Raw genomic sequence first — 56,250 nt, forward strand, 5'->3', positions numbered from 1 at the left:
GTGGTTATGGTGATGGTGGCGCCTGCTTTACCGATGACGATGAACTGGCCAAGCGCATGCAACAGATTCGCGTGCACGGCCAGGATCGGCGCTACAATCACCCGCTGATCGGCGTCAATGGGCGTCTCGATACCTTGCAGGCGGCCATCCTTCTCGCCAAGCTCGATATCTTCCCCGATGAGGTTGAGCGCCGCGCCGCCGTTGCAGAGCGCTATCGGAAACTGCTCGGCGATATGGTCGTTGTCCCGTTCGTCGAAGATTACAACACCAGCGTCTATGCCCAGTACACCATCCGTGTCGAGCAACGCGACGAAATGTTGGCCGCTCTTGCCGCGCAAGGCGTCCCGACAGCGGTGCATTACCCTGTCCCCCTGCACCGGCAACCCGCCTTTGCCTCCCTCGGTTATCCGCATGCGAGCTTCCCTCATGCAGAAGAAGCTGCGCGGCAGGTCATGAGCCTGCCCATGCATCCCTACCTCAAGGAAGCCGATCAGGTGCAGATCGCCGAGGCGGTTAAGGTTGCCGTCAACGGATGAAATCTCGGGATTAGAACAAGGAACAACTTACCCATGAAGGTTGTGCAGTTTTTGCCGGAACTCAATGAAGGCGGCGTCGAGCGCGGCACCGTAGAACTCAATCGCGAGTTCATCAGGCGCGGCCTGGAGAGCGTCGTCATCAGTAGTGGCGGAAAGCTGGTCGCGCAGATTGAGCGCGACGGCGGCACCCACATCGCCTTTGATGTATGCAGCAAGAATCCACTGACCGCCCCGTGGCGCATCCTCAAGTTGCGCGCCCTGTTGCGGAGCCTTCAACCCGACATCCTGCATGCCCGCAGTCGGGTGCCGGCCTGGCTGGTGTGGCTGGCCAATCGCAGGCTGGGTTACCCCTTCGTCACCACGGTCCACGGCCTCAACCGCCCCAACAAATACAGTGAGATCATGACTCGCGGAGACCGCGTGATTACCGTGGGCGATCCGGTGCGTGACCATATCCTCAAACACTACCGGGTCGATCCGGAAAAGATACGGGTCATTCAGCGCGGCGTCGACATGGACCAGTTCGACCCGGCCAAGGTGGATCGCGCCTTTATCGACGAATTCCGCAAGAAGTATCAACTTGAAGGCAAATACGTTGTCGCCAGCGTCGGACGCATCACCTGGTTGAAGGACTATGAAACCTTTATTGCGGCCATTTCCGAGGTACGCGTGGAAATTCCTGAAGTCGTCGGACTCATTGTCGGCGGCGCTCACGAGAGCAAGCAGAATTATCTCGGTGATCTACAGAAACTGGCGAAACAACTCGGCGTCGCCGACCAGATTGTTTTTAGCGGTAGCCAGGCCAAAATTGCCGAAATTTACGCTCTCAGCGATGTCTTGGTTAATGCCTCCCTGAAGATGGGCAATATCGGGCGTACCATTGTCGAAGCCTTTGCCCTGGATACGCCTGTAATCGCCACGACTTACGAGGGTTTGGACAATCTGGTCGATAATGGCGTCAACGGCTACCTCATCAAAACCCGCGATCCGCAGGATTTGGCCGAGAAGATTCGCCTGGTGCATCAGGGGGCGTTCAAGGATATCAGGAAGCACCTCAATCCGGAATATACCTTGGCCACGATGGTGGAGAGGACTCTGGGGGTTTATAGGGAGTTGTGTAAAACATGAGAGTTTTTATTGACGGCCCGCGATGGGCGGGTATGTGGACGGAAATATCCGCGGATGAGTTTAAGAATTTAGGCTGGGAAACGCAGATTTTCTATAATAACAAGAAGAAAGCGAAGGCGCGATTTTTCTCCAAGCTGAACAAGTTTCTTCCGGCGACAAAAGCATTTCTGGATTGGGAAAAATTCCAGCAGGAGGATTTGCTTGCTGAATTTGGAAAGAGTCAGTTCGACCTGTATTTCAGTATTCAGGGAAAGATTGACTCAGCTTTTCTAAAAAAGATCAAGGGGCAAAACCCGCAGATTAAGACCGCCTACTGGCTGGGTGACGTGCTCGTCGATGCAGCTAAAAGACGTTTTGACAGCCTGAAAGAGGCAAGTTCCTCCGGTGCCTTGGACGCCCTTCTTGTCTCCTATAAGGGAACCTATCAAGAGCTTATCAATCAAGGGTTTAAGAATGTTCACTACTTTCCCTTCGGTTATTCGAAGACCTTTCATCAGGTCGGGGAAATTACCACCGAGGAGAGAAGGAGATACACCTGCCAGGTGTCTTTTGTCGGCACCCATTATCCGGAGCGTGCCGAAATTATCCATTACCTCAATCAACATCTTAGTGAACCCGTGCAGGTCTGGGGCCGTGGTTGGCAGGGTTCGGGCATTAAATCAAAGGGTCGACTGAGTCTGCAGGAAAGCCTAAAAGTTTATGCCTGCTCCAAGATTTCCCTGAATATCCACCATCACCTGACCGACAATGGCTTCAATATGAAGTTTTATGAAATCCCTGCTGCGGGAGGCTTTCAGATCTGCGACTGGCAGGAAGAACTGGCAAGAACGCCCCTTGCGATGACACCCAATTACGAATCCACAGAGAATCTTTTTGAAATTGTTCAAATGTACCTTGGCTCAGATAAAAAGAGGAGTGATTTGAAAAATCTGTTGCGAAAAAATGTAATTGAAAAGTGCCCTTACGCCAAACAGTATCAACATATGATTAAAGCAATTGTGTGAGCGGTAAAATATATGAAAACTCTTTTTCTGGCAAAAATTGACTACTCAGGCTTGACGGAGGGAATGTCTCGAGCTTTTAAGCAGAAAAACTTTTCAACGCAAATATTTGATACGAAAAAATATAGAAAAATCGACAAATATTTTAAAAGAGATTTTTCTATTCAAAAATTTGGAAAAAAATTAAAAGAATTTTCCCCTGACATTGTCTTTTTAATAGCGCCGATGTTTTTGAAAAGAGAATACTTTGAAATTATCGACAATTTTAAAGAGAGAAACAAACTTAAAGTTGTTGGATGGGTTGGGGACTCATTTAAAAAAGAAAAAGAAAATATAGATAAAATAAGTTTGATTGACTTGTTATATTATACAGATACTGGTTATTTTGACATTTACAGTGCAGATAATGTTGAATATCTGCCACTTGCAACAGATCCAAAAATTTTTATTGATAAAGGTTTTTTATATAAAAATAAATATAATTGTTCTTTCGTAGCATCAAGGACCCCAGGGAGAGCCGGTTTTTTGAAAGACTTAAAATGCTGCGTTGATGTTTTTGGACCAGGATGGAACAACAATGATATTCAAGGAATAACGCACAATGTTAAAAAATGTAAACTCGATATTTGTCAAGTTTCAAATGTATACGCACGATCAAGAATGGTTTTGAATTTAAAAAATGAAAATAATGTTATTAATGGATTGAACCAAAGGAGTTTTGATCCGTGTGCAGCCGGATCACTTCTTCTGCATGACTATGTAGCAGATATTGACTTAAACTACGAGGTCGGGAACGAAATTTTAGTTTTTCGTTCCAAGGAGGAGTTCTCTGAGCTTTATCAAAAATGTATGATTGATGCTGAGTTTAGAAAAAAAATATCTGAAAATGGGAGAAAACGAGTTACTTCTTGCCATACATTTACTAATAGAGTGGAAAAAATTTTAATGAAATTGAGATAAGCATAGGAGTTCTTTATTTTGATAAATAAAAATGAAAAATATTATTCTTTTGAAAGAAAAGATCTTGTCGCCATTGTTCCTTTAATCGAAGGTGCTGTCCTTGATGTAGGTTGCGGTGATGGTGCAACCATGGCGTACCTTTTAGGAAGTGGAATTAATGATGTTACTGGAATAGAGTGTGATTATAACGCTTATATAAGAGCCAAGAATAAAGGTTTTAATGTCATAAACGCGGATATTGAAAAAGATTCTATTGATCTTGAGGAAAAAAAATACGATTTTATATTATTTGGGGATGTTTTGGAACATTTATATGACCCATGGAATACGCTAGATAAGTTTAAAAAATTTTTAAAAAAAGATGGAACGTTTTTGATTAGCATCCCAAATATTAAACACTATAGAATTTTGCGAAAGTTTTTGTTTTCTGATGAATGGCGATACACAGAAGCAGGGATTTTAGATATTACACATATTCGTTTTTTTACACGAAAAGAGGCTTTGCGAATGATTGAAGAGAGCGGGTTGCAGGTCTCTGTATTAAAATATAAAACAAATAAAAATATTTTGTTTAGAGTTGTTAGTCTTTTCGCTAAGAATTGGGTAATGACTATATGGCCAGAGCAGTTTCTAATAGCTGCAAAGGTGAAATAATTTTTTTGGTATTTTAGAAAATGCAAATTAAATTTATCGGCACCTACGGAGACCAACGTTGGCTGCGCCAATTCCCTGGAAATAAACCTGTTTGGGGCAATTGCGAGTTCGTCCTTGATCCCGCTGTGCAAAACTATGACTGGCTGGTTGTTTATAATGACTTACCCGCCGGCATCAGTGATGTCATGCTTCCCTGTCCCCAGGAAAATACCCTCCTGATCACTACCGAACCCTCAACCATCAAAGCCTACGGCAACGCTTTCACCCATCAATTCGGCCATGTGCTGACCAGTCAACCGGAATGGGCCTTGCCGCATCGCAGCCGTATTTATGCCCAACCGGCCCTGCAATGGTTTTACGGCATGGGTTCCGAGCGCCTGATTACTTATGACGAAATGGTCGCTCATCCGCCCTCGGAAAAAACGCGGCTCATCGCCACGGTCTGCTCCACCAAACAGCAGACCCACACCCTGCATCAAAAACGCTACCAATTCACCCAGGAGCTTAAAAAACGCATCCCCGAGCTCGACATCTTCGGTCACGGCGTACGTCCCATGGCGGATAAGGCCGAAAGCCTCGATCCCTACCGCTACCATGTCGCCATTGAAAACTTTATCGGCTTGCATCACTGGACGGAAAAGCTCTCTGACCCGTTTCTTGGCGTGACGCTGCCATTTTATTGCGGCTGCCCCAATGCGAGCGATTACTTTCCCGAAGAGAGCTTCATCCCCATCGACATCAACGATGTGGACGGGGCGAGTGAGATCATTCGCAAGGCCATGCGCGATGGGGAATACGAAAAAAGGCTTCCGCATATTCTGGAAGCCCGGCGCCGGGTGCTTGAGGAATATAATATTTTTGCGGTTCTTTCCCGGTTGATTGAAGAGCGCGAGACGGATATGACATCCACATCTTCGGGCGGGGTCATTCTTTCGCGGCGCGAGCTGCGCAAGCGTCATCCGCTGGTTTCGGTCCAGCATTTTTACGAGAAATGCCGATTGCGGATTCTGCATGCCTTGAAAGATACCCAAGGCGGTTGAACAGGGATGGACAGAATGGGCAGGATAAGACAACCTCATTTTGAGTTTTTTATCCTGTCCATTCTGTCTATCCCTGTCATCTTTACTGATGCTTTCGGCTGTCCCCTCGATTGTTTTCCAGCTCGGATTTAACCATCTCAAACACCATCTCTGGCGAAATGGCCTTCATGCATGAGTGGTGATCGCATTCCTTCTGATAGCAGTTGATGCAGGGTAGGTCCGCCTGAATGGCGCGCACGTTGTCGCCCGCCGGTTTGACCCGGCGTGGGTCGGTGGGGCCGCAGATAACGACGATGGGGCGCTCGGTGCAGGAGGCAAGGTGGGTGGGGCCGGTGTCGTTACCAACGATGAATCGGGCCTGCTCAAATATCGGCACCAAGTCGAAGATTTCTGTTTTTGCGCACAGATTCACCACCCACTCACCGCAGGCGGCGGCGATATCCTCGCAGTCCTTTATTTCGTCTTTGCCCCCCACCAGCAAAATCTTCTCCAAGCCCGCTTCATGCAACTGGCGGGCGAGGGCCACATAGTTGTCCGTGCCCCAGCGCTTGAGATGCCCCGCGGCCTGGCAACCGGGGATAAAGGCGGCGAAGCGGTTGTGAATCAGCCCCCGATCTTTGAGCAGTTGCGCGGCACGCTTGCGGTTGTCTTCAGGGATTTGTAGGACCGGGCGGGGGGTGCTGGTTTGAATGCCTCCCGCGGCAAGGGTCTGGCGGAACTGATCGAGAGCGGCGACCTCGATGGGCTTGCTGGTCCAAGGTGGGCTCAGATGGTAGGGAAAGCAGCGCCGGTTGCCCATGAGAATGGGGCGCACGGGGCTCAGCAGACGCAAAGCGCTGATCAGAAAGCGACTGCGATCGTTGGTCTGCAGGTCGATAACCAGATCATATTTGGCCTTGCGCACGGTCTGCAGCCACTTCCAGATGCCCTTCCAGCCCTTGTCCTTGCCGCGCAGATCGATATCGAGAAGATTGTTTACCCGCGTGTCCTGGCGAAAAAGGCGATCCCAGGGCGGCAGGATGTTTAAGTCGATAATGGCGTCGGGAAAGGCCTGGTGCAGATCTTCGAGAATTGCCGTGGAGATAATGACATCACCCAGCGCGCTCCACTTGATGAGCAGAATGCGCCGGATGTCTGCGCGGCCGTGAAGGTGGACATTATGCATGGGTTGCTTTTCCTGCGGTAATCGGCTAGAAATAGCCGTTTGGTTACAACGTGCTGATTCATTTGAAAAATTGAACGGTATCATAGAATAATAGGAATCCTCGGTCAAATTTTCCAGGCAAAGAAATTTATCAGGAGCAATCATGTCACAAAAAACTGCACTTATTACCGGTATTACCGGCCAGGACGGCGCCTATCTCGCCGAGTTTCTGCTTAAAAAAGGCTACATTGTGCATGGCCTCAAGCGTCGCGCCTCGCTGTTCAACACCGATCGCATCGATCATATCTACCAGGACCCCCATGTGGAGAACCGCAACTTCATCCTCCACTACGGTGACTTGACCGACTCGACCAATCTCATCCGCATCATCCAGCAGGTGCAACCGGACGAAATCTACAATCTGGCGGCTCAGTCCCATGTGGCGGTGTCCTTTGAGACCCCGGAATATACCGCCAATGCCGATGGTGTCGGCACCTTGCGCGTTCTCGAGGCGATCCGCATCCTTGGCCTTGAGAAGAAAACCCGCTTCTATCAAGCTTCGACCAGCGAACTCTATGGGCTGGTTCAGGAAGTGCCGCAGAAAGAAACCACGCCTTTTTATCCGCGCTCGCCCTATGCTGTGGCCAAACTCTATGCTTACTGGATTACGGTCAATTACCGGGAAGCCTACGGCATGTTCGCCTGCAACGGGATTCTGTTCAACCACGAGTCTCCCGTTCGCGGTGAAACCTTTGTCACACGCAAGATCACCCGCGCCATGGCGCGCATCGCTCTGGGATTACAGGATTGCCTCTACCTCGGAAACATGAACGCTCTGCGCGACTGGGGTCATGCCCGCGACTACGTCGAGGCACAATGGCTGATGCTGCAACAGGAGCAGCCGGAGGATTTTGTGATCGCGACAGGCGTCCAGGTATCGGTGCGAGATTTCGTTGATGCGGCTGCTGCCGAACTCGGTATCAAGCTGCGCTGGGAAGGAGAGGGCGTCAACGAAATTGGTATCGTCGAATCCGTACAGAATGCGACAAAAGTCCAGACCTCGCCGGGAGCTGTGATTGTTCGTGTCGATCCGCGCTATTTCCGGCCGACGGAAGTCGAAACCCTGCTGGGCGATCCGAGCAAGGCCAGGGAAAAACTGGGCTGGACGGCCACAACCAGTTTGCAGGAACTGGTGAGCGAGATGGTGCGCAGCGATCTGGAAGATGCGCAGCGTGACGAGCTGTGCCGCAGGGAGGGGTTTCAGACCTTCAACTTTCATGAATAAGCATGCAAAAATTTTTGTCGCCGGACACAAAGGGTTGGTCGGCTCTGCGATCGTCCGTCGCTTGCAGTCCACGGGTTACGACAATCTTCTGTTGCGCTCGCGTACGGAACTGGATCTTTGCGAGCAGGCGGCGGTACGCGACTTTTTCGCACAGGAAAAGCCCGCGTATGTGTTTCTCGCAGCGGCCAAAGTGGGCGGGATCGTCGCCAACAATACCTGGCCGGCGGAATTCATTTATGAAAACCTGGCGATCCAGACCAACGTCATACATGCCGCTTGGCAGTCTGGTGTCAAGCGCCTGCTGTTCCTCGGTTCTTCCTGCATTTATCCCAAGTTCGCGCCCCAGCCCATGCGCGAAGAGCATCTGCTCACCGGTGAGTTGGAGCCAACCAATGAGCCCTATGCCGTCGCCAAAATCGCTGGAATTAAGATGTGCCAGTCCTATAATCGACAATACGGCACCCACTTTCTTTCGGTTATGCCGACCAATCTTTATGGTCCCAATGATAATTTCGATCTGACCAGTTCCCATGTCATCCCTGCATTGCTGCGCAAGATTCACGAGGCAAAAATCAACGCTGCACCGTCCGTGGAGATATGGGGAACGGGTCAGCCCCGGCGTGAGTTTCTGCATGTCGATGATATGGCCGATGCTTGTCTTTTCGTCATGCAGGCATCGCAGGAGCGGCTGGATGCTGAAGCCGCCCCGTTCTTTAACGTCGGCACGGGCAGCGATGTGACCATCGCCGAGTTGGCCCGAACCATCTGCGAAGTTGTTGATTTCAACGGCGCGTTGATTTTCAATACGGACAAGCCTGACGGTGCGCCACGCAAACTGCTGGATGTCGAACGCTTGCGTACGCTGGGTTGGAGGGCCAAAGTCGATTTGCGTCAAGGTCTTGACGATACCTATAGGTGGTTTTTGCAGCATCGGCAGTGAGGAGGCAGAGAAAATGGAAGAGCTCATCAAGGCGCATTTTACGAGGCACGCTGATGCCTTGGAGAAGACCCGGGTCGCGCTGACGCCGGCAATCGTCCAGTGCGTTGAGCTTATTGCATCTGCATTGCGCGCCGGCAACAAGGTGCTGATTATGGGCAATGGCGGCTCCGCGGCCGATGCTCAGCATTTTGCCGCCGAACTGGTGGGGCGTTTTCTGCGTGAAAGGCGTGCGCTGCCGGCCATTGCCTTGACTACGGATACTTCGCTGCTGACTGCGGTCGCCAATGATTTCGGTTTTGATCAGGTCTTCAAGCGCCAGGTTGAAGCTTTGGCGCGGCCGGGCGATGTGGTGATCGGTCTTTCCACCAGTGGCAATTCAGAGAATGTGGCATCGGCTCTGCGCGAGGCGCGGGTCAAAGGCTGCGCAACTTTGGGATTACTCGGCCGCGATGGCGGCTGTATTGCGCCCCTGGTCGACCTGAATCTTACCGTGCCGGTGCAAGCTACTCCGCATATCCAGGAAGCTCATATCACCATCATTCATCTGCTGTGCGACCTGGTGGAGCGGCAGATATGCCAAGAGGGCGAAGGATGAGCAAAAAATACCGTCCCATTGACCTCTCAGGGGTCAAAACCTATTCCATCAAAACGCGCAACAATAAGGTGAATGTGCGCGAGCATTTTTCCGCGGCGCCGCGTGCCGGCATGTCTTTCGGCGAATTCTTCGACAGCATGCCCCGTCTGTTGGGTGCCGACAGTCTGCGTGGTGTTGTCGATGCAGTCGTGCAGGCGCGCGCCAAGGATCGCCCCGTTGTGCTTGCCATAGGCGGTCATGTTATCAAGTGTGGCCTTCAGCCGGTTCTGAAGAGCCTGATCGATGCGGATATGGTGACGGCTGTAGTCATGAATGGCTCCGCAGCCATTCATGACTTTGAAGTTTCGTTGGTCGGCGCCACCTCCGAAGATGTGGGCGCGGTCCTGCATTCGGGCGATTTCGGTTTCTCCGAAGAGACCGGCGGCGGTATGAACCGTGCGCTGAAGCAAGGGTTTGAATGCGATATGGGCTATGGCGAAGCCATCGGTCGTTGCATAATAGACAATCAGCATCCTTTCCGCGATTCCAGTCTGCTTGCCGTCTGTGCCGAAAAGGATATTCCCGTGACGGTCCACGTTGCGCTCGGAACCGACATCATCCATCAGCATCCGCAGGCCGATGGCGCCATCACCGGCGAAATGACTTTCCGCGACTTTCGGCTGCTGACCTCTATCGTTACGGATCTCAGTGGTGGTGTTTGGCTCAATGTCGGATCCGCTGTGCTGCTCCCCGAAGTGTTTCTCAAGGCATTGTCCATCGCCCAGAACCTCGGGCATCATGTCGACGGGTTCACAACCGCAAATTTTGACATGATTCAGCATTACCGGCCACTGACCAATGTTGTGAAGCGCCCGACCTCGGGTCAGGGCCGCGGTTATACCATCACCGGGCACCACGAAATCAACATTCCGCTTTTAGCGGCGGCGATTCTCGATAAAATCAGAGGTTGATGGGTTTATGGATCGGATGGAAATAGAAAGCTTTCTTGCGCGCCTTAAAGGTCTCAAAGCCCTGGTCATCGGCGATCTGATGCTTGATGAGTACGTATGGGGCCGCACCGATCGGATTTCCCCCGAGGCCCCCGTGCAGGTGGTCGAGGTGGTGCGCCAGGATCTGCGGCTGGGCGGAGCGGGCAATGTGGTGAACAACCTGGTCGCCCTTGGCTGTCAAATTGAGGTGGCCGGCGCCCTTGGCGAGGATGAAGATGGGCGCGGCCTGCGCAGCATGCTGGAGGCGCGGGGCATCGGCACTGGCGGCATCGTGCTGGACGTGGGGCGCACGACCAGCCGCAAGACCCGCATCCTTGCCAGTAATCAGCAGATGTTGAGAATCGATCGGGAAAGCACAAGTCCCATCAGTGCCGAGGTGGAAAAACAGTTGGCCGCCCAGGTTCGTGACGCGGTGTCCGGGTGTCAGGTGATCCTGGTGTCCGACTATCTCAAGGGAGTTTTGACTCAAGGGCTTTTGCAGGAGATCTTTGCCATTGGACGCGCCGCGGGCATCCCGGTGGTCGTCGATCCCAAAGGCAACGATTACCACAAATACCGTGGCGCGACTCTCATCACGCCCAACCGCAAGGAGGCGCAAACGGCTTCCGGAATTCTGATCAGCGATGACGCCGGTCTTTGCCGCGCCGGCAGAAAATTGCGCGAGTCTCTCGGCCTTGAAGCCCTGGTTTTGACCCGCAGCGAAGAGGGCATGAGTCTGTTTCTTGCCGATGGCCAGGAAGTGCACCTGCCCACCGAGGCACGGGAAGTGTTCGATGTCTCCGGTGCCGGTGATACCGTGCTCGCCTTGTTGGGGATCGGCCTGGGCGCTGGACTCTCGGTGGAAAATGCCGCGCATGTGGCCAATCTGGCGGCGGGCATCGTCGTCGGCAAGGTCGGGACTTCCACCGTCGCCCCCGAGGAAATTCTCGAAGTCGCAGGAAGGCAGCACTCCGACAGCGATTTGAAAATTAAAGGCCGCGAGATTCTCAGTGTTCTGCTTGAACGCGAGCGCGAACGCGGCAAACGCATAGTCTTCACCAACGGCTGCTTCGATCTGCTGCACGTTGGACATGTCAAGTATCTGCAGAAGGCCCGCAATCTTGGCGATTTGCTGGTGCTGGGACTCAATTCGGACGCCTCCATCCGGCGCCTCAAGGGCCCCAAACGGCCTCTCATCGGCGAGGAGGAGCGTGCGCATCTGATGGCGGCGCTCAAGTGCATCGACTATGTGGTGACTTTTGATGAGGATACGCCGCTGGAACTTATTGACGCTCTGCGTCCGCAGATTCTCGTCAAGGGCGGCGATTATGCCCCCGAGGGTGTGGTCGGCAAAGAGTTGGTGGAAAGCTACGGCGGCCGGGTTGAGATCATTTCCTTTGTCGATGGAAAATCGACCACCAATGTCATCGAGACGATTCTCGAACGTTATCGGGATGAATGATCAGACGCTCCGCCGAGCGGTGTTCCTCGATCGCGACGGGACGATCAATGTCGAGAAGGATTATCTTTTTCGCCCTGAGGATTTCGAATTCATTCCCGGCGCGCCCGAGGCCATCGCACGGCTTAAGCAGGCGGGATTTCTGGTCATCGTGGTGACCAATCAGTCGGGGGTGGCGCGGGGTTATTTCAGCGTCGACGAGGTTCGCGCGCTCCACGATTTTCTGCAAAAGGAACTTGCGCCCTTCGGTGCGGCCGTTGACGCTTTCTATCTGTGCCCTCATCATCCCGAACAGGGTGTTGGTTCTTACAAGAGCGACTGCGATTGCCGCAAGGGGCGCCCCGGCATGCTCTTGCGGGCGGCGGCGGAGCACGCTATTGATTTGCGTCGCTCATTTATGGTCGGCGACAAGGTGGCGGATGTGGAAGCTGGTCGGCGTGCCGGCTGTCGTTCCCTTTTGGTGCTGACCGGCTATGGGGAAACAGAGGCAACAAAGATTGGACCGGAAGATGCCGTCGTCGTTGCTGATCTGGCTCAGGCGGTGGATTATATTCTGCATTTAGAGGGAATGAACTTATGAACGCATCCGCGGAAAAAATTCTGGTTACCGGCGCCGCCGGTTTCATCGGCTACCATTTGTGCGAAAGATTGCTGCAGGAGGGGCACGAGGTCGTCGGTCTGGACAACCTTAACGACTATTATGATGTGTCCCTCAAGCAGGCGCGCCTGGAGCGCCTTGAAGGGCGTCGCGGCTTTCGCTTCGTGCGCCTCGATCTGGCGGATCGCGAGGGCATGGCGGAGTTGTTCGCTCGCGAGCGTTTCAAGCGCGTGGTCAATCTTGCGGCCCAGGCCGGGGTGCGCTATTCCCTGACCAACCCGCATGCCTACATCGACAGCAACCTGGTCGGTTTCATCAATATCCTCGAAGGCTGCCGGCATCAGCAGGTGGAGCATCTGGCGTATGCATCGTCCAGCTCCGTCTATGGGGCCAATACGCGCATGCCTTTTTCGATCCACGACAACGTCGATCATCCGGTGTCGCTCTATGCCGCGAGCAAGAAGGCCAACGAACTGATGGCGCACACCTACAGCCACCTCTACGGTTTGCCGACTACGGGACTGCGTTTTTTCACGGTCTATGGGCCCTGGGGGCGGCCGGATATGGCCCTGTTTCTGTTTACCAAGGCGATTCTTGAAGGGCGCTCCATCGACGTGTTCAACCACGGCCGCATGCAGCGCGATTTTACCTTTATCGATGACATCGTTGAGGGCGTGACCCGCGTGACTTTCCGCACTGCTGCCCCAAATCCCGCCTGGCACGGCGATGCACCAGACCCCGGCACCAGCGCAGCTCCCTACAGGCTGTACAACATCGGCAACAACAACCCCGTCGCATTGCTGGATATGATTGCCACCCTCGAGAAGGAGCTCGGCAGGGAAGCAGAGAAGAATTTGCTGCCGATTCAGCCGGGAGATGTTCCCGCTACCTATGCCGACGTCGACGATCTGATGCGCGACACTGGTTTTAAACCTGCCACACCGCTGGCAGAGGGTATCCGAAGGTTCGTTGGTTGGTATCGTGATTATTACAGGATTGCTTAGGGAAAAACGCCAAGGGGGGATGATCCTGTTTTTACCAGGATGTCGTTGAGAAGGGCCGGTGCACATTCTGCGCACCGGCCCTTGTTGTATTCAGCGTAACTTGTCAGTATGCACGTCAAGCCTTGGCGGCAGCGCCTGCGGCTCAAACATTCACCGCGGCACTCAGCCGCCACGGCTTGCGGCGCGATTGGGTATTAGGCTGAACGGTTTTCCCTTCAGCAGGCGTTTTGGATCAGATAGTCACGCACCGCCTGGGTATCGGCGGGGATATTTTCACAACGTTTGGGCTTGTCTTCAATGCCTTCCAACGAGGGCGGCCGCTGTGGATCACGGCCGATGGCCCGGCGCACCGCGTCGCCGAATTTCGCTGGATGAGCGGTGGCCAGGCACACCACCGGGCACTCGCCTCCGGCAAGATCCCGTCCGGCGCGTACGCCCACGGCGGTGTGCGGGTCAAGCACGTAGCTGGTCAGTTCGTGGAAGGCGCGAATGGTTGCCAGGGTTTGCTCGCCGTCGACGGAAAGAGCCAGGAAGTCTTCCCTTACCTTGGCCTGCTGCGTGTCGCTGAAATGCAGGCGGCCGTGGGTGCGAAAATCCGCCATGGCCTGGGTGACGGCGGCGCCGTCCTCGTCGAGCAGATAGAACAGATAGCGCTCAAAGTTGCTGGCGATCTGAATGTCCATGGACGGCGAGGGCGTCGAAACCACCGTGCCCAGAGAATAGTCGCCGTGGCGGACGAAGCGCGCGAGAATATTGTTTTCGTTGGTGGCGAGAATCAGCCGACGGATGGGCAGCCCCATGCGGCGGGCGATGTAGCCTGCGAAAATGTCGCCGAAATTGCCGGTGGGCACGGAAAAATCTACCTCGCGGCAGCCGGTGAGGCGTTGCACGCGGCCAAAGGCATAGAAGTAATAGACCACCTGCGCCAGCACCCGCGCCCAGTTGATGGAGTTGACGGCACCCAGGGCGTACTGGTTTTTAAAGGCTACGTCGCCGAAGATTTCCTTGACGATGGCCTGGGCATCGTCGAAGGTGCCTTCGACGGCCAGATTGAACACGTTGGGATCGGTAACGGTGGTCATTTGCAGTTCCTGGATCGGCGAGGTCTTGCCCTGCGGATGCAGAATGAAGATGTTGATATTCTTTTTGCCGCGTATCCCGGCAATGGCGGCGCTGCCCGTATCGCCCGAGGTGGCACCGAGAATGTTCATTTTCTGATTGCGTTCGATGAGCAGGTATTCGAACAGGTTGCCGAGAAACTGGAGCGCGACATCCTTGAAGGCGAGGGTCGGCCCGTGGAACAGTTCCAGGATATAGACCCCATCCTCATGCACCACTGGCGTGATGTCAGGATGGGTGAAGGTTCCATAGGAGCGTTCAATGAGTGTTTTGAGCGCGGCGGAGGGCAGATCGCCGGCATACAGAGAGATGATCTGAAAGGCCAGTTCGGGATAAGCGAGCCGGCTCAGGGCGTCGATGTCGCCTTCGCTGAGGCTGGGAATGGTCTCAGGCAGCAGCAGGCCGCCGTCGTCGGCTAAACCCATGAGAACGGCGTCTTTGAAAGAAATGCCGCTGACTCCGCCGCGGGTGCTTTGGTAGCGCATGCAAAATTCTCCTTAAGTAAAATTTCGCGGTCACTATAGCAGAAGACACTGGAATCTGAAAAGAATTCAAGAACACGAAAAAAAGGGGAGAGCGAATGCTCTCCCCTTTTTGGTCGTATTTAAAGCCTCTTGGGATTTCAGGCTTTTTGCGCTTGGGACTCCTGAACATCCACGACAGCCACGGCGGCCATGTTGACGATGTCGGCGACGCTGTCGCCGCGCTGCAGAACATGCACCGGTTTTTTCATGCCCATGAGGATGGGACCGATGGTCTCGGCACCGCCGAGTTTGTGCAGCATCTTGTAGCAGATGTTGCCTGATTGCAGGTCGGGGAAAATAAAGACATTGGCATCACCCTTGAGTTTGGAAAAGGGGTATTGCTTTTCCATCAACTCCGGATCAAGGGCGACGTTGGCCTGCATTTCGCCATCGACGACGAGATCCGGCGCCCATTCCTTAACCAGCTTCGTGGCTTTACTGACTTTGTTGCTCAGAGGATGCGGAGAGCTGCCGAAGTTGGAGAAAGAGAGCATGGCGATGCGCGGCTCAACATCGAAATAGCGTGCTTTGGCCGCGGTGAGGATGGCCGTTTCGGCCAACTCTTCTGCCGTCGGCTCGATGGTCACCGTGGCGTCGGCCAGGAAGGCGACATCTTTCTTGAAGACCATCATGTAGAGACCATGCACCTTGGAAAGTTCATCTTTTTTACCGATGATTTCCAGCGCCGGGCGAATGGTGTCGGGATAGTGGTGCGTAATGCCCGAAAGCAAAGTGTCGGCATCGCCCAGGTGCACCATCATCGATCCGTAATAGTTGCGGTTCTTGCGGATCAGGCGTTTGGCTTCAGCCAGGGTGATGCCTTTGCGCTGGCGCAGTTTGAAATATTCCTCGGTGTATTTTTCAGATTCGGGCGCCGTGGTCGGATCAATGATTTCGATGTCGCCCAAATCCAATCCCAGGGCCTGGATGCGCGCATTGATTTCCTCGCGGTTTCCGAGCAGCACGGGAGTGGCGATATTTTCGTCGAGGAGAATCTGTGCCGCACGCAGGATCTTGTCTTCCTCTCCTTCAGGAAAGACGATTCGTTTCGGGCTGGCTTTGGCCTTGTTGATCATCGTCCGCATGATTTGCTTGGAACGGCCTTGCAGCGCCTCAAGGGAGTCGCGGTACGCATTCATATCCTTGATGGGGCGGCGGGCAACCCCTGTGTCCATAGCCGCCTGGGCGACGGCCGGCGCGACATGCAGCAGAACACGCGGATCAAAAGGCTTGGGAATAATGTAGTTGCGGCCGAACTGGATGTCTTCGCCGGCGTAGGCCCTGCGGACGGAATCCGGCACATCAAGCTTGGTTAGATCCGCCAGCGCCTTGACCGCAGCAAGCTTCATTTCCGCGTTGATGGCGCTGGCGTGGGTATCAAGGGCGCCGCGGAACAAAAACGGAAAGCACAACACGTTGTTGACCTGATTGGGATAGTCGGAACGCCCTGTGCCGATAATGACATCGTCGCGCACGGCATGGGCATCCGGAGGGGTAATTTCCGGATCGGGATTGGCCATGGCGAACACGATGGGATCCTTGGCCATGGATTTGAGCATATCGGCCGTCAGGGCTCCCTTGGATGAGAGGCCGAAGAAGATGTCGGCACCAGCGACCGCGTCGGCGAGGGTGCGCGCATCGGTTTCCGCAGCCAGGCGCTCCTTGTATTCGTTCATCCCTTCCTTGCGGCCCTTGTAGATGACACCTTTGGTGTCGCATAGGATGACATTATTTTTATCGATGCCCATGGTGATGGCCAGATTGGCCGAGGCAATGCCGGACGCTCCCGCGCCGTTAACGACCATCTTCACATCCTTGATATCCTTGCCGACGATCTCCAGAGCATTGAGCATGCCGGCGGATGCGATGATGGCGGTCCCGTGCTGATCGTCGTGAAACACGGGGATATTCATGATTTCGGCGAGCTTTTCCTCGATGTAAAAACACTCCGGCCCTTTGATGTCTTCCAGATTGATGCCGCCGAAAGTCGGTTCAAGCAATTTGACGGTGCGGATCAGTTCGTCGGAATCCTTGGTGTCGATTTCGATGTCGAACACATCGATATCGGCAAAGCTTTTGAATAGAACTCCCTTGCCTTCCATAACCGGCTTGCCGGCCAGGGCGCCGATATCGCCCAAGCCCAGGACGGCGGTGCCGTTGGACACCACCGCAACCAGGTTCCCCTTGGCGGTGTATTCGTAGGCATCTGCCGGATTTTTTTGGATTTCCAGGCAGGGTTCGGCGACGCCGGGACTGTAGGCCAGAGAAAGGTCACGGCTGGTGGCGCAGGGTTTGGTTGTAATGACCTCAATTTTTCCTTTGCGGCCAGTGCTGTGATAATCCAGAGCATCTTGACGTTTGGACATGGTGCACCAATCCTTTCACATGTTGAGGTTGAAGAACAAATGACATGGCATGTTGAACAGGGAGTTTATTTTATTCAACAGAACCGAAAGTTCATTTTCGCTAAAAAAATATTTGATATCCCCTTGTTTTGCGGGAAGAAATTTATTTTGATTAAAAACCATAGCCATCGCTTGGTGTACTTGTCAAGAAGAATCGCCGTGCCTGCTTGAGGCGAGACAAACGATGTTTATCATCCATCGACCCCGCACTGGTCTAGCAACGGCGGTGCCAAGAGGTCGGCTGCGTATACAAAGTCTAAAAATATCGTTAGTTTTCTCAAGGTCAAGGCGGCTTTTCCATTAATTTAAGGGGAACTGTCCTGCTGTTTCGGGGGGCGGCATGCGGCCGATTTTGGCCGCCATCGGCGGAACCTGCTGCAAAAACCGCCTGACCAGCTTGCCGCCGAGCCAGAATGGGATAAATTTGTGGACATCCGGAAGGAGGGTTTAAGTTCATGGACGCAATGGTTGGGGTGGTTTCCGATACGCACCTGCGCGGCGGGCCTGAGTGCTATACTTACCTTGAACAGCTCGGACGGAATTTTTTCGCTGGTGCGCAGGCCGTGATCCATGCGGGTGATATGATCAACGCGGACCTGCTTGATGCCTTTCGTCCCTTGCCGGTCTATGGGGTGCGCGGCAACATGGATGCGGCTCACCCGGATCTGCCCTACAAGCGCATTATCGAATTGGCGGGTTTTCGCATTGGCCTGATTCATGGTTGGGGCTCACCCCAGGGGCTCGAAGAGCGGCTGCTCAGTGAATTCGCCGATACGCAACTTGACTGTCTGGTTTATGGCCACAGTCACTATCCCCTCAATGAGTGGCGCGGCAACCTGCTGCTGTTTAATCCGGGCAGCCCCACCGATTCACGTGAGGCGCCGTTTCCCACGGTGGGGCGACTGTATCTGGGAGAGACTATACGCGGTGAAATCCTGCGCTGCGGTTGAGGGTGTTGATCAGAAAGTGAGAGTGTTTACCTATGGATTGTCTCTGGGCGCCATGGCGCATGACCTATATCAATGCTGAGCCGGTAGAAGATTGCATTTTCTGCCTGCGCGACTTGCAGGAGCAGGATTCTAAGCGTTTGGTGCTTTATCGCGGTGAGCACACTTTGATCATCATGAATCGCTTCCCCTATACCAACGGGCATCTGATGGTGGCGCCTTTCCGCCACAGCGCCGAACTTGATGATTTCAACGAGGCGGAAATCCTTGAGATGTACCGTCTGGTCGCTCTGGCGCGTAGGGTGTTGGGGGAAACCTCGCATCCCGACGGTTTCAACATCGGCCTCAATCTCGGTCGGGCCGCCGGCGCCGGGGTAACGGAACACCTGCATTACCATGTGGTGCCTCGCTGGAGCGGTGATACCAACTTTATGCCGGTATTCGCCGATGTTCGCGTGGTGCCCCAGCATCTTGAAGAAACCTATGCTCTTCTGCGCAAGGCTTTTCGGCAATACGAAAATCGCCCGGGTTAAATCCCAGCCGGTCGCGCCTTTGAATTCCCCTTCATCCTGTGATATTCTGAGCGTGGTTTAGCTTATCGTTATTAAGGAATCGTAATTTCTTGGGTGAGATAACCAATCACCCCGCAGGCCGTGGCGGGTGAGTGCCGCGGCATAAGATGCAAAAAATACTTCGGTTCCGGTGAAAGGAAACATGATAAATGCTTGAATTGTTCAATCAGGGTGGCCCCTTCATGTGGCCTATTGGTGTGTGTTCGGTCATCGCCCTGGCTATTTTTCTCGAACGGGTTTATGTGTACCTGCGTATCAGTCGCGGATCTGATTTGTTGTTACGCGAAATCGAACAGCTTGTCTCTCTGAAAAAAACCGAAGAGGCGGTCATCGTTTGTCAGCGGGCGGGAACGCCCCTTGCGCGAATTTTCATTGCCGCGTTGCGTGTCGCCGGGCGCGACCGCGGCCAGATCAAAACCCTGGTGGAGGAGGCCGGCAATCGTGAGTCCGCGCCTCTGGCCCGTTATCTCGGGCTGATGGCAACCATTGCCAATATCTCGCCGCTGCTCGGTCTGCTCGGTACCGTGTGGGGCATGATCCAGGCCTTCAACGTTATCGCCGCGCAGGGTGTGGGTACGCCGGCAACCCTGGGAGGGGGAATTTCGCAGGCCTTGATTACCACGGCCGCCGGTTTGACCGTGGCCATCCCGACCATCCTCGGCCACCGCTATCTCAGCGGGCGCGCCGAACGCATCACCCTGGAGATGGAGGAGTATTCCCTGCATCTCGTTGATCTGCTGGGGAACAAGTAAATGGCCTTTCGTCGCAGATCCTCCAGCGATGTGCGCGTCGACATCACGCCAATGGTCGACGTGGTTTTTTTGCTGCTGATTTTTTTCATGATCTCCACCACGTTCGTCGAAGCGCCGGGTATCGACATCCACCTGCCTGAAGCCGGTTCCGAGGTTGTGGAGCGTGAAGCAGAAGAGATCAAGGTTTATCTGTCGCGCGAAGGAGACATTTTCCTCGGCGACCAAAAAACCACTTTCGCCGATCTCAAAACACGGCTTGATGACTATGGCCCTCAGGCCGGACAAATGACCTTTATGCTGCTGGCGGATCGTGAAGCGCGCCACGGGCGCGTCGTCGAATTGATGGACGCCGCGCGGAGCGCCGGTTTTACGCGCCTGGCCATCGCCACTGAAGATCCGCAGGGACGCCCATGAAACGCGAATTTATTATCGGTATTGATCTCGGCGGGACAAATTGCCGCTTGGCCCTGGTTGACGAAGGCGGGCAGGTTCTTGACGGACGCCGTTTTTCCAGTCGCGGATATGAACGAGGCCGGGATCTGATCGAGCGCCTTGTCTCTGAATGCCGCAACCTGATTGAGGGGGCCGACAATCAAGGAGCAAGGGTGTCCGCGGTTGGCGCCGGAGTGCCGGGCCTGGTCGACGCACAAGGCCAGGTGGTCACGGCACCCAACCTGGGTTTTCTTAACGGCATACCCTTCGCGCAAGACCTGGCCGAACGCCTAAAGCTTCCCGTTGCCGCCATGAATGACGCCAACGCCATTGCCTGGGGTGAAAAAATCTGGGGCGCCGGAAAGGATCTGCACTCCTCCCTAACGGTGACGTTAGGTACCGGGGTCGGTGGCGGACTGATTCTCGCCGACCGTCTGTGGATCGGCGTCGATGGGAGCGCGGGCGAATTCGGCCACATCAACGTCGAGCCTGAAGGTCCTCCCTGTGGGTGCGGCAGTCGCGGCTGCCTCGAACAATACTCATCCGCTACGGGGATTTTGCGTTCGGTGCGGGCTGCACTTGGGGCCGGTCAGGCGTCCTGCCTCGCAAAGCTTGAGCCCGAGGCCTTGACTTCCGCCGAGGTTGGCCGGGCCGCGCGAAATGAAGATGCCTTGGCCGTCGAGGTTTTGCAGGACGCGGGGCGACGCCTGGGGCAAGCCTTGGCGGGGGTTGCCAACCTGCTGAATCTGGACGGGGTGGTCATTTGCGGCGGCGTTGCGGAAAGTCTGGACCTGCTGCTGCCTTCCTTGCAGGAGGAGCTTTTCCGGCGCGCTTTTGAGCGGCCTGCGCGGCGCTTGCAAATCGTTGCGGGCACCCTCGGCGATAATGCCGGAATTCTTGGCGCCGCTCTATTCGGGAGCAAGCCGGATGTCGTGTGGGCCGCATGACCCACAGGGTCTGATCACGGAATCGGACAAACCATGATAGAGGGTTAATTTTTTCTTGACCTTCATCGGTTGGTGGGTTAGTTTGTGGCTAATGAGGAATGGCTTAACTCTTGGCGTTGCCGGTCGTCGTGGCCGTGACTGCGCTTGCACTGCTGGGTTGAAACAGGAATCCTAGGGAGCACTATTGTGAGCGTTGCCGGCAAAAATATCGATCGCAAAATACTCTATACCCTGGGGGGGCTCGGGCTTGGTATTCTGGCGCCCATCGGCTGGATTCTGTTACGCCCGCTGTTGTTCTGGGCTCCCGGCGTCGGCTACTGGGAACAAGTCGGCAGGGCCCTTCTCGCCGGCGGGGAAAGTCTCGCGCTGTTTCTGTACATGGGGGGCGGCACGGCCGTAGTGCTTGGCTGCTTTGGGTTTTTTATCGGAAAGTCGAGCCAGCAGATTCACGAGCGCGCCCAGCGACTCAATGAACTCAACCAAGAGGTCGCGGTGCAAAAAAAAGAATTTGAGCGGCGCTTCCATGACCTGAATGCCAGTATAAAAAGCTTCCACGGCATCAACGCCAATATTCAGAAAACCATCGTTGCCGATGAGGTTCTGGATCTTGCCGCGGAAGGTCTGCACAGCATTCTCGGGTATGACCGTGTTAATGTCTTCATGGTCGACAGTTCCCGCGAAAGCCTCGACTGGGTCGCCTGTCGCGGGGGCGCCGCCGCGCCAGCCCAGCGGCCCGTTATTCCACTGGACCGGCGCGCCGGAGCCCTGTTTCTGGCGTATAACGACGGGCGCATTATTTTGGTTGACAACGTACGCAGCATGCCGCCTGAATATCGCCTGGAACCACCTCTGCGGGATATTCCCCAGTTGCGTTCGCGCAGTTTCATACTCTGTCCCATCGTTGTTAACGAAGAGGTGCTCGGTTTGTTCGCGGTGGACAACAAGAGCAAGCAGAAGACCCTGGATGAAACCGATGTGGATACCGTCAAGCTTTTTGCCGATCAGGTTTCGGCGGCTTTGACCAAAATCAACCTGATCGGGGCGGTTGAAGCGCTGATTCGTGAATTGACCCACACCTTCGACGATTTTTCCAGGTATCGTGAGGATTACTCGCGCCAGGTTTCCAGCTTGAAGCGGGCGACGGCCTCCACCGCTGCGTCCATTGCCGAAATTGCAGGCGGCGCAGATGTCGTGCGCGATGCGGTCAGTAGCACCCAGTCCGCTTCGACGGAAATTTCCGTGTCCATCGAAGAGGTTTCACAGAACATGAAACTTCTTACGGATTTTATGGAGAACTCCATCTCTGCCATGACCGAGATCAGCACCACCATCCGCAGCGTCGAGGAAAACGGCGCCATATCCCAGCAGATGTCCGAGACCGTGCAGAAGCAGGCGGAAGAGGGGGTCGGCTCGGTTACCAACACTATGGAGGGTCTCAAAGGCATTGCCTTGGCCGTGCAGGATGCCGCAACGGTTATCGAAACCCTGTCGCAGAAGAGTCAGCAGATCGACAGTATCACCACGGTCATCAATGAAATCACCCAAAAGACCAACCTGCTGGCTCTCAACGCCGCGATTATCGCAGCTCAGGCCGGAGAGCAGGGGCGCTCCTTTGGCGTGGTGGCTGAAGAAATCCGTGGTCTTTCACAGGAAACCTCCAGCTCGACGGGAGCCATCACCCAGATTATCCAGGAGATTCAGGATTCTACCCACAAGGCGGTAGGGCACATCGGCAAAACCCGCGATTGGGTGCAAAAAGGCCTGGACATGGGGCGTGGGACCGAGACCTCTCTGCGTCAGATTCTGGATAGCTCCGTCAAGGCCATGGGCATGGCGCGCGAAATCCGCAGCGCAACCCAGGAAGTGGCTCACAGCGCCGAGTACGTCACAAAATCCATCGAAGAGCTTGGTGAAATGGCCGGCCAGGTGTCCATGGCTTTTCGCGAGCAGGCCCAGGGCAGCCACAGCATCGTCAAATCCATCGAAGAGATCACCAATATGGCTGATGATATGGTGGTGGCGACCGCCAAGCAGGAAAAAGATACTCGCGAGATCGAATCGGGAGTGGATTCGGTGCAGCAAATGGCGACCCGAATTTTTTCAGAGATGGAAGACCGGCGTAAGCAGAGTGCGGAAGTTGTCGAGCGCCTTGAACGTCTCAAGCAGGCTTGATGCAAAGTTTCCTACACCGCTGAGATTGATCGCTATTATTGGCCGGGCGCCCCAGGGGGCGCCCTTGTTTTTTCAGGATTTTTGCAGAAGGATGGTGCTGAATTCTTGCAACATACGATTTTGCACCACCCGGCACCCGAGCTTTTCGTAGCAGGCGCGCACGTCAAAGTTAAACTCCCATAAAATTCCCGAAAGCAGCAAGAACCCGCCGGTACGCACCCGCGCGACGAGTTCCGGCGCAAAATCAAGCAGCAGGTCTCCGTAAATATTGGCCAGAGCCAGGTCGAAATCCTTTTCTTCGATGCTGTCGAGGCTGCCGGCAAGGTTTCGCACGCGCTGGTCCAGGGCGTTGAGTCGGCAATTTTTTTCACAGGTCCGCACCGCATCCGGATTGATGTCGACACAGACGGCGTCCTCAGCGCCGAGTTTGAGAGCTGCCAGGGCGAGAATGCCCGTGCCGCTGCCGAGGTCGAGAATGCGCGCCTTTTTGACCTCCTGCAACTCTTCGAGGATTTCGATGCAGCTTGCGCTGGTTTCGTGCTCCCCCGAGCCGAAAGCGCCCTTGGCGATGATCAGGTTGATGCGGTCGTCCCGAGGTGCAGCGCAGTCGGGGGGAATAATGCGGAAACGTTTGCCGATGGTGAAGGCAGGATAGGTGTCCTTTGTCATTTGTCCTTTGTCCTTTGTCCTTTGTCCTTTGTCCTTTGTTAGCTGTCGGTCCGAGTCTTCTGGCTCCATCAAGTCACGACCATGAAATCCACGCCCTCCTTCAGACCTTTCTGTCGGGCCCAGGTGCGGACCTGGGGGCGCGCCTGACGCGAGCCGATGGTGACCAGCAGGGGTGGGCCGCCAGGGTGCAGGTGCTCGATGGAAACGACCGGGGCGTTGTGGATACGCTGGCCGATTTTGCGCGGATTGATTTCAATCCACCGTGTTACGCCGATTCCGGCTTCGCCAAGAGATTTTCGCCAGGCTTTGCCTTCGAGGCCGGCGCCCCACAGGGTCACTTCCTGGGCGCGGTGCAGAAAACTCTGCTTGAGGTAATGAATCTTGCCCGCGCGAAACGCCGCGGCACTGCAATTTTGCGCGGTGCGGGTCAGGCGTTGGGGCCGGTCACGCCAATCCAGAAGAACCTCGGGCAGGCGCGCGAAGCGCACTCCGGACTGCGCCAGGCGCAACCATAAATCATAGTCTTCCGCCCAGGGGCGATCTTGATAGCCGCCGGCCTGCTGTAAAACTCTTTTGCGCAACATGACGCTCGGATGGGCAAAAGGTGATTCCACAAACAGGTCGCGTAGGATTTCATCCTGCTCGATCAGGCTGTTTTGCCAGTGCTCATAGGCACGCATGCCGTCGGTGATGCGCAGCCTTGGAAAGTGGCGCACCGCGGAAGCGACCAGCCCGACCTCCGGATGCAAACGCAGGAAGCGGGTCTGCAATTCCAGGCGGCGGGGTCGGCAGAGATCATCACCGTCCATGCGCGCCACCAGGGATGCGCGACAGCGGGCCAGACCGAAATTAAGCGCGGCAACCAGGCCCAGGGAGGGGCGGCGGAAGTAGCGGATGCGCCGATCCTGAGCAACCATGCGCTGCAGAATCTCGGCAGTGCGATCATGTGAACCGTCGTCAACGGCAATCAATTCCCAATTGCGCAGGGTTTGTGCCTGCAGAGAGGCCAGGGCCGCCGGAAGAAACCGCTGCTCGTTGCGTACTGCGAGCAAGATGGATACTTGGGGGCTGTTCACAATCCAAAACTTCGCAAGATGTAAAGCGCCAGAGTGTAGGTGAGGGCGGAGAGCAGCGTCGAGAGCATGACAATGGCCCCGGCCAATTCCGCGTCGCCTTTCATCTGATGCGCCATGATGTAGGTTGCCGTGGCCGCCGGAGTGCCGGCGAACAACACGCCGATGGCCAACTCCTGGCCGCGCACACCGAAAAGCAGCAAAATACCGGTGGCCAGCAAGGGCAGCCAGACGATTTTAATGCTGGTGGCGAGAAACGCCCTGATGAGATCTCCGCGCAGCCTATCCAGGGAAAACGACCCGCCGATAGCCAGCAGCGCCAAGGGCAGGCTCATGCCGGTGGTGATGCGCAGCGTACTCTCAAGAATGTTTGGCATGGGCAGGTGCAGAAAGCTCCAGGCAATGCCGGCAAAGGAGGCGATGATCAGCGGATTGAGAAGTAATTGACGCGCCCAGAAACGCGCCCCCTGATCCCCGCCGTCCTTGCTGTGGGGCAGCAACAGAGCCAGGATGGCAAAAAAATTGAGTACCGGTACCAAAAAGCCCATGAGGATGCCGGCGCGCGTCAGGCCCGCGCTGCCATAGGCGTTGAATATGATAGCCAGGCCCACATAAGCCAGATTACCGCGAAACGCGCCCTGGCTGAAAGCGCCGCGCGCGGCGGCGGGATAGCGGCGCAGAGCGGCGTACCCGTAGGACAGGGCAAAGCCCAGAGCGATGGTCAGGGAGGATCCGAGGATCAGCGCGCCGTTGAAATTGGCAAAGAAGTCAGCCCGGCCGATCTCGTAAAAGAGCAGCAAGGGCAGGGCGATGTAATAGACGAGGCGGTTGGTCTGAAAAAGAAAATGATTGTCGATAAGCCCCACGCGGCGCAGACCGTAGCCCAGGCCGATAACCAGGAACACGGGCGCGACGATGCCGAGAATGTTGAAAAACAGGGCCATATCCGTCTCCAAACCGCGCAAGGATACTGCACTCGGTTTGCAAGTGTCCAACATTTAAACCATAATGGCAAAATAACGATTGCAGGCCTGTTTTTGCTAGAGTAAAAGAATCTATGCAGCAGACACCGCACCCTGCGGCACTGTCGGGCGTTGCAACTGAATTGCAACGAGTAAAGTGAATCTATGCCCAGAAACGACAATCATCTTCGCCTGGTATTCCTGGTAGGATTGATCGTGGTAATTACCGCGCTCCATTATTTCACCGGGACCGAAAAGGTTCATGTTCATGATATTTACCGCCGGCTTTACTACCTCCCCATCATTCTCGGGGGGTTGTGGTTCATGCTCAAGGGAGGCATGGCGACAGCGATTGTCATCTCCATCATCTATGCGCCCCATGTGCTTTTTCAATGGGGACATCATCCCGGCAGCCAACCGGAGCAGTATCTTGAAATCCTGATTTACAACGTCATAGGCTTCATCACCGGCTTTCTGACCCAGCGTGAACGCTTACAGAAAACCCGCTACCAGCAGACCGCCGAGCGGCTGGAGGAAAGCTACATCAAATTGCGCGAACAGGCCGACCAGATACTGGAGATCGAGGATCAATTGCGGCGCGCCGACCGCCTCAGTGCCTTGGGCGAACTCTCCGCTGAATTGGCCCATGAAATTCGTAACCCGCTGGGATCCATCAGCGGCACTGCCGAGATTCTGCAGGATGGGATGGACCCCACCGACCGGCGCTACGAATTTGCCGCTATTTTGCTCAAAGAGGTCGCGCGCCTTAATGCCGTCGTGGAAAATTTTTTGCAGTTCGCGCGCCCGGAGCGTTCGGACAGAGGAGCATTTATGCCCTCGGAGGTTTTGCAGGAGGTATTTACTCTGATTGAGGGCCAGGCCCGGAAAAGCGGCGTGCGCTTGTCTCTGGAGGAGGGTGCCGCAGAGATTCTCGGCGATCGCGATCAGATCAAACAGGCCTGCTTGAACCTGGTGCTCAATGCCGTGCAGGCGATGCCTGGGGGGGGAACTCTCAGCGTTGCGCAACAGCGTGATGGCAAGTTTTTATGCCTGAAGTTTCGCGATAACGGTCCGGGGATCGCGGCCGCTGATCTGGAGCGAATTTTTGCGCCTTTTTTTACCACGCGCGCTGATGGTGTGGGGCTGGGGCTTGCAATTACCCAACGAATTGTGCGACGCAACGGCGGTGAAATCAGAGTCGAGAGCCGTCCCGGTGAAGGTACGACCTTCAGCCTGTGCCTTCCCCTTGCCGATTCGTCTTCAAACCCATAGGAGTTTTCTTTTGTCCAAGCGCTCTTTGCTGATTATCGAAGATGACGATTCCTTGCGCCGAGTGCTGGAATTTTCCCTGGAAGAAGCAGGCTATCAGGTCCTGACCGCCGCTGACGGCGATGTCGGTCTCGAGCTTTTCCGCAACGCCCAGCCCCCGTTGGTGATAACGGATATCGCCATGCCGGGAATGTCCGGATACGAAGTTCTCAAGGCCATCAAGCAGGAGCGGCCTGAGACCCTGGTGGTCGTGATCACCGCCTTTGGCTCCGTGGAAAAAGCGGTCGAAGCCATGAAGCTCGGAGCCTACGATTACCTCACCAAGCCCTTCGGTCGCGATGAATTGCGCCTGGTGGTGGCCAAAGCTCTCGCCTACCGCGGATTGCAGGAAGAGAATGCGCGGCTTAAGGAAGAACTCAATGAGCGCGTTGACTTTTCTTCCATCGTCGGGATTTCGGAAAAGATGCAACAGGTGTTCGATGTGGTGCGCCGGGTGGCCGATACCGAGGCCACCGTGTTGTTGCTTGGTGAAAGCGGCACCGGCAAGGAGTTGGTGGCAAGCGCGATTCACCACGGCAGCGAACGGGCGAAAGAGCCTTTTGTCCCCGTCAACTGCGCCGCTATTCCGCACGAACTCTTGGAAAGCGAACTCTTCGGCCATGTTCGCGGTGCTTTTACCGGTGCGGTGCGTGATCGCCCCGGAAAATTTGCTCAAGCCGACGGCGGCACCCTGTTTCTCGATGAGGTGGGTGATCTTCCTCACGATCTGCAGCCCAAATTGCTCCGAGCCCTGCAGGAGCGCGAGATTGAACCGGTTGGGGGAAGCGCACGCAAGGTGGATGTCCGTGTCGTGGCGGCCACCAATTGCAATCTGGAAGAGGCCGTGGCTGCCGGTCGATTTCGCGAAGATCTCTATTACCGCTTGGCGGTGATTCCGGTATACCTGCCCGCCTTGCGTGAGCGGCTTGACGATATTCCCGTGCTGGTGCACCACTTTCTCAAAAAACATGGCGGCGAGGGTGTGCGGATCAGTGACGCACTGTCGCGGCAACTGGCGTCCCATACCTGGCCCGGCAACGTTCGTGAGTTGGAGAATTGTGTGGAACGCATGCTGATCTTGCGCCGCAGCGATATCCTTGATGTCGAGGATTTTCGACCGGTTGCCGGCACGACGGCGAAATCAAGTCAGCTCCGGGTACTTAATCTGCCCGATGGGGGCTATGCCCTTGAAGATATTGAGAAGGAGGCGGTTCTGGAAGCCCTGCGGCGCAACGACGGCAATCAAACGCGGGCCGCGGCTTTTTTGCGAATTCCTCGGCACACCCTGATCTATCGCATGGAAAAATACGGAATACGCAAATAAGGAGTGGTTGTATGTCGCGATTACTGGTAAATGGCGACCTGCCCATGGAAACCGTGGATAATCTGCCCTTTGAACTGGATGGCTGGATTGATACGGCCCCTTTTGAGGATCTTGTCGGCTTGCGCATCGAGAGCGCCTCAGAGGGTCGCGCTTTGCTGAGTCTTGTCTTCAGGGTCAAGTTGTCCCAGGGAGCAGGGCTTATGCACGGCGGCGCGTTGACGACCCTGGCCGATACCGCGGTGGCCATGGCAATCAAGAGCTTGTTGCCGCAAGGTTCGCAGTTTGCCACAACCGAGTTGCGCATGACTTTTCTGGCTCCGGTGCGATCCGGCCTGGTCAGGGCGCGGGCCGAGGTGCGCGGACCTGAGGGCCGCAGTTTTTTCGGCGAGGCCGTGCTCAGCGATGAGCAGGAACGCGAGGTTGCTCGTTTCCACTCGGTGTTTCGCGTGGCGCGTGGTCAGGGCTTTGAAGAATGACACGTACGGAGTTTGAAGAGCAGGTTGAGCGGGCCATTGCTTCTATTCCCGCAGAGTTTCTTGCGCGGGCCGAAAATCTCTCGTTTCAGGTGCATGACTGGGCCGATGACGAAATCCTTTCCGGCGTCGGCCTGGAAGATCCGCGTGATCTGCTTGGCTACTATATGGGCTGGCCTCTCACGGAGCGCAGTATCGACTTTGTCAGTACGCCGCCCGACCTGATCATCATTTTCCAGAAAGCCGTTGAAAATTTCACTGAGGAAACCGGCCAGCCCCTCGCCCGTGTGCTGCGCGAAACCGTTATGCACGAACTCGCTCACTATTTCGGGTTCAGCGAAGATGAAATGGACCTTATCGAGCAACTCTGGGAAGAGGAAAAAGACGACCGCTTTTCTTGACTTTATCCCGACAAACGATTAAATATATAAATTCTGGAATATTTAAACGAAAGGTTTTTTTCTATGCGTCGCTATGTCCCTGTGTTTGTTGTTTTGCTGCTCCTCGCCGCTACTTTGTTCATCATGGGCGGCGCTCCAAGGCCCGATGCGCCTCCGGCACCCAGTGTGCGCGTGGGCACCGTTGCTCCCGATTTCACTTTGCGCACCTATGATGGGGACACGGTCACACTCTCGCATCTGCGGGGCAAGGTTGTTCTGATCAACTTCTGGGCAACCTGGTGCCCGCCATGCCGCGCGGAAAAGCCCGCCTTGGAAAAACTTTATCAGAGATTCAGCAATCGCGATGATTTCGAGATTCTGGCCGTTAACGTCGAAGAGGATGCCCAGCGGGCCCTTGATGTCTATCTGGAGAGAAATCCCCACAGCTTTCCGATTCCCATCGACGCTCAAGCGCGCGTGCAGGAACTCTATCGCGTCTATCGTTTTCCCGAGACCTTCATTCTTGACCGCAACGGAATCGTGGTGGATCATGTCATCGGCGGTCGTGATTGGACCGATGCCCAAGTGATCGCTTACATCTCCCGGTTGCTCGGAGAATAGGGGCTTTTTATGCAGGCCGGCGCCGACATTACGTTCTGGATCGCCTTTTCAGCGGGGGTGCTTTCCTTCTTTTCACCTTGCGTTCTCCCCCTGATTCCCTCTTATCTCACCTACATCACCGGAATTTCATTCGGCCAGCTCAAAGATTCCCATCCGGATGCCAAGGTACGCTGGACGGTGGTGTTTCACTCCCTGGCCTTCATCCTCGGTTTTTCCATCGTTTTCATTACCTTGGGAGGGCTTGCAGGGTGGGCTTCGCATTCCTTCCAAAGTTATTTACGGGATTGGCTGGGTGTCATCCAGAAGATCGGCGGGGTTCTCATCTTTCTATTCGGCATTCATATGACCGGACTGTTGCATTTCGGCATGTTGCTTGGCGAAAAGCGTGTGCATCTGCAGCGCAAGCCCAGCGGACTCTTTGGCACCCTGTTGGTTGGACTCGCCTTTGCCGCGGGCTGGACGCCCTGCATCGGCCCCATTCTCGGTGCGATCCTCGCGCTGGCCGCCAGCACCACGGGCGGAGTAGGCGAAGGCGTCTATCTGCTGTCCGCATACTCTGCGGGGTTGGGGATCCCGTTCTTTGTCTCCGGCTTGCTCTTTCATAGCTTTCTTTCGGTTTTCAATCGCTTCAAGCGCCATATCCGTCTCATGGAGATCTTCACCGGCGTGTTGTTGATGGTGGTGGGAATTATGCTCTTTTTCAATATGTTTGCGTACCTGACGGGTTATCTCTATCAGTGGATGCCGGTCCTTGGTTGATTCATTTATTGACTTGTGCACCAAAACTCGCTATGCATATCATTTTCAACTGGAGCCGTCATGGGAAAAATTCGCGAAAAGTTTCGCCGCTACCTGACCGATAAGGGGCTTAAGTCCACACAACAGCGCGATATCATTCTGGAAGAATTTCTTCAGGCGGGCTCTCATCTTTCCATTGAAGAACTCTACCTGCGTATCCGTGAGAAACACCCGAATATCGGCTATGCCACGGTTTATCGTACCCTAAAGCTGTTTACCGAGTGCGGTATCGCCGAAGAACATCAATTCGGCGACGGTCAGACCCGCTACGAGTTCGTGGTTGGCGAAGAACATCACGATCACCTCATCTGCACCCAATGCAAGCGCATTATCGAATTCGAAGATTCGCGCATTGAAACCCTACAAGACGAGGTCGCCCGGCGACACAATTTTAAAATTCTCGATCACCGTCTTGAACTTTACGGGCTGTGCGCCGACTGCCGCAAACCCTGAAAGGTTTTTTTTCTTTTTTTGCAAATGTTCGGCGCGTGTCGCCGGGCGTGGCAGCATCGCTTGCGGCAAAAACTCGCCTGCGGCTCAAACATTTGCCGCGTCACTCAACTGCCACGCCCGGCGACACAATTGGCAGTGCAGTTGAGTATATATGGCTTTTTAGTGAAAATGAAAATCACTGAAATGTTGCAGGTGCTTGCTCGGTGTCTTCATTGGGAGGCGAGCAGCGTTTGAAGCGGAGCGACCAGACTTCTTCCACGTTTGTGATCAAAGTCGGACATTTGAAAATTTACGTCAATCAGGATTTGGCGTGCGAAATTTTCGTGCGGAAAGCCGATTATTGCTCACTGAAGATTTGGGCGTTGAAAATGTAGATGTCGGTATCGTCGCCTTGCCAGGCGTTGGTGGGCAAGCCTGCCTTGATACAGGTTTGCTTGAGAAAGGTGTTGCGGTCCCAGCCATGCTCGGAAGCGACCTGGGGCAATAGAACTCCGCGGTAGAAGCCTTTTTCGAGGTAGACGCCATGTCTGCCGATTTCAATTTCTTCAATTTCCTCGATTTTTTTCAATGGCGAGAGAACGGAAATTTCCAAGGTAAAATCAGCGAGGTCCTCCTTTTTCATGGGATAGAAGCGCGGATCTTTACTGGCCGAGGCCACGGCCATTTCCGCGATTTCCTTAAATAGAGGCCGTTCCGATTGGAAGTTGCCGATGCAACCGCGCAATTGTCCCTTTTGCTTGATAGTGACAAAACAGCCATTGCGCCGGTTAAGGGATTTTTCTTCGCGCGGTTCAGGCTCGAAGCTACCCGTTGTAACAAAGTCGGTGATCGCCTTGCGAGCGGCTTTGAGAAGGATTTTTTTATCCTTTTCGGTCAGTTCTTTGTCCAAGCGGGCCTCCTTGGGGGGCGAAACGGAATGATTAAGTCAGAGCCGCCCCACTATAATCAGATCAATTCCTTTTTTCAAGCGGTTCCCGCACAGAAAAAAGCGAGAAAGGTTTGCCCCTTCTCGCTTTGGCGTCAGTGATAAATTTTATATTTACTGGATGGCCGGCCGGCAGATAGTAGCTCCGTGGAGCATGATGTTCTGCTCGCCCCTGGTGGTCCACAGGGCGCCGCAATCGCCGCATTCCTGAAGGTTCTCGGCGAATCCGTCGGAATGTGTGTCGATCTCTACATGGGTCTTGCCTTTGCATATGGGGCATTCGATCATGTCGTCACCTCGGCCTGGTTAGGTATGTGGTAAAAAATCCCAATGTTGCGAAGAATTTTACCTCAAAAACTACGGTCAGGCAAGCGGGAAAGCCAGAAAAAAACACAAAAAAACAGTGAGTTGTCTCTTTTGTGTTTTGCCCTTTACACCGCCTTTATATTTTTTTTTATCGCGGTGGTTTGTGGTTTGATGAATTAACAGTTAACCTTTTGAACGGAATGAAAATTATCCCTGTTCAACTCCCATTTTAGATTGCCCAATGTATTTGGTCTGACCATTGATGCCGGGTTAAATAAATTGTAACAAAAAACCTGCGACGTCCGACAGTGTCGCAGGGTGCGGCGGTTGAGTGCTGCGGCAAATGTTTGAGCCGCAGGCGAGTTTTTGCCGCACGCGATGCCGCCGCGCCCTGCGGCGCCTGCTGAAGAGTTGCAATAAATTTACAGACCACTTTTCTTTTCATGCCTTTTGCGGTCATTGGCGTCCAGGTATTTCTTGCGCAGGCGGATCGATTTGGGGGTGATCTCCACCAATTCGTCATCACCAATAAATTCGAGGGCCTGCTCCAGGCTCAGATTGCGTGGCGGGGTTAGACGGATAGTATCGTCACTGCCTGAGGCGCGCACGTTGGTGAGTTTTTTGCCCTTGCAGGGGTTCACTACCAGGTCGCTTTCTTTGGCGCTCTGACCGAGGATCATGCCTTCATAAACTTCGACGCCGGGGGCGACGAAAAGAATCCCGCGCTCTTGCAGGTTAAACAGTGAATAGGCGGCGGTTTCCCCGTGCTCGATGGCGATGAGTACGCCGTTCTTGCGACCCTGGATGTGGCCTTTGAAGGGTGCATATTCATGGAAAGTATGCGTCATAACGCCGGTGCCGCGGGTGTCGGTGAGAAATTCGGTACGAAACCCGATCAAGCCACGTGCCGGGACGATGAATTCAAGGCGATTGACGCCGTCCATAGGCTGCATGGAGACCATCTCTGCCTTGCGCATGCCGAGCTTTTCGATGACCGTGCCCTGATATTCCTCCGGCACGTCGACGACCAGGTACTCCGTGGGCTCGCATACCTGGCCGTCGATCTCGCGCAAAATGACTTCGGGCTTGGACACTGCCAATTCATATCCTTCACGCCTCATGTTTTCAATGAGGATTGAAAGATGCAATTCGCCGCGTCCGGAAATTTTGAAAGTGTCGGTATTGTCCGTGTCCTGTACGCGCAATGAAACGTTGGTGCGCAGTTCGCGGGTGAGCCGCTCGCGGATTTGGCGTGAGGTGAGAAACTTCCCTTCGCGTCCGGCAAAGGGGGATGAATTGACCATGAAGTTCATGGAAATGGTCGGCTCGTCGATGGAAACGTAGGGCAGGGCATGGGGCTCTTCGATGCTGGCGAAGGTCTCGCCGATACCGATTCCCTCAAAGCCCGCAATCGTGACGATGTCGCCGGCGATCGCGTCATCGATTTCCACCTGCTTGAGCCCTTCGTAGCCGAGCAGTTTGGTGACCCGACCGCGCACGATTTCTCCGCCGCGCTTGACCAGGGCGATACTTTCGCCGGATTTGACGCGGCCGTTGAAAATTTTTCCGGTGGCGATGCGCCCAATGTACTCGTTATAATCAATGTGAGTGACAAGCATTTGGAAAGGCTTGTCGGGATCGACCTCAGGCGGTGCGACTCGTTCACCGATCATGAGGAACAGCGGCTCCAGATTGTCGGAGGGATCCGCCATTTCCCGTTTTGCGTATCCTTCCTTGGCGCTGGCAAAAACAATGGGAAAATCGAGCTGCTCTTCATTGGCGTTGAGTTCACAGAACAGGTCGAAGACCATGTCGACGACTTTTTCGGGGCGGGCGCCGGGGCGATCGATCTTGTTAATGACGACAATGGGCTTAAGGCCGAGATCAAGGGATTTTTTCAGAACAAAACGGGTTTGCGGCATGGGCCCATCGCAGGCATCGACCAACAGCAGGACGGAGTCGACCATCTTGAGAACGCGTTCGACCTCGCCGCCGAAATCGGCGTGTCCGGGGGTGTCGACGATGTTGATCTTGAGGTCGCCGTGACGAATAGAGAGATTTTTCGCCAGGATCGTAATGCCGCGTTCTTTTTCAATATCATTGCTGTCCATGACGCGTTCGGTGATGACCTGATTTTCTCGAAAGATGCCCGACTGCTTGAGCATGGCATCCACCAGGGTGGTCTTGCCGTGGTCGACGTGAGCAATGATGGCGATGTTGCGAATGTTCTGGGGCATTAAAGTCTCCTCGAATCTTTGCTTTAAGTGGGGTAGGGCAAAACCCTACTAGGGTATTGATGTTTGATGGAAAAAGCCAGTTAAATATTTGGTCGCTGGTCTAGATTGTCCGTGCGTGAGGCATTTTTGCTGGTTTCAAGGCGTCGGCAACGCAGGCAGCGCCGAAAAGAGCCGGGATTCGAAGACAGGATGAGCCGCAGGGGGCACCAGCGCTTGCCAAACGGCCAGAATTGTTTAAACTTCGCGTGACTGGCGTTATGAGCTAAATAATGAAAGGATGCCTTTATGAGTGCGCGACGCTACGCAAGAGTCTTCATGGCTGTGCTTGCATTGGTTTGGTTGGCCGGTTGTGCCGTCAACCCGGTCACCGGGCGCAAGGAACTGGCTCTCTTCCAGATTTCGGAAGAGGAAGAAGTTTCCATCGGCCAGAAAACCTATCCCCAGGTCCTTCAGCAGATGGGTGGCATTTACCCGGACGAGTCGCTGAACGCGTACGTCGATGGCGTCGGGCAGCGTCTGGCCCGATACAGTCACCGTCCCGATCTGCCCTATCAGTTTGCCGTGATCAATAATTCCACACCGAACGCCTTCGCTCTTCCCGGCGGCCCCATTGCCATCACTCGCGGCTTGTTGGTGGTCATGGGCAATGAAGGGCAACTCGCCTCGGTACTTGGTCATGAGGTCGCACACGTGACCGCGCGTCACTCCGTGGCAGGCATGCAGCGTGGCGCCCTGCTCGGCGTCGGCCTGGCGGTGGTTTCAGGTGTCGCCGGAGACGCCGCTTACGGACCCCTCTCTCAGCAGGTCGCGCAGATAGCCGCAACACTTGTCGATAACACTTATAGCCGCGAACAGGAGCGCGAAGCCGACCGCCTGGGAATCGACTACATGGTGCGTGCCGGCTATGACCCGCAGGGCGCGGTGCAGCTTCAGGAAATATTTTATCGCGAACTTGAAGGCGGCGCTCAACCCAGTTGGGTTGGAGGATTGTTCCGCACCCACCCGTTCTCCAGGGAGCGCATGCTCGACAATCAACAGTATATTCAAAACACCTATCAGCAAGCGACGGCTGCTGCGGGTTTCACCCTTAACGCACGCGAGTTCCAGCAGGCCACTGCCGGCTTGCGGGAAAAACAGAGAGGTTTTGACCTCTATGATCAAGCCCGACAACTCGAAGCGCGCAACCAGTTGCCTGAAGCTATTGCCACCTATCGACGGGCGCTTGAGGCGGCTCCCAACGAATCGCTGATTTACACGCGTATCGGACTGGCATCCCTCAAGGCTGAGGATATGGTCCCGGCTCGTCGCTACCTCCAGCGCGCGGTGGATCTCGACGGCAACTATTATGAATCACGTATGGGGCTTGGTTTTGTCCTTCTGGAGCGCGGCGAAAATGCAGAGGCGGTGCGCCATCTCGAGCGGAGCATGGAACTGCTGGCCACCCTGCAGGGCGGTTATTTGCTGGCTGAAGGCTACGAAAAAACCGGTGAGCGGCAAAAGGCAATCACTCTTTATCGCAATATTGTCGAGGCCGATCCCGACGGTCGCCTGGGGCAGGCTGCCGCCCAGCGCTTGCGCGCCCTGGAGGGACGTTGATGGATTGGCCCCCGTTGCTGGAGAGCGAGGAGACTTTGCTTTGGGAATCCAAGCCCGCGCCTCGGTGCTATACCTTTCGCAATTGGCGCAGAACGATTCTTGGCCTACTGCTGTTGACTCTGGCGATTTATTGGGAAATAACGGGCCTGGGATTGCCTACGGGATTCGGTCCTGCTTTGCTGGGATGGTTTCTGCTGCCGCTTTTTGCTGCAGGACTGTGGTTTTCCGTCGGCCACTACATCCTGGCCAGGCGCGAATGGGAAAATGTTTTCTATGGCGCAAGTAACCGGCGTTTGCTGGTGCAGCGCGGGTTAATACAGTCGCGTCGGCGGAGCCTCGACCTGGACAAGGTGAGCGGCTACCGACTGCACCCCCATGGACAGCATCTGGCCGATGTGCAGGTGTTCGTCGCGCATGAAAAGAAATCTCTGACCTTTCATTGCATCGAGCATCCCGAGCAACTGACCGCCATTCTTGAAAAAGCCATGGCCGAGCATGAACCGCCGACTTTTGCGACATCTTCTGAAAAACCTGAATAGTAATTATATTGCTCCTCAAAAAACAAAGGCGGGCCTGGATGGCCCGCCTTTGTTTTTTGATGGCGAAGTTACTCTTTCACCAGAACGCCGTCCTTGACTCGGATGACCTGTTGAGCGCGAGCAGCAATTTCAGCGCTGTGGGTAACGATGACGATGGTTTTACCTTGTTGATGAAGCTGTTCGATGTTAGCCATGACCTCGGCTTCAGCCTCCGAATCGAGGTTTCCGGTGGGTTCGTCCATGAGCAGAATGTCAGGCTCATTGGCCAGTGCGCGAGCAATGGCGACGCGTTGCTGCTGACCACCGGAAAGCTCATTGGGGCGTGCTTTGTACTTATCTGAGAGCCCCACCAGGTCGAGCAATTCTCGGGCCCGACCGGCGCGCTGGGCTTTTTCGCGGTTGGAGAACATCATGGCCGCGGTTACGTTTTCCAGGGCGGTGAGATTGGGCAGCAGATTGAAAAACTGGAACACGAAACCGATGCGACGCGCCCGGAGAGCGGCCAGGGCGCTGCTGGATAGACTGCCGATATCCTGATCTTCGATAAACACCTGACCGGCGGTGGGCCGATCAAGGGCACCGAGCATGTGCATCAGGGTGCTTTTTCCGTGGCCGGAAGGGCCGACAATGCAGCAAAAGGTGCCGCGCGGTATGGCAAGGCTGACTCCGCGCAGAGCCTGGGTTTTGATGCGGCCTCGCTGGTAGGTTTTATGCAGCCCTTCGGTACGCAGAGCAAGCTTATTCATAGCTGATCGCCTCCACGGGTGAGAGTTGAGACGCGCGCCAGGCCGGGTACACTCCAGCCGCGACAGCGGCAATCAGAGAAAATCCAACTGCGTTAACCAACAGCGAAAAGTCAAGCATTGCGGCATCACCGTTATGGACGAAACTGGTAAAGGCATTACTGCTGATCAGGGGCGATGCGATGCGCGCGGCTATCAGGCCGGTGATGACTCCGGTAATGCCGCCAAGCAACCCGTAAAAGCCTGATTCAAGCATGAACAGGGTAAAGATAGTCCGGCGCCTTGCGCCCATGGCCTGAAGGATGCCGATTTCCCGGCGGCGCTCGTAAGTGGCGGTGAGCATGGTGTTGACGATGCCGAAGGCTGCCGCCAACACCGCCACCACGGCAACCAGTTGCATGGTGGTGCCAACGGTGCCGACGATGGCGAGAACTGAAGCGAGTAGTTGCTCGTCGGACACCACGCCGAGGTTGACGGTTTCCTGAATTTCAAGAATGTACTGGTCGACCCGTGACAGATCGTCGACCCGAATGAGGACATAAGACACCATGTCGCCGGCTTCAAAAAGCCGTTGGGCGACAGGCAGAGGGATGAACAGGGTGCTGTCGTCGCGGTTGCCGGTTTTTTCCAGAATACCAACGATGGGCATCTCGGTGCCGCGTACTCTCAGGTGGTCGCCGATGGCGAGCCGCTCCTCGTGCGCAAGGCGACCGCCGACCAGGATGCCGGCGTCCTCGGGCGAAGTGAAATAGCGGCCTTCGGCGACCTTCCACTCCTTGAATTCCTTCATCTGCGCAACGGGGACACCGGTGATGGGAACCGGCTGATTGTTGACACCGGTCTTTACAGTAATAAGCGGAACCGCCTCCAGGCCGTTGATGGCGGCGACGCGCGCCACCTCGTCATCGGTGATATTGATGGGCAGGGGTTCTCCGGCCAGGATCGAGACCTGCTCGTAGGCGCAGGAGCCCTTGGGAGTGACGATGAGATGAGCGCCCAGGGCATTGGCTTCACGCTGGATTTCGCGTTTGAGTCCGCCGCCCAGGGCAAGAAAGGTCACCAGGGCGGCAATGCCGACTGTGATGCCCATGAGGGTAAAGAGAAACCGCCCGCGGCGTCGCGTGACGTTGCGCACGGTCATCTGAAAAACATTCATGAATGGCTGTTCTCCTAGAGGTTGTGGTTACGCACGATTTTTATGTCGGTTGCTGCAAACAGACTTGTCCCCGGCATAAAGCTGCCTGTGACCACAAGCTCATCGCCGTAGGCGGGCGCGGGGCCTGCATAACGTACTGGAAGATAGAACTTATTGCAGTTGGGTGAGGTACACTGCAACTCGCTCTTGTCCATGATGCCGAAAATCTGCGGATCGTTTTGCGAAAAAGCGCCAAGAATCCCGGTAACGGTCAGGGTTCCGGTGAAGGCACCGGGATCGGTGCGCAAATCGTTGATGTTTAGCGCCGCGGGGGTATTCTCCGAGCAGGCGGACAAGGACACGAGCAGCACAGCTATAACCGTAACGGCAAACAATGCGCGGACCGCTTGTTTCATGATGGATCTCCTGTAAGCAAAAAAAGGTAATTGCCCGCCTTCCTCGAGGAGGAAGGGCGGAAAAAAGACGCACGAATAGTTTCAGGATCAATCTCAGCCGCGTTCGGGTGGCCAGTCTATGACGCTGAAAAACTGGGAGGGGTTGGGTGCTGCGGGGCCCATAGGGAGAGACCGCGATTCGGTCTGATAGGCGTGAATGGGAAACGGAGTTGTCAGATCAAAGGATACGACACCGCAAAAGGGACATTCGACTGACACGTCGGCGACATCCGGTGCAGGGTCGTGACCAGCGTGGGCGCAGCACGTTTTTTCCGGCACGGCAACCGAATGTGTCGGACTGCTCATGACGAGCAGCAACGTCAGCAGCAGGGGCAGAATGACAATTTTTCGCAGCAGTCGAGACATAAAATAAATTTTAGGGTGGAGCGCCTTGCGCTGTCAAGTGGCGGCGCTCCGAAATTGGATCAGGAATGGGATGAACTGTTGTTTCCCATGGCGATTTTTGCAAGTAGATCCGGATAGTCGCTCATTAGCCCATCGACGCCAAGAGCCAGTAGTGCGCGCATTTCATTGGGGTCGTTGATGGTCCAGACATGAACTTCAACGCCTGCCAGGTGGGCAGCCGCCAAAGACTCCACAGTCACCAGTTTCTGCCTCTGCCAGTGTGGAGGAATCTGCAGGGCTTGGCCGGGTGGCTGATACCTTCCACTGCAACCGCCGCGGGCCCAGTTGAAAAAAGCGGTGGTTTCAAGAAATCCGAAATTGGTCGGAATCTCGGGGCATAGAGGACGCAGTCGTGCAAGGACCTCGTCGTGTTCTGAAGCAATCAGGACGCGTTCCTGGGCTTTGCAGCGACGAACAGTCTCGACCACCAGCCCTTCAATGGGCGGCGACGCCTGCTTGATTTCGATGTTGACGCGCGTGTCGGGAAATGCCAGCAGCACTTCTTCCAGGGTCGGAATCCGCACTCCGCGGCCACGAAAAGGAAAATTCCCGCCATCGGCAGTCGAATAGCTAAAGCCTGCATCAAGGCAGAGCAACTCGTCCAGCGGCAGGCTGCTGATCGCAACATCAATGCCGCAGGTCCGTGCCGGTGTCGGGTCGTGGTGCACGACCACCGCGCCGTCGTAGCTCGCCCAGACATCGAGTTCAAGATAGGGCAGCCCGGCGTCCACTGAAGCTTGAAAGGCGGGCAGGGTGTTTTCCGGAAACGCGGCGGAACTTCCGCGGTGACCGAATAGACGAGGGCGAGGCAGGGATAGATAAGCCGAAGGCATGGAATTTCTCCTGAGAATAGCCGGTCGCAGCTAGGGTATTCTCCGACCGGGAACCGCATGACGTCGCAAAGGATAGCAGTGTGGAAAAGCCGGCGCAATGTCCTCTGGTCGAGCCTCTGTGTGTTCTTTAAAAAAAAAGCCCCAGGCTCAGGAGGAGGGAGCGCCAGGGCAAAGCTCGTAAAGTTCTTGCCCTGAAGTTTTGCAATCGAAATGCCAAAAAGTTAAGAAAAGGAAATAAATAAAGCCTTAATCGCCTAAGGCGGCTAATTTGCGATGTTTAATTTTCAGAATCCAATAAAGTGTTAAGCGGAAACCTTGGATAGGATATGCCGGCAGGTGTGAGAACGCGCCGAATTCCGTCATCTCGCCTGACGTTTTTTGGCATGTGGCCAATACGCGCAATCATCGGGCAGCCACTTGACCTGGCCCACGACCTCGGGAGTCAGTTGTACGCAGCCTTCACCAACCGAGAAGCGTTTGTCATAAACCCGACATTCACGGGTGACGATGTCAAGATGGCGGCAAGCGATGGGCGTGTGGATAACACGGTTGCCGTCGATATATTTTTCGAAGCAGCACAGGCCGCAGCGTCGGCAGAGATTTTCCCATTGATCCTCTGTCATGAGATATGCTTTCCGCCAGTGCGCTGGTCGCGTTGACCGGGTTGGGTTCTCTATGGCGCAGGTTGAATAGTTACAGTCAATTTATGTAAAAAAATCATGATGTATACGATTTGTACGTGATTGACCGGAGCAGCAGCTTGTGCCATTCTTCTGACTATCGCAAACCGCAGAGGCCTATGCAAGCATGCACATTTTTCAGCAAGCGCAGACCGAAGAATTGACGGATTGTCCCTACCTCGACGATCAGCGCAAAAGCTATTGTTATTTTCTCGCCAGTCGGGTCGACGAGGGGGAAATGTCTTTGCTGCTCGCCGAGGGTTGGCGCAAATTCGGCCTGTATTTTTTTCGGCCCGAATGCCCCACATGCCGCAACTGCATTCCCTTACGGGTTCGTGTGGCTGACTTTGCCCCTTCGCGCAGCCAGCGCAGGGTATTGAAGAAAGGCCAGGGCTTAGAGGCGCGTTTCGGCCCGCTGAAACTGACCGACCAAATCTATGAACTCTACCGGCGCCATTCAGAAGGCCGTTTTGACCAGGCGAGCGACCCGGAAGATTTCCTCTATAACTTCTATATGCCATCCTGCCCGGGGTTGCAAACCGAACTTTATTATCAAGGCGAACTCATCGGCGCGGGGTTTCTCGATCAGGGCTGCGACTGCCTCAACAGCGTGTACTTTTTCTACGATCCCGCCTTTGCGTATTTGCACCCCGGAACCTTCAGCATTCTCAGCGAAATCGAATATGCGCGGCAGATTGGGCTTGCTTATTACTATCTCGGCTATTATGTGCCCGGCTGTATGCGAATGGGTTACAAGGACCATTTTCGTCCCCGAGAACATTACAATTGGAAAAGCGGAATCTGGACCGAGGTAAAGGGACCTCCGGAAGCTCCTGTCACGGTTCAGTAGGTGTCTAGTGCCCCGTGCGATTAGTCCTGCCTTCTAATTCTGGCTCTTTTCGGCGCTGCCTGCGTTGCGCCAACTTGACTTAGCATACGGCTAGGCCTGCGTTGGCGACGCCTTGACAGCACCAAAAATANTTCTAATTCTGGCTCTTTTCGGCGCTGCCTGCGTTGCGCCAACTTGACTTAGCATACGGCTAGGCCTGCGTTGGCGACGCCTTGACAGCACCAAAAATACCTCAGAATTATTTGACACGACCAACCGCACGGGACACTAGAATTTCCCGCCGTCGAAAACAGTCAAGAGTGTGATCGTTGACCATGCCCGTGGCCTGCATGTGCGCGTAACAGATGGTCGGACCGATAAATTGAAAACCACGCTGCTTGAGATCGCGGCTGAGGGCGTTGGACTGCGGCGAGGTGGTGGGGTAATCAGCCAGCTCACGCCACTCGTTCACCACTGGGCGTCCGTCAACAAAGCGCCAGATGTAGGCGTCGAAACTACCGAACTCGTTCTGCACCTCGAGAAAGCGGCAGGCATTGTTGACGGCAGCTTTAACTTTCGCCTGATTGCGGATGATGCCCGGATCTTGCAGCAACTCTTGGATTTTCCTTTCGTCAAAGCGCGCCACCCGAGCCGGATCGAACCCGGCGAAAAGCCGCCGGTAATTGTCGCGCCGCCGAAGAATCGTGTACCAGGACAGCCCGGCCTGGGCTGATTCGAGTACCAGAAACTCAAATATGCGGCGGTCGTCATGCACCGGAACGCCCCATTCCTCGTCATGATAGGCGATATAATCGGGTTTTCTCAGATCCACCCAGGGGCAGCGACCTTGGGATCTCATTTGCCGCTCCCCTCCCGCGATTGTTCCCGACTCGTCGACAGAATCATGGTGGCCGCCTCAGCGAGATCCCTGGCGAGCATGCCGCCCGGCCGAGTGATCTTCTCCTCATCTCCACTGCGGTATTTGCCGGTCTGCACGAGAATGGCCCGCAGCCCCGCCGCCAGGGCTCCGTCTACGTCCGAAGCCGCATCATCGCCGATCATCACCACTTCTTCAGGCCGGCAACCAAGGTCTGCAACCGCCGCGAGAAAAAAATCCGCCGACGGTTTCCCCAATACTTTCGCCTGCGTATCGGCGGCGTACTCCAAGGCGACGACGAAGGGTCCGGCATCGAGTTGCAGGCCGTCTTCACCTTCAAAGTAGCGGGTGCGTCCCATGGTGAGCAGTGGCGCGCCGTCGCGCAACAGACGGAAGGCGGCATTGAGATTGGCGTAATGGAACTCCTCCTCGGCCAACCCGATCACCACGGCGTTGGGCTCATCCTGGCGCAGGTCGGCGAATTCTTCATGTAGGCGGGGATGAACCAGCAAAAAGGGCCGCAGCCCATTTTGTCGAAGGTAGCCGCGCAGCGCGCGTGGCGCTGTGAAAATATGCTCAGGCGGCACCGCAAGGCCCAGCCGTTTCAGCAGCTCTTGCAGCATGCCCCGAGTCATGCGTGAGGTGTTGGTAACGAACCGCAGGGGCAGACCGCTTTCCCGAATGCTGCGCACCGCCGCTATCGCTCCGGGAATTTCTTTCTCGCCCAAGTGCACGGTGCCGCTTAAATCGATGAGAACGCCTTTGGTCATAAGACTGTCTTTCGAGAAATCTTTGTGCTGGGCCTCGGCTGATTGTGCAATCCAATACGTCTGTTTGTGCGACACGCGCGTAAGGTTCCGCATTTTTTTTTCCGCCTGAAGCCCTTGGGCAAACACGCCGACCAGAAAACGGTTGCCGTGGTCGTCCTGGCGCCAGAGTTCAAAGGGCATCAGCGAAAAATCTCGTTGAAGAATTCCTGCAAATCCTGCCAGGAGCGTGCATCGGCCTCAGCGTGGTAAGCCAAAGGCAGATCGAAGCGTTTTCCGGCCTCATCGGCTGCCGGGTTGGTGAAGCTGTGAATGGCGCCGGGGTAGTTGACGAAGCGGTAATCGACACCGGCAGTCTCCATTTCAGTTTTAAAGGCGGCAATTTCTTCCCCCGTAACCATGGGATCATCCTCGCCGTTATAGACCCGCACCCGGGCATTGACCGCGCCCGGCTGTGCCGGGTTGTCCGTAGCGAGACTGCCGTGGAAGCTGGCAACCCCGTTTATGTCAAGGCCGGCACGCGCCATTTCCAGAACCACCGAGCCGCCGAAGCAGTAGCCGATGGCGGCGATCTGGTCGGCAGCGACGCTGGGATGTTGCTGGAGCATGGCGAGAGCGGCGCTGAAGCGCTCCTTGGCCAGGGGCAGGTTTTTTCTCACCTCCATGGCGAACTGACCAGCTTCGCGGGGGTGATCGGCGGTTTGCCCTTGGCCGTACATGTCCACCGCCAGGGCGGTGTAACCCAACTCGGCCAGCATACGCGCGCGTTCACGGGCATATTCGTTGAGTCCCCACCATTCATGTACCACCAGCACTCCGGGGCGCTTGCCGTCAATGCGATCATTGACGGCTATATATCCCTTAAGCAGGGTGTCGCCGGCCATGTAGTTCACTTCGTGACCCGTGACCTCGGCCTCGGATGGCATTGCCGCGGCCAGAACTATGGCGACTGCGAGAAACAGGCTTTTCATCGTCTCCTCCTTTGTGGCTGAGCGAATCTATGTTTGGCCGTGTCGCTTTACGAATAAGTATAGAGCGGATGCGCAGGGATGCCAGTCGGGTCGAGGGCAATGGGGGGCGAGGGAATCAGTCGGTGACTTTGCCGCGCAGATTTTTCACCTGCCCGCGGCGGGACTTTTCCTGCAGACGTTTTTCCTTGGCGCCTTTGCTGGGCTTGGTCGGCTTGCGCTTGCGCGGCACCACCAGAACACTCTGGATGATTTGCTGCAGGCGCTTGAGGGCCTCATCGCGGTTGCGCTCCTGGGTACGGTGTTGCTGGGCCTTAAGGACGATGACACCCTCTTGGGTGATGCGCTGATCCTTGAGGGCGAGCAGACGCTCCTTGATGGGGTCGGGCAGGGATGAGGCGCGGATGTCGAAACGTAGGTGAATAGCGCTTGCCACCTTGTTGACGTTTTGACCGCCGGCACCCTGGGCGGGAATCGCAGTCATCTCGATTTCATGCGCGGGGATGGCGATTTGTTTGGAAATGCGTAGCATGGTTGGGGAAAACCTTTAAATCATTGGACTTGATGGACTGAGTGGACTTGGTGGAAAAACACACTTCTCTGTCCACACAGTCCACCGAGTCCACACAGTCCACTCAAATCAGGCGCACTCCGAATAGCCGCAGGCGTGACAGACGCTGCAACCGCCTTCGTGCTCGACGGGCCCGCCGCATTCCGGGCAAGCTCCCCCGGCGGTGTTGACGGAGATGCCTGTTTCGCCATCTTGCAGCATGTGCATCTGAATCGCCTTGGCCACCGCATCGGCGCAACTGGTAATGCGGTTGTCGCCAAACCCGGCGGGTTTGTGACAGGTGATGCCGATCATCTGCTTGACGGCTTGACGCGCCTGTACCCCTGAGCGCCAGGCCAGGGATACCAGGCGACCGATAGCTTCACACTGGCTGGCCGCGCATCCGCCGGCCTTGCCCATGGTGGTGAACAACTCGAACAACCCCTGATTGTCCTCATTGATCGTGACATAAAGAGGCCCACAGCCGGTCTCCATCTGATAGGTGGAACCGCGCAGGGCGCGAGGGCGGTCGCGTTTGCGCCCTGATTTATGGCTCTCCATGGGCACGACTTCTTTTTTTTCTTCCTTCTTCGCCATTGAGAGCACCTGCATGTCGCGCGAGCCGTCGCGATAGATGGTGACGCCTTTGCATCCTGACTGATAAGCCAGGCGATAGACGGTGGACACATCGTCGCGGGTGGCGGTGTTGCAGAAGTTGACGGTCTTGGAGACCGCGTTATCGGTGTGTTTCTGAAAGGCCGCCTGCATGCGGATGTGATCTTCCGGCAAAATGTCATGGGAGGTGACGAACACGCGCCGCACATCCTCGGGTATTTCGGGGATGTCCGCAATGGTACCGTGCTCGGCAATGAGTTTCATCAGTTCGGGGGAGTAGAAGCCGCGTTCCTTGGCGACCTTTTCGAAAAGGGGATTGACTTCGACAAGGATGTCGTTGTCCAGCACCTGACGCACGTAGCTCACCGCGAACAGGGGTTCGATGCCGCTGGAGGAGCTGGCGATGATGGAGATGGTGCCGGTCGGCGCAATCGTCGTGCAGGTGGCGTTGCGCATGGGGCGTGCGCCGGGACGGTCATAAATACTGCCCTTGAAGTTGGGAAAAGCCCCGCGTTCTGCGGCCAGGTCCATGGAGGCTTCGTGGGCTCGATCGTTGATGAATTTCATCATTTTCTCGCCGAGCTGTACCGCCTGCGGGCTGTTGTAGGGGATGTCGAGCAAAATCAGCATATCCGCCCAGCCCATGACACCCAGGCCGATTTTGCGGTTGGCGCGCGTCATCTCGTCGATGAGGGCCAGGGGATACTTGTTGACCTCGATGACGTTGTCGAGAAAACGGGTACCAAGTTTCACCGTCTCGCCCAGCTTGTCCCAGTCGATCTCGTCGCCGTCAAGCATGGTCGCCAGGTTGATGGAGCCGAGGTTGCACGATTCGTAGGGCAGCAGCGGCTGCTCTCCGCACGGATTGGTGCTCTCAATTTCGCCCACCAGAGGGGTGGGATTATCGCGATTGAGACGGTCGAGAAAGATAATGCCCGGTTCGCCATTGGTCCAGGCAAGTTCGACGATGTGTTCGAAGACTTTACGCGCCGAAAGCTTTTTAACCGGTTTGCCGTCGCGGGGGTTGCACAGATCGTATTCGGCATCCCTTTCCACGGCGTCCATGAAGGCTTCGGTCATACCAACGGAAATGTTGAAGTTGGTAAGCACCGTCTGGTCGCGTTTGCACATGATGAAATCCATGATGTCGGGATGATCGATCCGCAGGATTCCCATGTTGGCGCCGCGCCGGGTGCCGCCTTGTTTGATGGTTTCGGTGGCCGCGTCAAACACCTTCATGAAGGACAGAGGGCCGGAAGACACGCCGGTGGTGGATGCGACGACATCATTGGCCGGGCGGATGCGCGAAAAGGAAAACCCCGTGCCGCCGCCACTTTTGTGAATCAGCGCAGTGTTTTTGATCGCCTCGAAAATACTCTCCATGGAATCGTCTACCGGCAACACAAAGCAGGCGGAAAGCTGCCCGAGTTCGCGACCGGCGTTCATCAGAGTCGGTGAATTTGGCAAAAATTCAAGGGAGGTCATCATGCGATAGAATTTTTCTTCCAACGCTGCCGGATCCTGGCCGGTTTCGAACCGGGTTTCCGCCGAAGCGATGGTTTGAGCGACACGGCGAAACATATCTTCGGGAGATTCCAGAATTTTGCCCTCCGGATCGCGGCGCAGATAGCGGCGCTCCAGCACGGTGCGGGCATTTGGCGTCAGGGGTAGGGAGCTGGATGTTTTGGTTTTTTTCATAAGGTTTCCTTTTTTGCGCATTATTTTGCCCGGACATCTGCTGGCGGGATTTTTTTGACATGAGGCCAGGATATCTATATCTTGGTGTGACGAAGAATATAAACCACAACATATCGCGACTGTCAAGGTCGAATTAAGGCACTTTACCCCACTGGGCCGGGTTGGCAACGCAGCTATTTCAGTCACTGTTCAGCATGCACCGCGGCACTCAACCGCTACGTCCTGGGCGCGATCGGGTATTTCCGTTGAGTCGTTCCCTATTTTATTATTACGCCTTTTCTGGGAGATCAGGGGTCGAGCGTGCGATTCGATTGAGGTGTTGCAGCTCGTTAAAGTCCTGATGTATCGTTTGAGGAAAGAAGATTTGTAGCGCAGTTAATTATCACCCGGTCCTTTTTTGCGGCTCCGGGGATCAGGAAAGCTGACGGGATTTCATGGCCGGAGAAAAAATACTGATTGTCGACGATGAGCAGGGCATGCGCCGCTTGCTCGATCGGGTTCTGAGTCGCGAAGGTTATGAAACAATCGCGGTCGCCGGCGGGGATGAGGCTTTGAGAGAGTTGGGGACCGGCGGGGTGGATCTGGCGCTGGTGGACATTCAGATGCCGGGAATGACCGGGCTGGAGTTGCTGGAGCGGATCAAAGCTTTTGACCCTGCCTTTCCAACCATCATGATTACCGCTTACGGCACCGTTGAAAGCGCCGTGAAGGCCTTGCGGGCCGGCGCCTATGACTATATCACCAAGCCCTTTGAAACCGACGAAATCAAGTTGACGGTGGCCAAAGCCTTCGAGCGCGAACGGCTCCTGGCCGAAAACCGTTATCTGCACGAAGAATTGGCTCAGCGTTACCGGTTTACTGGCGTCATCAGCGAGTCGGCGCGCATGCAGGAGGTCTTTGACATGGCCTCTTCGGTTGCGGCGAGCAACGCCAATGTGCTGATCACCGGTGAAAGCGGCACGGGCAAAGAGCTTATGGCGCGTTCCATTCATTCCAGTTCTCCGCGCAAGGATAAACCCTTTGTCGTGCTCAATTGCGCTGCGCTTTCCGAAGGAGTTCTGGAGAGCGAGCTTTTCGGACATGAAAAGGGTGCATTCACCGGGGCGCTCGGCACCCGCAAGGGGCGTTTTGAACTCGCCCATGAAGGCACCTTGTTCATCGACGAAGTCGGCGAAATGAGTCTCAATGCCCAGGTCAAATTGCTACGGGTCATTCAGGAGCATGAGTTCGAGCGGGTGGGCGGCACGCGGACCATTCGTACCGATGTGCGTATCGTGGCCGCAACCAACAAAAATCTTGAAGATGAGGTGCGTGCCGGCCGTTTCCGCGAAGACCTTTACTATCGTCTCAACGTGGTCAATCTTCATGTTCCGCCTCTGCGCGAGCGGCGTGAAGACATCGAGTCCCTGGCCCGCCATTTTCTGATGAAGTTTGCCGCCGAAATGGGCAAGCCCATCTCTGATCTTTCCCCGCGGGCGCATTCCTGTCTGCTTGCTTATGATTGGCCCGGCAATGTGCGCGAATTGCAGAATGCTATGGAGCGGGCCGTAGTCATGGCCCGTGGCGCGGTAATCACACCCCGGGATTTGCCTCAGGGTTTACAGGATCAGGATGAGATCTGCCTTAAAGTGCCGGAGCGCGGCGGTAGCCTGACAGAGCTTCTCGAAGATCTCGAGCGTCAACTCATTGTCCAGACCTTGCGCCGCGAGCAGGGTTCGCAGACTCGGGCGGCCGAGGTGCTGGGAACCAAACGCACCACTCTGCGGTATAAAATGGAGAAATACGGTCTTTTGGAGCGAGGTGAGTGACGAAAAACCGTCTTTTTTGGACATTCTGAGCGAAGCCCTTCATTCTTTGTAAATGCGCAGCCTGCGCCGCAGACCGCGGAGGCTGAGCAAGGGCGCAGGGCCGAATACCTATCACCCTGCGCTGGTATGGGGCTTGCTGTCCATATGGCGAGCTGAGTGGTTCGATTTGTGGTCACTGTTCCGCATGCACCCCGGACCTTGTCGGTATCTTTTGCCATCTGATTTGTTTGGAGCCAGGCTACGTATGAAAATTTTTCGCCTTTTACCCCCTGCCGGCCTGCTGCTTGTGCTGGTCTCGGTTCTTTGGTTGGGATCCGGTGCTTTCAGCGCAGCTCAGGCGTGCTACGGCCCCAAAATCTTTATCGGGGTCGGTACGGATGTGCAGGAGCGGGTATTCTACGAAGTCGTTTCGCTCTACGTTAAGGAAAAGACCGGCGTCGAAACCGTTGCGGTTGCCCTTGAGGATGATGCGCCTGTGGAGGCGTTGGGCAAAAATCGCGTGGATATGGCTTTCGTACCTGAGGATGTCGGCGAATATACCTCTCTGGTTACCGCGGTCGGATCCCTTCTTCTGATTTCTGACCGCCGTCCCCTGGACGACCTTCAGTTTACCACCGTGGCCCCGGCTCTGCGGCGTCTCGACGGGCTCTTGACGCCTGAGCTGTTCACGGAGCTGGTCGCCCAGGTCAGAGCGGGTGAGCCTCCGGCTGCCGCCGCGCGGGCTTTACTCATGCGCCATCGGTGGATTTGAGCCATGCCCAACCTAGCCCTTTTGCTTTTGTTGAGTTCTGTCCTTCTTCTTAGCGCCTGTGCCCCGGCCGTTTCTCCCGCCGGACGTGCCCCGACCGAGATTCCCACTGTCGAGGAACTCGACGCTCTGCCCCAGTTGATGGGCGTTCTCAGCACGGATCTGGTCGTCGAAGGGCGCGTGGTGCTCTCTGACGATCTGCTTGTGCCTGCCGGTGTGACCCTGGTTCTGCGTCCCGGCACAACCGTCTACGTGGTTCCGACGCACAGCACCAAAATCGAACCGGAGTGGCTTTCGGCCGCTACCGAATTACTGGTGCGCGGCACCATCCGCAGCGAGGGCAGTTCAGCCGATCCGGTTTCCTTCGTGCCTCTGCCTCTTTCCGGGGGAGGCGATTATGTGTGGTCTGGGCTGCTGCTCGACGGCGCCGTCGACAGCCTCATCCGCCATACCCGCATCGAAGGGGCGGAGCAAGGGGTGCTGTGTGTCAATTCTTCGCCGCAAATAAGCGACAATCATATCCTCGGTTGCCGCTACGGCATTGTCGCCCAGGCGGATAGTGCGCCGATGATTCTCGACAACCTCATCGAAAACGGCGAGGCGGGGGTGTTCTGCTGGCGCCGCTCCCATCCTCTGATTCAGGGCAACAGGATTTTCGGTCACAATGAAGAGGGGTTGTTTGTGGATCAGAGCAGTCGGCCAAGGTTGCACGACAACCTTATTCGCGGCAACGGCATCGGCCTGGCCCTGTATCCCGATGGACCTTTGGCAGCCGTCGATCAGGCCCGGGACAACGGCGAAAATCTGCGTCTGCTGGGCGTGCCCGGAGGCCGGCCATGAGATGGCTTCTGCTGTTAATGCTGGTTTTTCTGCCCGGATCCGCTCTTGCGGAACTGGTGTATCGCGGGATGGACACTCTGTGGCAGGACACTGTCTGGGAAGGCGAAGTCCTCATTGATGGCGTTCTGACCGTTGCAGCCGGCGTGACACTGGAAATCCGCCCCGGAACCCAGGTGCGTTTCACCTCCATGGATAGCAACAACGACGGCATCGGTGAACATGAAATTTTTATCCAGGGGCGCCTGAAGGCCGTTGGAACCGCTACTGAGCCCATTTTGTTCACTTCCAGTGATGCCCACCCGCGCCCCGGCAGTTGGGGCGCCATCAACATGATGCTTGCCGAAGAGGAAGAGACTCTGCTGGAGCATTGCATCATCGAATATGCCTACCGCGGATTTCACGCACATTTCTCCCGCGCCCGGGTCAGCGATTCAGTGTTTCGTCACAATATGCGTGGCTTTCAGTTTCAGGAATCGACGGTTGCCATCGAGCGCTGTCATCTGGAAGACAACGTCAATGGGTTGCAATTCCGCGATTCCACCGTGTTGCTCAAGGATACCCTGGTACGCGGTAGCTTCTGGGGCGTCCGTTGTGTCTACAGCGAGGTCGATCTGGAAGGGTGCCGCATTGAAAACAACCTGATCAACGGAATCAATCTGCGCGATTCCACCCTCAGGGCGAGGGGCAATTTGATCGCAGGCAATCGCCGCGGCCTTTATCTGCAGCGCTCACAAGGCGAGGTGCAGGGCAATCTGGTGGTGGACAATAGCGAACATGGCATCTTTCTTGAAGATTCTGAAGTGCTGGTGAGGGAGAACCGCATCGTTGACAATGGTCGTTCCGGGGTGCGCTGGCTCAATGCCCAGGGACGATTGGAAGGCAATCATATCGAGGGCAATGGCCTGTATGCTGTGAGCAATGAGGGCGATACGCCCCTGCCGGCACCGGGCAACTGGTGGGGCACTGCCGATGCCGAGGTGATCGCCCTCATGATACGTGACGCGACGCGCGGTACAGGAATGGGATTGGTGTCTATCGATGGGCCCCTGGAGGGCGTCCCCGCACTGAAGCTGCCTGATTTGTTCGACATATCCAAATAGACGAAGGAATACGATGAAGTATGGTGTTTTTTCCGGCCGCGGTTCGGCCATGAAGGGCGCGGCTTTATTGCTGGGGCTGATTCTGCTGCTGGTTTTAGGCGGCTGTGAGCCTCGCCCCTCCTCTGGGCCCGTGCTGCGCATTGGCTATATGAATTGCAACAGCGAGGAGGAGACTCTGGCCCGCTTCTTGCCTCTGACCCGTTATCTGGAAAAGGAACTGGGGGTGCGCTTTGAGGCCATTCCTGTCGATACCCAGGACTTTGTCGAGCGCTACGAGCAGGGGGAGTTCGATTTTACCCACACCAACGCCATCCTCTACATCATTTTACACAAGGAGCAGGATCTCGAACTGCTTGCCGCTGGACAGCGCGGGCATTTCGGAACGCACACGGCCGGCGCCCTGGTTTCGCGCCGCGGCAGCGGTATCGAAACTCTCGAGGATATTCGCGGTAAGCGCCTGATTTTTGGGCCGCAAATGGCCCTGACCGGGTACGCCGCGCAGTACGATCTGATGCTCAAGGCCGGTATTGATCCGGAGTTGGATCTGGCCATGTGGTCCATACCCCATGGCTCTTTCAAGCACGAAAAACTGGTATATGCGGCCTGGTTCGAGGCCTACGATGTGGCCGCCGCGCCGGTGCTTGATCTTGAAATAATGGTGGCCGAAGGCAAAATCGAGGCGGACGACTTCACCATCCTGGCGCAAAGCGAGATTTTTCCCTATTGCACCTTCGGCGCTGCGCCCTGGGTCGATCCCAAGCTGGTGGCGGATTTTCGTCGCGCGTTGCTCAAGCTTACGCCGGAGGATACGGTAGACATGGATGGCGAACGTCTCAAAATTCTCAAGGCCGCTTTTTACGATGGTTTCGAGCAACTTCTCGACAGTGATTACGACGTTGCCCGTGATTTACTACGGCGGGTCAACATGCCGCCTTATCAGGAGTTTTAAGGATGCGGTTAAGCGACTGGCATGATCGGGTGCATCTGGTGGGTTTGGCGGCGGTGCTCGCGGCCCTGGGCTGGCTAATTCTGGTCGGGGCGCCGACGGATTCCGCGGCGCGTGCCGACAGTGGCGTCGAGCGGGCCATGGAGCGCCAAATGGCCTATCAGGCTCGGGTGGCTTTTCTGGAGCAGGTTTATGGGCCTGTCGAGGAACTGCGCCGCGAGGGGAAATCCCAGCAGGCACTGCTCATGCTTGAACAGCTTAACCGTAATTACGCCGGTGAGGCCCATGGTTTTATTCTGCAGGGAATGATTCTTCACGAAATGGGGGTTCTGGATCGGGCCGCGGCAAGTTTTGTGCGCGGTCTGCGCATCAATGGCGATTATGTGGATCAGCGCAGCCCCCTGACACGGCGCGCGCAGATACAGGCGCTGGTGGACGAAGGACATGACCGGCTTGCCGCACGTGCCCGCGCCAATCCCGACAACCCGTCGATTGTTGCTGCGCTGCGCAACGTCTACTATCTGCAAAGTCGCCTTGCCGGCGGTTGCGAATAGGGTGCGCCTTATGTGGAGGCAGCGCGAAATCTGGATGGTCATGGCCGCCAGCCTGAGTCTCGGTCTGTTCGGCGTATTACTTGTGGTCTGGGGCAATCCCGAAAACTCAGGCATCTGCGTCTCCTGTTTTCTGGAAAACAGCGCCGGCGCCCTGGGACTGCATGGCAATGAGCGGATGCAGTACCTGCGTCCCGAGCTTATCGGTTTTGTTTTGGGTGCGACCGGGAGTTCCCTCTTCTTTCGTGAATTTCGTTCGCGCGGCGGAACCTCTCCCATGGGCCGCTTGGTGGCCGGGTTCTTTTTGATTGTCGGTTGCGCGGTCTTTATCGGTTGCCCCATCAAGCTGTTCCTGCGCCTGACCGCTGGCGACCTAACCGCTCTTTTGGCCCTGGGCGGCCTTGGCGCCGGGGTCTGGATCGGCCTGCGCGGTCTGTCCGCGGGGGTGCATTTTGGTGCCTCAACGCCGCAAAGAGGCGGTGCAGGCCTGGTGGTGCCGGCCCTGTTCGCGCTGTTGCTGGTATTCCTGGTGGTCAAGCCGTCCTTCGTGCTCTTTTCCGATCGCGGCAGTGCCGCCGAGCACGCACCCCTGTTGCTGTCCCTTGGCGCCGGGCTGCTGCTCGGGGCCTTGGCTCAGCGCAGTCGCTTCTGCATTACCGGGGGGTTGCGCGATGGCATGTTGCTTGGGCTGCGGGCGCCCCTCTTATGGGGATTGCTGGCCTTCGTTCTTGCCGCCGCTCTGGCCAATTTGTCCATTGGCCGCTTCGAGCCCGGTTTCTATGGTCAGCCGGGAGCGCATTTGGATCATGTCTGGAGTTTTCTCGGGATGCTGCTGGTCGGCTGGATTTCGGCGCTTATCGGCGGCTGCCCCTTTCGCCAACTGGTTAAGTCGGGGGAAGGAGATACGGATGCCGGCATGGTGGTGTTCGGAATGCTGATTGGGGCCGCCGTGGTGCAGGGTTGGGGACTGGCCGGCACGGCCGCCGGTGTTCCCTTTTACGGTAAGGTTGCGGTGCTCGTAGGTCTGGGGCTGGTGCTTTTGACCGGCCTGGTGATGCGCGAGCGAACCGTCTGAAAATCATCGAACAAGAGGACATGTCTTGAAACGACCCAAGCGCAATCCGCAAATCGTCTGGCGCCATGAACAGCGCCGTGAAGAAGAAGTGCTCAAGGCGCAAGAACGCGGAGAGGCCGTGGACGAGCGCGGCACGGTGATCCTGATTGTTTCCGGGACCATGCATCAACTCAACCTGGTCGGGGGGCATATCTGGAGTTTATGCGACGGCAGTCGCGGCATCGATGGAGTGATCGATGCCCTGGCAGGAGAATTCGCGGTGGAGCGCGACGAACTGGCCGACGATGTTGTCGATTTTATTTCCGACCTTGAGAAACGAGGGTGGCTGGAATATGTCTGATGCCTTTACCGATTTGTTTTCGGCCCCTTTGACTTTCAACTGGACGTTGTCCTTTCGCTGCAACTTTGTGTGCGCCCATTGTTACAGCCGCTACGAAGAGGGTGAGGAGCTGTCCACCGCCGATCTGCGTCGCATCGTCGACGTTCTGGCCCTCAAGCAGGTGCCGTTTATCAATTTCGGCGGAGGTGAGCCCCTGCTGCGTTCCGACCTTTGCGAGCTAGCCGCCTATGCTCGCTCCCAGGGGCTTAACGTCTCCATGAACTCCAACGGTTGGCTACTCGATGGTGTGGCCGCAGAGAATCTGCAGCGCGCCGGATTTTCCACCGTCGGTATCAGTATCGACAGTCATCGTGCTGACCTGCACGATGATTTTCGCTGCCAACCCGGATCCTTTGACCGTGCCGTGGCGGCCCTCGATCATCTGCGCGCCGCCGGGATTAAAACGACCATGAGTTCGGTGATTTCGCGCATTAACTTCAAAAATTTTCGCGCGCTGCTCGATCTAGCCCGCGAACATGGAGTGTCGCAGGTTTATCTGCATAATTTCAAGTGCAGCGGCAAGGGTTTCGAAAATCGCCAGGAGCTTGATCTGACCCCTGATGAATGGCGTGACTTTTATCTGGAGGCCCTGGCGGTTAAAAACGAACAGAGTGAGCCGGCCATCTCTTTTGACGATCCGGTCATTGCGTCCTTGCCTCAGTATCCTCGCGAAAACTCTTTGGTAAAAGGAAGCTCTTGTGGTAAACTTTCGCTACACTTGCGCCCTAATGGAGACATCACGCCCTGCGGTTTTATTCCCTTGGTCGTGGGAAACATACTGCGCGATGATTTTGATGAAATCTGGTTCAATTCCCCGGTTTTGAACCGCATGCGCAACAAGACGGCCAAGGGCAAGTGCGGAGGGTGCGATGCCTTCGCGGATTGTTTGGGCGGATGTACCGCGCGGGCCTTGGCGGTAAACGGCGACTTTGACGAGCCCGACCCGCACTGCTGGAAATGATTCGAGTTCGGTAAATATTCAGCCGAAACATCGGATAGTGGCGCACCCTGCGGCGCATGCTGAACAGTTACTTAGGTTTCTCATATGCTTTTCCGGGTGGTCCGGAGAAAGCCATAAGCCAGGCCCTGAGAAGGGTGAACACGCAAAACAGCCAGAAAGGGGAGACATTATGAAAAAGTACATGAAGCCTCGGGTGGTCGGTTCTTCCAACGTCCATCCCTGCTGAAAAGGGTCTGGGGGGCAGGGAACTGCCCCCCAACTTTTTGTCCGATGCCGGACGTCGCTTCTTCCCCCGAGTTTCCGTATGCTTCCCATCGTATCTTATGAGTCTTGACCTCCTCGATGCCCCGTTGCGGGTGACCTGGGATGTTTACCAGCCCGGATTCCACCTTTCCCGCGAAGACCTGTTGATCATTGCCGAGCGTCTGCTTGAGGGCGGCG

General features: G+C 55.7%; 59 protein-coding genes (2 of these 59 running past the window's edge). 39 read left to right on the plus strand and 20 right to left on the minus strand.

Annotation, left to right across the window (positions count from 1 at the left end; translation table 11 throughout):
- The 6 genes in view from GFER_RS14280 to GFER_RS14305 are tightly spaced (at most 33 nt apart) and all read left to right on the plus strand, a layout consistent with a single transcriptional unit that may run on beyond the window.
- Positions 1-536 carry the end of a DegT/DnrJ/EryC1/StrS family aminotransferase gene (locus tag GFER_RS14280; protein ID WP_040100532.1) on the plus strand. The gene continues 559 nt to the left of window position 1, outside the view, so the window shows 536 of its 1,095 coding nt (coding positions 560-1,095); its start codon lies beyond the left edge, outside the window; the stop codon is at positions 534-536.
- A 33-nt stretch (positions 537-569) separates the two neighbouring features.
- A complete protein-coding gene (locus tag GFER_RS14285) occupies positions 570-1,664 on the plus strand; it encodes a glycosyltransferase family 4 protein (RefSeq protein ID WP_040100535.1) in 1,095 nt (364 codons plus the stop codon).
- Entirely contained in the window at positions 1,661-2,668 is a 1,008-nt protein-coding gene (locus GFER_RS14290) for a glycosyltransferase family protein (RefSeq protein ID WP_040100537.1), read from the plus strand. The genes GFER_RS14285 and GFER_RS14290 overlap by 4 nt, the downstream gene beginning before the upstream one ends.
- A 12-nt stretch (positions 2,669-2,680) precedes the next feature.
- Positions 2,681-3,625, plus strand: coding sequence for a glycosyltransferase family protein (locus GFER_RS14295; RefSeq protein ID WP_082048101.1), 945 nt, complete (start codon positions 2,681-2,683; stop codon positions 3,623-3,625).
- A gap of 18 nt (positions 3,626-3,643) precedes the next feature.
- Positions 3,644-4,279, plus strand: a complete 636-nt coding sequence (locus GFER_RS14300) for a class I SAM-dependent methyltransferase (protein ID WP_052446446.1) — start codon at positions 3,644-3,646, stop codon at positions 4,277-4,279.
- 20 nt (positions 4,280-4,299) lie between these two features.
- Positions 4,300-5,319 (plus strand): glycosyltransferase family 10 domain-containing protein, encoded by a 1,020-nt coding sequence (locus GFER_RS14305; protein WP_040100540.1) that lies wholly within the window; start codon positions 4,300-4,302, stop codon positions 5,317-5,319.
- An 82-nt stretch (positions 5,320-5,401) separates the two neighbouring features.
- Here GFER_RS14305 and GFER_RS14310 read toward each other — a convergent pair whose 3' ends face one another.
- Entirely contained in the window at positions 5,402-6,484 is a 1,083-nt protein-coding gene (locus tag GFER_RS14310; RefSeq protein WP_052446447.1) for a glycosyltransferase family 9 protein, read from the minus strand.
- 142 nt (positions 6,485-6,626) lie between these two features.
- Here GFER_RS14310 and gmd point away from each other — a divergent pair, with 142 nt between their 5' ends.
- The 7 genes from gmd to GFER_RS14345 are packed head-to-tail and all read left to right on the plus strand — an operon-like array spanning position 6,627 to position 13,312.
- Complete coding sequence (gmd, locus tag GFER_RS14315) at positions 6,627-7,748, plus strand: GDP-mannose 4,6-dehydratase (RefSeq protein WP_040100541.1); 1,122 nt, start codon at positions 6,627-6,629, stop codon at positions 7,746-7,748.
- Positions 7,741-8,688 (plus strand): GDP-L-fucose synthase, encoded by a 948-nt coding sequence (gene fcl / locus GFER_RS14320; protein WP_040100542.1) that lies wholly within the window; start codon positions 7,741-7,743, stop codon positions 8,686-8,688. Before gmd ends, fcl begins: the two co-directional genes overlap by 8 nt.
- A gap of 13 nt (positions 8,689-8,701) precedes the next feature.
- Entirely contained in the window at positions 8,702-9,283 is a 582-nt protein-coding gene (gmhA, locus tag GFER_RS14325; RefSeq protein ID WP_040100543.1) for a D-sedoheptulose 7-phosphate isomerase, read from the plus strand.
- Entirely contained in the window at positions 9,280-10,233 is a 954-nt protein-coding gene (locus GFER_RS14330; RefSeq protein WP_040100544.1) for a GSU2086 family protein, read from the plus strand. The genes gmhA and GFER_RS14330 overlap by 4 nt, the downstream gene beginning before the upstream one ends.
- Before the next feature lie 7 nt (positions 10,234-10,240).
- Positions 10,241-11,713 carry a D-glycero-beta-D-manno-heptose-7-phosphate kinase gene (gene rfaE1 / locus GFER_RS14335; protein WP_040100545.1) on the plus strand — a complete coding sequence of 491 codons (1,473 nt, stop codon included), beginning with the start codon at positions 10,241-10,243 and terminating at the stop codon, positions 11,711-11,713.
- Positions 11,706-12,290: a D-glycero-beta-D-manno-heptose 1,7-bisphosphate 7-phosphatase gene (gene gmhB / locus GFER_RS14340; RefSeq protein ID WP_040100546.1), complete on the plus strand. Its 585-nt coding sequence runs from the start codon at positions 11,706-11,708 to the stop codon at positions 12,288-12,290. The genes rfaE1 and gmhB overlap by 8 nt, the downstream gene beginning before the upstream one ends.
- The gene (locus GFER_RS14345; RefSeq protein ID WP_040100547.1) at positions 12,287-13,312 is read left to right on the plus strand and encodes an NAD-dependent epimerase; all 1,026 of its coding nucleotides are present in this window, start codon (positions 12,287-12,289) and stop codon (positions 13,310-13,312) included. Before gmhB ends, GFER_RS14345 begins: the two co-directional genes overlap by 4 nt.
- Before the next feature lie 215 nt (positions 13,313-13,527).
- On the opposite strand, the gene thrC is transcribed toward GFER_RS14345, so the two are convergent.
- Both thrC and GFER_RS14355 read right to left on the minus strand, forming a co-directional pair.
- Positions 13,528-14,916 carry a threonine synthase gene (thrC, locus tag GFER_RS14350; protein ID WP_040100548.1) on the minus strand — a complete coding sequence of 463 codons (1,389 nt, stop codon included), beginning with the start codon at positions 14,914-14,916 and terminating at the stop codon, positions 13,528-13,530.
- 137 nt (positions 14,917-15,053) lie between these two features.
- Positions 15,054-17,321 (minus strand): NADP-dependent malic enzyme, encoded by a 2,268-nt coding sequence (locus tag GFER_RS14355; protein WP_040100549.1) that lies wholly within the window; start codon positions 17,319-17,321, stop codon positions 15,054-15,056.
- Between the two features lie 494 nt (positions 17,322-17,815).
- On the opposite strand from GFER_RS14355, the gene GFER_RS14360 reads away from it, so the two are divergent.
- The 6 genes from GFER_RS14360 to GFER_RS14385 all read left to right on the plus strand — a co-directional run bounded on the left by GFER_RS14360 (position 17,816) and on the right by GFER_RS14385 (position 23,182).
- The gene (locus GFER_RS14360; protein WP_052446448.1) at positions 17,816-18,310 is read left to right on the plus strand and encodes a metallophosphoesterase family protein; all 495 of its coding nucleotides are present in this window, start codon (positions 17,816-17,818) and stop codon (positions 18,308-18,310) included.
- A 32-nt stretch (positions 18,311-18,342) separates the two neighbouring features.
- Positions 18,343-18,840, plus strand: coding sequence for an HIT family protein (locus GFER_RS14365; protein ID WP_040100550.1), 498 nt, complete (start codon positions 18,343-18,345; stop codon positions 18,838-18,840).
- A 188-nt stretch (positions 18,841-19,028) separates the two neighbouring features.
- Positions 19,029-19,631 (plus strand): MotA/TolQ/ExbB proton channel family protein, encoded by a 603-nt coding sequence (locus GFER_RS14370; RefSeq protein WP_040100551.1) that lies wholly within the window; start codon positions 19,029-19,031, stop codon positions 19,629-19,631.
- Positions 19,632-20,045 (plus strand): ExbD/TolR family protein, encoded by a 414-nt coding sequence (locus tag GFER_RS14375; protein ID WP_040100552.1) that lies wholly within the window; start codon positions 19,632-19,634, stop codon positions 20,043-20,045.
- Positions 20,042-21,010 (plus strand): ROK family protein, encoded by a 969-nt coding sequence (locus GFER_RS14380; protein WP_040100553.1) that lies wholly within the window; start codon positions 20,042-20,044, stop codon positions 21,008-21,010. Before GFER_RS14375 ends, GFER_RS14380 begins: the two co-directional genes overlap by 4 nt.
- A 186-nt stretch (positions 21,011-21,196) precedes the next feature.
- Complete coding sequence (locus GFER_RS14385; protein WP_040100554.1) at positions 21,197-23,182, plus strand: methyl-accepting chemotaxis protein; 1,986 nt, start codon at positions 21,197-21,199, stop codon at positions 23,180-23,182.
- 72 nt (positions 23,183-23,254) lie between these two features.
- Here the strand turns inward: GFER_RS14385 and GFER_RS14390 are convergent, their stop codons facing one another.
- The 3 genes from GFER_RS14390 to GFER_RS14400 are packed head-to-tail and all read right to left on the minus strand — an operon-like array spanning position 23,255 to position 25,868.
- Positions 23,255-23,920 carry a 50S ribosomal protein L11 methyltransferase gene (locus GFER_RS14390; RefSeq protein ID WP_327050341.1) on the minus strand — a complete coding sequence of 222 codons (666 nt, stop codon included), beginning with the start codon at positions 23,918-23,920 and terminating at the stop codon, positions 23,255-23,257.
- Positions 23,920-24,927 carry a glycosyltransferase gene (locus tag GFER_RS14395; RefSeq protein ID WP_040100556.1) on the minus strand — a complete coding sequence of 336 codons (1,008 nt, stop codon included), beginning with the start codon at positions 24,925-24,927 and terminating at the stop codon, positions 23,920-23,922. The genes GFER_RS14390 and GFER_RS14395 overlap by 1 nt, the downstream gene beginning before the upstream one ends.
- Positions 24,924-25,868 carry an AEC family transporter gene (locus GFER_RS14400; RefSeq protein ID WP_040100557.1) on the minus strand — a complete coding sequence of 315 codons (945 nt, stop codon included), beginning with the start codon at positions 25,866-25,868 and terminating at the stop codon, positions 24,924-24,926. The genes GFER_RS14395 and GFER_RS14400 overlap by 4 nt, the downstream gene beginning before the upstream one ends.
- A 183-nt stretch (positions 25,869-26,051) precedes the next feature.
- Here GFER_RS14400 and GFER_RS14405 point away from each other — a divergent pair, with 183 nt between their 5' ends.
- From GFER_RS14405 to GFER_RS14435, 7 genes are all read left to right on the plus strand, one after another.
- Positions 26,052-27,158, plus strand: a complete 1,107-nt coding sequence (locus tag GFER_RS14405; RefSeq protein ID WP_052446449.1) for a two-component system sensor histidine kinase NtrB — start codon at positions 26,052-26,054, stop codon at positions 27,156-27,158.
- 10 nt (positions 27,159-27,168) lie between these two features.
- The gene (locus tag GFER_RS14410) at positions 27,169-28,518 is read left to right on the plus strand and encodes a sigma-54-dependent transcriptional regulator (RefSeq protein WP_040100558.1); all 1,350 of its coding nucleotides are present in this window, start codon (positions 27,169-27,171) and stop codon (positions 28,516-28,518) included.
- Positions 28,519-28,529: 11 nt separating this feature from the next.
- Complete coding sequence (locus GFER_RS14415; RefSeq protein WP_052446450.1) at positions 28,530-28,994, plus strand: PaaI family thioesterase; 465 nt, start codon at positions 28,530-28,532, stop codon at positions 28,992-28,994.
- On the plus strand, positions 28,991-29,392 hold the full coding sequence (locus GFER_RS14420; RefSeq protein WP_052446451.1) for a metallopeptidase family protein: 402 nt from the start codon (positions 28,991-28,993) through the stop codon (positions 29,390-29,392). The genes GFER_RS14415 and GFER_RS14420 overlap by 4 nt, the downstream gene beginning before the upstream one ends.
- Before the next feature lie 63 nt (positions 29,393-29,455).
- Positions 29,456-29,992: a TlpA family protein disulfide reductase gene (locus GFER_RS14425; protein ID WP_052446452.1), complete on the plus strand. Its 537-nt coding sequence runs from the start codon at positions 29,456-29,458 to the stop codon at positions 29,990-29,992.
- A gap of 9 nt (positions 29,993-30,001) precedes the next feature.
- Positions 30,002-30,751, plus strand: a complete 750-nt coding sequence (locus GFER_RS14430; RefSeq protein ID WP_040100560.1) for a cytochrome c biogenesis CcdA family protein — start codon at positions 30,002-30,004, stop codon at positions 30,749-30,751.
- A 60-nt stretch (positions 30,752-30,811) separates the two neighbouring features.
- Entirely contained in the window at positions 30,812-31,243 is a 432-nt protein-coding gene (locus GFER_RS14435; protein WP_040100561.1) for a Fur family transcriptional regulator, read from the plus strand.
- A 337-nt stretch (positions 31,244-31,580) separates the two neighbouring features.
- On the opposite strand, the gene amrA is transcribed toward GFER_RS14435, so the two are convergent.
- From amrA to typA, 3 genes are all read right to left on the minus strand, one after another.
- The gene (gene amrA, locus GFER_RS14440; RefSeq protein ID WP_040100564.1) at positions 31,581-32,132 is read right to left on the minus strand and encodes an AmmeMemoRadiSam system protein A; all 552 of its coding nucleotides are present in this window, start codon (positions 32,130-32,132) and stop codon (positions 31,581-31,583) included.
- A 150-nt stretch (positions 32,133-32,282) separates the two neighbouring features.
- A complete protein-coding gene (locus GFER_RS19145; RefSeq protein ID WP_167334953.1) occupies positions 32,283-32,456 on the minus strand; it encodes a hypothetical protein in 174 nt (57 codons plus the stop codon).
- A 440-nt stretch (positions 32,457-32,896) separates the two neighbouring features.
- Entirely contained in the window at positions 32,897-34,711 is a 1,815-nt protein-coding gene (gene typA, locus GFER_RS14445; protein WP_040100566.1) for a translational GTPase TypA, read from the minus strand.
- A 285-nt stretch (positions 34,712-34,996) separates the two neighbouring features.
- Here typA and GFER_RS14450 point away from each other — a divergent pair, with 285 nt between their 5' ends.
- Together GFER_RS14450 and GFER_RS14455 are read left to right on the plus strand one after the other, a co-directional pair.
- Entirely contained in the window at positions 34,997-36,307 is a 1,311-nt protein-coding gene (locus GFER_RS14450) for a M48 family metallopeptidase (RefSeq protein WP_040100568.1), read from the plus strand.
- Entirely contained in the window at positions 36,307-36,846 is a 540-nt protein-coding gene (locus GFER_RS14455) for a PH domain-containing protein (RefSeq protein WP_040100570.1), read from the plus strand. Before GFER_RS14450 ends, GFER_RS14455 begins: the two co-directional genes overlap by 1 nt.
- Before the next feature lie 68 nt (positions 36,847-36,914).
- On the opposite strand, the gene GFER_RS14460 is transcribed toward GFER_RS14455, so the two are convergent.
- The 6 genes from GFER_RS14460 to GFER_RS14485 all read right to left on the minus strand — a co-directional run bounded on the left by GFER_RS14460 (position 36,915) and on the right by GFER_RS14485 (position 41,040).
- Entirely contained in the window at positions 36,915-37,592 is a 678-nt protein-coding gene (locus GFER_RS14460; RefSeq protein ID WP_040100571.1) for an ABC transporter ATP-binding protein, read from the minus strand.
- Positions 37,585-38,745, minus strand: a complete 1,161-nt coding sequence (locus GFER_RS14465) for an ABC transporter permease (RefSeq protein WP_040100573.1) — start codon at positions 38,743-38,745, stop codon at positions 37,585-37,587. The genes GFER_RS14460 and GFER_RS14465 overlap by 8 nt, the downstream gene beginning before the upstream one ends.
- A 14-nt stretch (positions 38,746-38,759) precedes the next feature.
- Positions 38,760-39,140, minus strand: coding sequence for a hypothetical protein (locus GFER_RS14470; RefSeq protein ID WP_040100575.1), 381 nt, complete (start codon positions 39,138-39,140; stop codon positions 38,760-38,762).
- A 93-nt stretch (positions 39,141-39,233) separates the two neighbouring features.
- On the minus strand, positions 39,234-39,545 hold the full coding sequence (locus tag GFER_RS14475) for a hypothetical protein (protein WP_040100576.1): 312 nt from the start codon (positions 39,543-39,545) through the stop codon (positions 39,234-39,236).
- Positions 39,546-39,604: 59 nt separating this feature from the next.
- Positions 39,605-40,417 (minus strand): glycerophosphodiester phosphodiesterase, encoded by an 813-nt coding sequence (locus tag GFER_RS14480; RefSeq protein ID WP_052446453.1) that lies wholly within the window; start codon positions 40,415-40,417, stop codon positions 39,605-39,607.
- Between the two features lie 359 nt (positions 40,418-40,776).
- Positions 40,777-41,040 (minus strand): CxxCxxCC domain-containing protein, encoded by a 264-nt coding sequence (locus tag GFER_RS14485; protein ID WP_040100579.1) that lies wholly within the window; start codon positions 41,038-41,040, stop codon positions 40,777-40,779.
- 184 nt (positions 41,041-41,224) lie between these two features.
- Here GFER_RS14485 and GFER_RS14490 point away from each other — a divergent pair, with 184 nt between their 5' ends.
- Complete coding sequence (locus GFER_RS14490; RefSeq protein ID WP_040100581.1) at positions 41,225-41,947, plus strand: arginyltransferase; 723 nt, start codon at positions 41,225-41,227, stop codon at positions 41,945-41,947.
- A gap of 238 nt (positions 41,948-42,185) precedes the next feature.
- Here the strand turns inward: GFER_RS14490 and GFER_RS14495 are convergent, their stop codons facing one another.
- From GFER_RS14495 to GFER_RS14515, 5 genes are all read right to left on the minus strand, one after another.
- Complete coding sequence (locus tag GFER_RS14495) at positions 42,186-42,785, minus strand: DNA-3-methyladenine glycosylase I (protein ID WP_040100583.1); 600 nt, start codon at positions 42,783-42,785, stop codon at positions 42,186-42,188.
- Positions 42,782-43,573 (minus strand): TIGR01458 family HAD-type hydrolase, encoded by a 792-nt coding sequence (locus GFER_RS14500; RefSeq protein ID WP_040100714.1) that lies wholly within the window; start codon positions 43,571-43,573, stop codon positions 42,782-42,784. Before GFER_RS14500 ends, GFER_RS14495 begins: the two co-directional genes overlap by 4 nt.
- A 179-nt stretch (positions 43,574-43,752) precedes the next feature.
- Positions 43,753-44,541, minus strand: a complete 789-nt coding sequence (locus tag GFER_RS14505) for a dienelactone hydrolase family protein (RefSeq protein WP_040100585.1) — start codon at positions 44,539-44,541, stop codon at positions 43,753-43,755.
- 115 nt (positions 44,542-44,656) lie between these two features.
- Positions 44,657-45,070, minus strand: a complete 414-nt coding sequence (gene arfB, locus GFER_RS14510; RefSeq protein ID WP_040100587.1) for an alternative ribosome rescue aminoacyl-tRNA hydrolase ArfB — start codon at positions 45,068-45,070, stop codon at positions 44,657-44,659.
- A 108-nt stretch (positions 45,071-45,178) separates the two neighbouring features.
- Positions 45,179-47,401, minus strand: a complete 2,223-nt coding sequence (locus GFER_RS14515; RefSeq protein WP_040100588.1) for a vitamin B12-dependent ribonucleotide reductase — start codon at positions 47,399-47,401, stop codon at positions 45,179-45,181.
- 434 nt (positions 47,402-47,835) lie between these two features.
- Here GFER_RS14515 and GFER_RS14520 point away from each other — a divergent pair, with 434 nt between their 5' ends.
- From GFER_RS14520 to GFER_RS14565, 10 genes are all read left to right on the plus strand, one after another.
- Complete coding sequence (locus tag GFER_RS14520) at positions 47,836-49,209, plus strand: sigma-54-dependent transcriptional regulator (RefSeq protein ID WP_040100589.1); 1,374 nt, start codon at positions 47,836-47,838, stop codon at positions 49,207-49,209.
- 244 nt (positions 49,210-49,453) lie between these two features.
- Positions 49,454-49,960, plus strand: a complete 507-nt coding sequence (locus GFER_RS14525; RefSeq protein ID WP_040100590.1) for a hypothetical protein — start codon at positions 49,454-49,456, stop codon at positions 49,958-49,960.
- Between the two features lie 3 nt (positions 49,961-49,963).
- Complete coding sequence (locus GFER_RS14530; RefSeq protein ID WP_040100591.1) at positions 49,964-50,797, plus strand: NosD domain-containing protein; 834 nt, start codon at positions 49,964-49,966, stop codon at positions 50,795-50,797.
- Complete coding sequence (locus GFER_RS14535; protein ID WP_052446454.1) at positions 50,794-51,897, plus strand: right-handed parallel beta-helix repeat-containing protein; 1,104 nt, start codon at positions 50,794-50,796, stop codon at positions 51,895-51,897. The genes GFER_RS14530 and GFER_RS14535 overlap by 4 nt, the downstream gene beginning before the upstream one ends.
- A 13-nt stretch (positions 51,898-51,910) precedes the next feature.
- The gene (locus GFER_RS14540) at positions 51,911-52,846 is read left to right on the plus strand and encodes a phosphate/phosphite/phosphonate ABC transporter substrate-binding protein (protein WP_235264103.1); all 936 of its coding nucleotides are present in this window, start codon (positions 51,911-51,913) and stop codon (positions 52,844-52,846) included.
- Between the two features lie 2 nt (positions 52,847-52,848).
- Entirely contained in the window at positions 52,849-53,397 is a 549-nt protein-coding gene (locus GFER_RS14545; RefSeq protein WP_040100592.1) for a hypothetical protein, read from the plus strand.
- Between the two features lie 10 nt (positions 53,398-53,407).
- Positions 53,408-54,469 carry a YedE family putative selenium transporter gene (yedE, locus tag GFER_RS14550; RefSeq protein ID WP_040100593.1) on the plus strand — a complete coding sequence of 354 codons (1,062 nt, stop codon included), beginning with the start codon at positions 53,408-53,410 and terminating at the stop codon, positions 54,467-54,469.
- Between the two features lie 25 nt (positions 54,470-54,494).
- A complete protein-coding gene (gene pqqD / locus GFER_RS14555; protein WP_040100594.1) occupies positions 54,495-54,809 on the plus strand; it encodes a pyrroloquinoline quinone biosynthesis peptide chaperone PqqD in 315 nt (104 codons plus the stop codon).
- Complete coding sequence (locus GFER_RS14560; RefSeq protein ID WP_040100595.1) at positions 54,802-55,809, plus strand: GeoRSP system radical SAM/SPASM protein; 1,008 nt, start codon at positions 54,802-54,804, stop codon at positions 55,807-55,809. Before pqqD ends, GFER_RS14560 begins: the two co-directional genes overlap by 8 nt.
- Positions 55,810-56,132: 323 nt before the next feature.
- Positions 56,133-56,250, plus strand: partial view of an SPASM domain-containing protein gene (locus GFER_RS14565; RefSeq protein WP_040100596.1) — the start only. 815 nt of this gene lie beyond the right edge of the window; the window shows 118 of its 933 coding nt (coding positions 1-118); the start codon lies at positions 56,133-56,135; its stop codon lies beyond the right edge, outside the window.

It is taken from the genome of Geoalkalibacter ferrihydriticus DSM 17813 (assembly GCF_000820505.1).
GTDB classification, from domain to species: Bacteria; Desulfobacterota; Desulfuromonadia; order Desulfuromonadales; family Geoalkalibacteraceae; genus Geoalkalibacter; species Geoalkalibacter ferrihydriticus.

Coding starts and splice junctions, on each gene's coding strand:
- GFER_RS14285 (WP_040100535.1), top strand. CDS start 570: ATGAAGGTTGTGCAGTTTTTGCCGGAACTCAATGAAGGCGGCGTCGAG.
- GFER_RS14290 (WP_040100537.1), top strand. CDS start 1,661: ATGAGAGTTTTTATTGACGGCCCGCGATGGGCGGGTATGTGGACGGAA.
- GFER_RS14295 (WP_082048101.1), top strand. CDS start 2,681: ATGAAAACTCTTTTTCTGGCAAAAATTGACTACTCAGGCTTGACGGAG.
- GFER_RS14305 (WP_040100540.1), top strand. CDS start 4,300: ATGCAAATTAAATTTATCGGCACCTACGGAGACCAACGTTGGCTGCGC.
- GFER_RS14310 (WP_052446447.1), bottom strand. CDS start 6,484: ATGCATAATGTCCACCTTCACGGCCGCGCAGACATCCGGCGCATTCTG.
- gmd (WP_040100541.1), top strand. CDS start 6,627: ATGTCACAAAAAACTGCACTTATTACCGGTATTACCGGCCAGGACGGC.
- fcl (WP_040100542.1), top strand. CDS start 7,741: ATGAATAAGCATGCAAAAATTTTTGTCGCCGGACACAAAGGGTTGGTC.
- gmhA (WP_040100543.1), top strand. CDS start 8,702: ATGGAAGAGCTCATCAAGGCGCATTTTACGAGGCACGCTGATGCCTTG.
- GFER_RS14330 (WP_040100544.1), top strand. CDS start 9,280: ATGAGCAAAAAATACCGTCCCATTGACCTCTCAGGGGTCAAAACCTAT.
- rfaE1 (WP_040100545.1), top strand. CDS start 10,241: ATGGATCGGATGGAAATAGAAAGCTTTCTTGCGCGCCTTAAAGGTCTC.
- gmhB (WP_040100546.1), top strand. CDS start 11,706: ATGAATGATCAGACGCTCCGCCGAGCGGTGTTCCTCGATCGCGACGGG.
- GFER_RS14345 (WP_040100547.1), top strand. CDS start 12,287: ATGAACGCATCCGCGGAAAAAATTCTGGTTACCGGCGCCGCCGGTTTC.
- thrC (WP_040100548.1), bottom strand. CDS start 14,916: ATGCGCTACCAAAGCACCCGCGGCGGAGTCAGCGGCATTTCTTTCAAA.
- GFER_RS14355 (WP_040100549.1), bottom strand. CDS start 17,321: ATGTCCAAACGTCAAGATGCTCTGGATTATCACAGCACTGGCCGCAAA.
- GFER_RS14360 (WP_052446448.1), top strand. CDS start 17,816: ATGGACGCAATGGTTGGGGTGGTTTCCGATACGCACCTGCGCGGCGGG.
- GFER_RS14365 (WP_040100550.1), top strand. CDS start 18,343: ATGGATTGTCTCTGGGCGCCATGGCGCATGACCTATATCAATGCTGAG.
- GFER_RS14370 (WP_040100551.1), top strand. CDS start 19,029: ATGCTTGAATTGTTCAATCAGGGTGGCCCCTTCATGTGGCCTATTGGT.
- GFER_RS14375 (WP_040100552.1), top strand. CDS start 19,632: ATGGCCTTTCGTCGCAGATCCTCCAGCGATGTGCGCGTCGACATCACG.
- GFER_RS14380 (WP_040100553.1), top strand. CDS start 20,042: ATGAAACGCGAATTTATTATCGGTATTGATCTCGGCGGGACAAATTGC.
- GFER_RS14390 (WP_327050341.1), bottom strand. CDS start 23,920: ATGGAGCCAGAAGACTCGGACCGACAGCTAACAAAGGACAAAGGACAA.
- GFER_RS14400 (WP_040100557.1), bottom strand. CDS start 25,868: ATGGCCCTGTTTTTCAACATTCTCGGCATCGTCGCGCCCGTGTTCCTG.
- GFER_RS14405 (WP_052446449.1), top strand. CDS start 26,052: ATGCCCAGAAACGACAATCATCTTCGCCTGGTATTCCTGGTAGGATTG.
- GFER_RS14415 (WP_052446450.1), top strand. CDS start 28,530: ATGTCGCGATTACTGGTAAATGGCGACCTGCCCATGGAAACCGTGGAT.
- GFER_RS14420 (WP_052446451.1), top strand. CDS start 28,991: ATGACACGTACGGAGTTTGAAGAGCAGGTTGAGCGGGCCATTGCTTCT.
- GFER_RS14425 (WP_052446452.1), top strand. CDS start 29,456: ATGCGTCGCTATGTCCCTGTGTTTGTTGTTTTGCTGCTCCTCGCCGCT.
- GFER_RS14430 (WP_040100560.1), top strand. CDS start 30,002: ATGCAGGCCGGCGCCGACATTACGTTCTGGATCGCCTTTTCAGCGGGG.
- GFER_RS14435 (WP_040100561.1), top strand. CDS start 30,812: ATGGGAAAAATTCGCGAAAAGTTTCGCCGCTACCTGACCGATAAGGGG.
- GFER_RS19145 (WP_167334953.1), bottom strand. CDS start 32,456: ATGATCGAATGCCCCATATGCAAAGGCAAGACCCATGTAGAGATCGAC.
- typA (WP_040100566.1), bottom strand. CDS start 34,711: ATGCCCCAGAACATTCGCAACATCGCCATCATTGCTCACGTCGACCAC.
- GFER_RS14450 (WP_040100568.1), top strand. CDS start 34,997: ATGAGTGCGCGACGCTACGCAAGAGTCTTCATGGCTGTGCTTGCATTG.
- GFER_RS14455 (WP_040100570.1), top strand. CDS start 36,307: ATGGATTGGCCCCCGTTGCTGGAGAGCGAGGAGACTTTGCTTTGGGAA.
- GFER_RS14460 (WP_040100571.1), bottom strand. CDS start 37,592: ATGAATAAGCTTGCTCTGCGTACCGAAGGGCTGCATAAAACCTACCAG.
- GFER_RS14465 (WP_040100573.1), bottom strand. CDS start 38,745: ATGAATGTTTTTCAGATGACCGTGCGCAACGTCACGCGACGCCGCGGG.
- GFER_RS14470 (WP_040100575.1), bottom strand. CDS start 39,140: ATGAAACAAGCGGTCCGCGCATTGTTTGCCGTTACGGTTATAGCTGTG.
- GFER_RS14475 (WP_040100576.1), bottom strand. CDS start 39,545: ATGTCTCGACTGCTGCGAAAAATTGTCATTCTGCCCCTGCTGCTGACG.
- GFER_RS14480 (WP_052446453.1), bottom strand. CDS start 40,417: ATGCCTTCGGCTTATCTATCCCTGCCTCGCCCTCGTCTATTCGGTCAC.
- GFER_RS14485 (WP_040100579.1), bottom strand. CDS start 41,040: ATGACAGAGGATCAATGGGAAAATCTCTGCCGACGCTGCGGCCTGTGC.
- GFER_RS14490 (WP_040100581.1), top strand. CDS start 41,225: ATGCACATTTTTCAGCAAGCGCAGACCGAAGAATTGACGGATTGTCCC.
- GFER_RS14495 (WP_040100583.1), bottom strand. CDS start 42,785: ATGAGATCCCAAGGTCGCTGCCCCTGGGTGGATCTGAGAAAACCCGAT.
- GFER_RS14500 (WP_040100714.1), bottom strand. CDS start 43,573: ATGACCAAAGGCGTTCTCATCGATTTAAGCGGCACCGTGCACTTGGGC.
- GFER_RS14505 (WP_040100585.1), bottom strand. CDS start 44,541: ATGAAAAGCCTGTTTCTCGCAGTCGCCATAGTTCTGGCCGCGGCAATG.
- arfB (WP_040100587.1), bottom strand. CDS start 45,070: ATGCTACGCATTTCCAAACAAATCGCCATCCCCGCGCATGAAATCGAG.
- GFER_RS14515 (WP_040100588.1), bottom strand. CDS start 47,401: ATGAAAAAAACCAAAACATCCAGCTCCCTACCCCTGACGCCAAATGCC.
- GFER_RS14520 (WP_040100589.1), top strand. CDS start 47,836: ATGGCCGGAGAAAAAATACTGATTGTCGACGATGAGCAGGGCATGCGC.
- GFER_RS14525 (WP_040100590.1), top strand. CDS start 49,454: ATGAAAATTTTTCGCCTTTTACCCCCTGCCGGCCTGCTGCTTGTGCTG.
- GFER_RS14530 (WP_040100591.1), top strand. CDS start 49,964: ATGCCCAACCTAGCCCTTTTGCTTTTGTTGAGTTCTGTCCTTCTTCTT.
- GFER_RS14535 (WP_052446454.1), top strand. CDS start 50,794: ATGAGATGGCTTCTGCTGTTAATGCTGGTTTTTCTGCCCGGATCCGCT.
- GFER_RS14540 (WP_235264103.1), top strand. CDS start 51,911: ATGAAGTATGGTGTTTTTTCCGGCCGCGGTTCGGCCATGAAGGGCGCG.
- GFER_RS14545 (WP_040100592.1), top strand. CDS start 52,849: ATGCGGTTAAGCGACTGGCATGATCGGGTGCATCTGGTGGGTTTGGCG.
- yedE (WP_040100593.1), top strand. CDS start 53,408: ATGTGGAGGCAGCGCGAAATCTGGATGGTCATGGCCGCCAGCCTGAGT.
- GFER_RS14560 (WP_040100595.1), top strand. CDS start 54,802: ATGTCTGATGCCTTTACCGATTTGTTTTCGGCCCCTTTGACTTTCAAC.